Source organism: Streptomyces sp. NPDC050856 (assembly GCF_040653855.1).
GTDB lineage: Bacteria > Actinomycetota > Actinomycetes > Streptomycetales > Streptomycetaceae > Streptomyces.
Genome location: NZ_JBFAGV010000005.1, coordinates 1 through 56701, shown reverse-complemented (window position 1 = coordinate 56701; position 56701 = coordinate 1). Strand labels below are relative to the sequence as shown.

Below are 56701 nucleotides of genomic sequence, written 5' to 3'. Positions count from 1 at the left end.
TCGACGGGCGACCCGTACGCACCCAGGCGGACTTCTCGGTCACCGTCGAGCGGGGTCCGGAGGCATTGGCCACGGCCGATACGGTGGTGATCCCGCCGTACGACCCGGACCTGGCCGCCGCCGAGGTGCCCGAGCCCGTCGCCGGGGCCCTGGCCCGCATCCGGCCCGGCACCCGGATCGTGTCCATCTGCACCGCGGCCTTCCTGCTCGCCGCCGCCGGGCTGCTGGACGGCCGGCCGGCCACCACGCACTGGGGGCTGGCACCGCGCTTCCGGCGGCTGTTCCCGGGGGTGGCGCTCGACCCGGACGTGCTCTTCATCGACGACGGGGACGTCCTCACCTCGGCGGGCGCCGCGTCCGGCATCGACGTCTGCCTCCACATCGTCCGCTCCGACCACGGCAGCGAGGTCGCCAACCGGGTGGCCCGCCGGTGCGTGGTGCCGCCCTGGCGGGACGGCGGCCAGGCCCAGTACATCGAACAGCCGGTACCCGGGCCGGCCGCCGCCAGCACGGCCCCCACCCGCCAGTGGGCCGTCGAACACCTCAAGCTGCCGCTGGCCCTGGCCGATCTCGCGGCGCACGCGCGGATGAGCCCCCGCACCTTCGCCCGCCGGTTCAACGACGAGGTCGGCACGAGCCCCGGCCGCTGGCTCACCCGGCAACGCGTCGAACGGGCCCGCCAGTTGCTGGAGGCCAGCGACCTGCCGGTGGACCGGATCGCCGGTGAGGTCGGGTTCGCGACCGCAGCCTCGCTGCGCCAGCACCTGCACGCCGCGATCGGCGTCTCACCGATGGCCTACCGCCGCACCTTCCGCGCCGGGGACCGGACCCGCGCCCAGCCGGTGCCGGGGCGCTGACCGGGACCGTCCCGTGCGGCGGTGCCGAAAAGCAGCGGGGCGGGCGGCGGGTGGCGCCGCCGCCGGAAGCCGGCTCAGGCCAGGAAGGCCAGCCGCTCCCGCCGTACCGGATGGGCGAACCCCGCGCCCGCCGCCCACCGGGCCACCTCACCGGCCGCCAACTCGACCAGCCGCCGCAGCTCGTTGCCCTGCGACCCGGCCAGATGCGGTGTCAGCAGCACGTTGTCGCACTCCCACAGCGGGTGGCCGGGCGGGAGCACCTCCGGCTCGGTCACATCGAGTACCGCGTGGAGCCGGCCCGCCACCGCCGCCTCGGTCAGTGCCTCCTGGTCCACCACGCCGCCCCGCGCCGTGTTGATGAGCGTGGCGCCGGGGCGCAGCGCGGCGAGCAGCTCACGGCTGACCAGCCCCCGGGTGGCGGGCAGCAGCGGCGTGTGCACACTGACCACGTCGCTCGCCGCGAACAGCTCCCGGATGCCGGTCGCGCGCACCCCCAGCGCCGCCGCCTCCTCGTCGCCGACGTACGGGTCGTACAGCAGTACCCGCAGGTCGTACGGGCGCAGCAGGTCGATGACGCGCCGGCCGATCAGCGAGGCCGAGCAGATGCCCACGGTGCGGCCGTAGTTGCCCAGCGACCGGTCCACGCCCAGCGGGTCGTGCCGCTCCCGCGCGACCCGGTAGGCGCGTGCGCGTTCCGGGACCCGCTTGCCCGCCAGCAGGATCATCGCGACCGTGTACTCGGCCACCGGCAGCGCGTTCGCCGCCGCCGCCGACGACACCTCGACACCGCGCTCCCAGCACGCCTCGGTGACGTGCCCGCGCACGCTGCCCGCCGTGTGCGCGATGGCCCGCAGACGGGGCGCCGCGGCCAGCACCGCCCCGTCGACCGGCGGGCAGCCCCAGCCGGTGACCAGCACCTCCGTACCGGCCAGCACGGCACGTGCCCGAGCGGTCGTCAGATCGTCCAGCAGGGGGAGCGGAACCGGGTCGCACACGGCGGCCAGCGCGGCGGACCCGCCGGGGCCCGCCGTCCCGAAGAGGGCGGCCGCCGCTTCCCGGCTCATGGCGAGGGCCGCACGCGGCCGGCGGTCGGATCGGGTCGGCATCGCATCACTCCCGGGTCGTCGGTGACCGGTGGTCGGCAGCTCCAGCATGGGCCCGGTGGCGGCCGTCCGTCAGCGCAACTGGGCGGCCAGCTGGGCGATCGTGTCGGGCCCCACCCGGCAGCAGCCGCCGATCAGCCGGGCGCCGGCCCGCCGCCAGCCCGCCACCCGGCGGGTCGAGAACGTCGAACGACCCTCCCAGGCCCGTGCCCCGGCGTCCCACCGCTCACCGCTGTTGGGGTAGACCACGACCGGCTTGCCGGTCACCCGGGCCGCCAGCGCGACCGCGCGGTCGGCGTCCTCGGGCGCACAGCAGTTCACCCCCACGGCGACGATCTCGTCCACGTCCGCGGCCAGGGCGAACGCCTCCTCCAGCGGCTGCCCGGCCCGCGTGCGGTCACCGGCGGTGCTGTAGGACAGCCAGGCCGGCACACCCAGCCCGCGTACCGCCCGTACCAGCGCCCGCGCCTCGTCGGTGTCCGGCACCGTCTCCAGCGCCAGCACATCGGGACGGGCCGCGGCCAGCACCTCCAGCCGCGGACGGTGGAACCTCTCCAGCTCGCCGACGCTCAGCCCGTACCGGCCCCGGTACTCCGAACCGTCCGCGAGCATCGCGCCGTAGGGTCCGACGGACGCGGCCACCCACAGCGACCGCCCCGGCGCCTTGGCCTCCGCCCGCCGCGCCGCCTCCCTGGCCAGTTCCACGCTCAGCGCCAGCAGTCCCGCCGCCTCGTCGCCGTCGACGCCGTGCCGCGCGAAGCCCTCGAAGGTGGCCTGGTAACTGGCGGTGGTCGCGACGCTCGCCCCCGCCTCGAAGTAGGCCCGGTGCGCCTCCACGACGGCCTCCGGCCGCTGGGCGAGCAGCCGCGCCGACCACAGTTCGTCGCTCAGGTCGTGGCCGGCGGCTTCGAGCTGGTTGGAGAGGCCGCCGTCGAGGACGACGGTGGAGGCGGCGATGGCGTCGCCGAACGAGGGGCTGGCTGCGCTGGTCATGAGGGCGAAGCTAGCCGACACCGGTCCCACCCGTCGCCCCCGTCGCCCCGGCCGCCCGGCGCACCGGGGGCCGGTACCGGCGCGGGCTGCCACGCCGCCCCGCCCCGGCGGGGTGGGCGGGCGCGGCCCTCCGGAGCCCGGTCCGCCGGTTCCCGCTCAGCGGTCCGACCCCGCGGGGGCGTTGAGCGCGGAGGCGAGCTGGGCCCGGGAGCGGACGTCCAGCTTCTGGTAGATGCGGGTCAGCCGGGCCTCGACCGTCTTGACGCTCAGGTACAGCCGGGCGGCGGCCTCCTGGTTGCTGGCGCCCTCCCCGACGAGCCGCGCCAGGTGCAACTCCGCCTCGGTGAGCCGGGACAGGGCCCCGCCGGCGGCCGGGGCCGGGTCGGTCCGGGCCGGGCCGTCCGCGGTGAGCGCCAGCCAGGGCAGGGCCCCGGCCCGTTCGAAGACGGCGGCCGCCGCCTGCATCGCCTGGTGCGCGGCCGACCGTCTGCGCCGCCGCCGTTCCACGCGTGCCAGCGCGACCAGGCAGCGTCCCTGTTCCAGGACCAGGCCGTGCGCGGCGAACCGGTCGGCGGTCTCCGCCAGCAGGCCGACGGCCTCCTCCGTCCTGCCGCTCGCCGCCAGGCACAGCGCGTAGGCACGGTCGCAGCCGAGCAGCACGGTGGTGCGGCCGAGGCGCTCGGCGACCGGCCCGACGTCGGCGAGGAGCGCCTGGGCCTCCTCCAGGGCGTCGCTGGCCAGCAGCGCCTCGGCCAGCTCCTCGTGCCACCGCAGCATCGAGGGGTCGACGGTGCACTGGGCGCTCTCGTTGTCCCGCACCCGGCGCAGCGTCTCCACCGCCGCCGCCACGTCCCCGGTCAGCAACTGCACCCGGCCCAGCGCGTACAGACTGCGGGAGAGGAAGACATGGTCGCCCTCCTCCTCCGACGCCTGGGCGCTGCGCCGTGCGTAGCTGGCGGCCCGCGCGAAACTGCCGCCCGCCGCCTCGGCGAGCGCCAGCGCGTACCAGGCGGGCCCCGGGGACAGGCCCGCCTCCAGCGTCAGGGCGAGGGACCGCTCGGCGTGCGCCAGGGCCGCCGCGCACTGGCCGCGCCGGGACTCGACCTCGGCGAGGGTACGGAACAGCTCGATGGCGTCCTCGACCGGGCCGCGCCGCTCGACCAGCGGCAGCAGCGCGTAGAGCTGGTCGCGGGCTTCGGCGAGCCGGTCGTCGAACAGGGCGTGGCGGATCGTCAGGATCTGGGCGGTGTTGCGGATGCCCAGCGGCCGGTCGGTCATCTCCAGCGCGCGTGCCTCCGCCAGGGTGCGCTCGGCGTCGGGCGCGCCGAGCACCCGGTCCATGCGGGCCTGCTGGGTCAGCGCCTGCGCGGCCGTGTGCCGGTCGCCCACCGAGGCGGCGAGCGCGGCCGACTCGACGGCCGCGGCCCGGGACCGCACCGGGTCGCCGTCCGCGAGCACGTACTTCACGGCCAGGCGCAGCAGGACACCCGCCCGCAGCCCGGGATCGCCCTCGGAGTCCTCCATGGCGTGCACATAGGTCTCGTCGAGGTCCGTGAGGCCCTGCCCGGCCGTGTCCAGTACGGCGAGCCGCGCGCGGGCCCGGTCGGCGGGCGCCGCGTCCCGGGCGAGCAGATCGGCCGCGGCCCGGGTCGCGAGATCCGCGCGGGCGGCGCGCGCCGCCTCCTGCGCGGCGTCCACCAGCCGCGCCAGGCGCCGCCGGCCGAGGTGGCCGGGGGTGGACTCGGCGGCGAGCAGCGCCAGCTCGGCGGCGAGCGCGCTGTCGCCGCGGCGGCGGGCCGTGTCCGCCGCCCGGGCGACCTCGGCGGCGAGGTCCTCGTCGGGCGCGTCGGTGGCCAGGGCCCGGTGCCGTACCGCCTCGACCGGGTCGTCCACCACCCCGGCGAGCGCGGCGTGCGCCCGTGTCCGGGTGGTCCAGCAGGTGTCGTGGACCAGTGTGGAGGGCAGCAGCCCGGCGGTGAACGCCACCGCCCCGTCCTCGGTCAGGGTGACCAGTCCGGCGCGTTCGGCGGCGGCCAGCTCGGCCTCCGCGGCGGGCCGGCCGGCGCGGCGGATCAGCGCCGCCGTCGGGCGCAGCGCCAGCGCCCCGAGCAACAGCGCGGCGCGGACGGCGGGGGAGGCGGGCGCCAGCATCCCGCGGGCCAGGTCCCGGGCGCGCCCGGACAGCGGCAGCGCCTCCGCGTGGTGCACGGGCCCCCGGGCGTCGGCCACGGACCGGCCGACCGCCAGCGCGAGGCGGGGGTTGCCGCCGCTCGCGCGGTGGATGCGCCCGGCCATCCGGGACGGCAGGCGGTGGTGGACGAGCAGTTCGGCGATCTCGTCGGCGTGCAGCGGCGGCACCAGGAGCACGTCGGCCTCGGAGGGCACCCACAGGGCGGGTGCCCCGGCACCGTCCTCGTCCGCCGCGCCCTCCTCCCCGCCGGCACCGTCCCCTTCGCCGTCGTCGGTGCCGACGCCCTCGGGGCCCTGGGGCGCGGGCGTCTCGACCGCCAGGACCCGCAGCGCGGGCGGGGCGAGGTGCAGGGCGAACCGGAGCAGGTCCGCGCTGTCCGCGTCGGTGCGCCGCGCGTCGTCCACGACCAGCAGGACCGGCCCCCGCTCGGCCAGGGTGCGCAGCACCCGGGCCACGCCCAGGCGGAGCGCGACGGGGTCCCGGCCCTCCTCGGGAGCAGCGGCCTCACGGCAGAGCACCGCGACGGCGTCGCGCTGCGGGCCGGGCAGCCCGTCGAGCGCGGATGGCGGTACCGAGGCCATGAGCGCGGCCGCCGCCGCCCCGGCGATGTCCCGGTCGGCGGGCTGCGGGGCGAGCCACAGGACGGTCTCGCCACGGCAGGCGGCCCGCGCGGCGGCGGCCCGGGCCACCTCCGTCTTGCCGATGCCCGCCGGGCCGGTCAGCACGGCCCGGCCGCGGCCGTGCAGCACCCGGTCCAGCCGGGCGAGGAGCTCGGCGCGGCCGACCGGGGCCGGGGAGTCGGACGGACCGGGGCGCCCGACGGGCGTGGAGCGGTACGGCGTCGACCTCACCTGCACCACCACCCTCCCGCGTACGAACCCCCTGCCCGCGAGCTGAGCATACGAATTCGGCCACCCACGTCCAGGGCCGTTGTCCGGCATATGGACAACAGGCCAGGGGCGCGCCCGTGGCGAAGTGCCACTGACGCGCCCCTGACCTGCGATGACACGGGTCGTGCGAGGGAATCAGAAGGTGAGACCCCAGGAGTCGATGTAGCCGGTGTCACCCGAGGCCACGTCACGTACCTGGAGCTTCCAGACACCCGCGGCGGTCTCGGTGGAGGCGTCGACCGTGTAGGTGGTGAGGACGTTGTCGGCCGAGTCGTTGCTGCTGGAGTTCTTCAGCCGGTACGCGGTGCCGTCCGGGGCGACCAGGTCGATGACGAGGTCACCGCGCCAGGTGTGCTTGATGTCCACGGCCACCTGGAGGGCGGCGGGCGCGTTGCCGGTCCGGCCGGTGACGGAGATCGCGGACGACGTGGTGCCGTTGTCGGGGATCGCCACGTCGGTGGAGTTGCTGAAGGTGGTGCCGGTGCCGGGCGTGGACGACCCGGTGACGGCGGCGACCGTCTTCGCCGCGTCGGCGATGCCGGTGCCGCAGCCGCCGGAGCAGGTGCCCGGCAGGGGGCGGGCGTTGCCCTTGATCGCCGTCTCGATCTCGGCCGGCGTCAGGGTCGACTTGGCCGACTTGAGCAGCGCGGCGAGCCCGGCGATGTGCGGGGCGGCCATCGAAGTGCCCTGGTAGGGCTTGTAGTTCTCCAGCGACTGGGTGGTGGTGCCGGAGTTCAGCGTGGAGAGGATGCCGTTCTCGGGAGTGGTGATGGTGCCGGGCGTGTCGGTGGCGCGGCGGGTCTCACCGCCCGGGGCCGAGACGTCGATGATGCTGCCGTAGTTCGAGTAGTACGAACGGTTGCCCTCACGGCTGGTGGACGCCACGTTGATGACGCCCGCGCAGTTGGCGGGCGTGAAGCCGGAGGCGTTGGCGTTGCTGTTGCCGGCCGCGACCACGACGGTGGTGCCGCGCGCCACCGCTCCGTCGATGGCGTTCTTGTACACGGTCGGGCACGTCGAACTGGCGCCACCGAGGCTCATGTTGATGACCTTGGCGGGGGTCGGGTTCACCGGGATGCCGGGGACGGTGCCGCCGGAGGCCCAGGTGATCGCGTCGGCGATGTCCGACGAGGCGCCGCCGCACTTGCCGAGCACCCGGACGTGCTGGACCTTCGCCCCGTACGCGATGCCCGCGACACCCTTGCCGTTGTGCGTGGTCGCCGCGATGGTGCCCGCGACGTGGGTGCCGTGCCAGGACGAGCTGCTCGCCCTGGAGCCGGTGCCGCACTCGCCGTCGGTGGCGTTCCAGTCGCCCTCGTCCTTGGCGTCGCTGTCCCGGCCGCCGCCGTCCCGGGCGTCGGTGGAGCTGGAGATGAAGTCGTAGCCCGCGATCGTGTTCGCGCTCAGGTCGGAGTGGGCCGCGTAGCCGGTGTCGATGACGGCGACGGTGACCCCGCTGCCCGTCGTCCTGTCCCAGGCGCCCGGCACGTTCATGCCGCCGGTGGCCTCGAAGAGGTCCCACTGCTTGGCGTACTCGGTGTCGTTGGGGGTGACCGCCATGGCGTAGGCGCGCAGGTCGGGCTCGACGGAGGCGACGGCGGGGTCGGCGCGGAAGGCCTTCATGACCTCGGCGACGTCCTGCTCGGTGGCGTCGGCGCCCAGGTCGACCAGGGCGGCGCCACCGGCGAGCCGGCGCTCGAAGGACAGCTTCTCGCCGGTCTCCGCCCCCTTGGCGGCGGCGTCCTGCTTGGCGGCGGAGTTCGACGTCGCCCCGGGAGTACGGGACTTGTACGTCACGATGACGTCGTCGACCGGCGCGCTGGGCAGCGCGGCCATGGACTGGGCGGCCGGGGCGCCCGGCTTGGGCGCGGGGGCCGCCGGCGCGGCGAGGGCCACCGATGAGGTGGCGGCAACGCCGATGATCGTGGCGCTCGCCGCCACGACGGATATGAGTCTCCGCCTGGAACCGTTCAAGGTGTTCCCTTTCAGGGCAGCTCCGGCGACTCCCGGAGCGGCTGACGGTGCTGGGCGCGGGCAGGCCGGACGTACGGTGACCGCGGACATGCCGTGGGGGTGGCTCTCCGTGGTCTGAGGGCTGGGTGGGCCCCGTGCGCCGTCTGCCCGCGCGACGGCCCCCGGAGCGGGGACCGCCACCGGTGGGACTCACTTACATGCACCTGACAGTGAGGAGTCAGGCAACGAGGCCCGCCGGTGTGGCAGACAGTAGGGAACGCGGAGATGAACCCGATACGGGGAAAACCCTTGTCGGCCCAGCGAGGGCCGAGGGCCGAGGGCCGTCACCGGGGCACCGCGCCGGGCCCCGCCGGTCGGGCCACGACCGTACGGCCACCCGGAGAACCGCCGTCCGCCGTCCCCCGGACGCCAGTGACCGGTACGGGGTGCCGTCGTGCCACCGCGCGCGTCCGGGCGGGCGGGGCGGCCGGTGACTGGGGTTGTGGGTGTGGCTGTGGGGGCGGGCGCGGGGCGGCGTCGTGCCGGAGGCGCGCCGCGGTACGGCCCCGGCCCCGCTGCGGGTCACGGCCCGGACGAGGCGTCCGCTCGGGGCGCGGGCTCGCGCGGGAGGTGGTGGGCCGGCGCGTCCGGTGACGGTGCGTACACGACCGGTCCGGCGGTGCGCCGGAGGGCAGGCCGTGCGGTCGGAGGGTGTGCGGCCCGCCACGGGACCGGGCAGGCGGGCCGGGGCAGGCGGGCTGGGACCCGGCAGGACGGCCGGGACCGGGCAGGCGGGCCGGGACGCGCGGAGGTCACCGGGACGGGCGGACGCGGCCGGGTGCCGGGCGGCACCGGCTCCCCGCGAGGGGGTGTCGCACCGCTGGCCGGCGCTCAGGGGCGGCCGGGCGGGCGGTGCGGACGGCCGGGTGGGCCGTTCAGCGGCGGGTTGGCAGGCCGTGGCCGGCCGGTCCGCTCCAGGCGGGGGCGATGCCGGTGAGCTGGCAGACCAGGAGGTAGAGCGGGATGGGAGGGGTGTACGGGGAACCGTGGTCGGGCCGGTGGATCAGCCGGGGCGACCGGTCCGGGACGCGGGCGCCCGCCGCGTAACAGGCGGGCAGCGGCCAGCGCAGCTCGGCGTCCGAGCCGGCCGGCACGATCCACCACCACCAGTCGGTGTCGGCGAAGACGCAGCCGTTGCCGCGCAACCGGGACATCAGCCGGAACCCGTGCCGCGCCGGCAGTCCCACCGCGTCGCACCCCATGGTGGCCGGGAGGGACGGCGGCAGCGCCAGCCGTACCTCGCCCCACTCCTCGCGCCCGTCGGCGTGCTGCCGGTCGCGGCCGCGCGCGGCCAGCAGGGTGGCCATCGACCTCAACATGGCTCCGCCACGCCGTGGGCCAGCTCCGCCCAGACGACCCGCCCCGCCCCCTGACGGGCGTCGCACGTGCCCCAGGCGCTGCACATCGCGTCGACGAGCAGCAGTCCCCGGCCGCGCTCCTCGGCGTCGACGCGCCGCAGCCGGGGCTCGGTGGCCGGACAGCCCTCGTCCTGGACCGCTATGCGCAGCCGCTCGCCGCAGTCGCGGAGCTCGCACAGGACGCGGCCGCTCGCGGTGTGCACCACGGCGTTGGTGAACAGCTCCGAGACGACGAGCGCGACCGTGTCGCACACGTCCTCCCCGACCCCCCACAACCCCAGCCGGTCCCCGGTCAGCCGTCTGGCCCTGGAGACGGATTCCGCGCGCGCGGGCAGCTCGAAGGAGAACCGCCGCACATCGGCGGCGTACGGCATCGGGCTGGGCGTCGGAACCGGCGGTCGCGGGGCTATGAGCTGGGGGATGAGCGCATTACCAGGGACCACGACCGATTCCTAACGTGGGGGAGCGGTGCCGGGCATCGCCTCTCCCGTGGCAGAGCGCGGCAGCCGCGTGAACTGGTTCATCGGAACACTTTCCTCCCGACACGGACACTTGGCAAGTGCCACTCTGAAAAATGCAGAGTGCTGTGTGCTCTCTGATGGCCGCATGGCACACTCATCCAAAAAGCGCTGGGGAGGTCTTAAGTGAGCGAGCCGCGGTCCGCCCCCACAGTGGGACAGGTCGTTCTCGGCAAGCGTCTGCAGGACCTGCGGGAACGGGCGGGGCTGAAGCGGGAAGAGGCCGCGAAGGTGCTCCGGGTGGCCCCGGCCACCATCCGCAGGATGGAGACCGCGGAGGTCGCGCTGAAGGTCCCGTACGTGCAGCTCCTGCTCAAGGAGTACGGCGTGCCCGCCGACGAGGCCGACGGCTTCGTACGGCTGACCGAGGAGGCCAACAGGCCCGGCTGGTGGCAGCGCTTCCACGACGTGCTGCCCGGCTGGTTCAGCATGTACGTCAGCCTGGAGGGCGCAGCCGCCCTGATCAGGGCATACGAGCCGCACTACGTGCCCGGTCTGCTCCAGACCGAGGACTACGCCAGGACCATCCTGCGCGGCGGGGCCGTCGGCCAGGTCGGGCAGGCCGACATCGAGCGGCACGTCGCCCTGCGCATGGAACGCCAGTCCCTCCTCACCCGGCCCGACCCGCCGAAGTTCTGGGTGATCATGGACGAGACGGTGCTGCGGCGCCCGGTCGGGTCCGGCCCCGCCCTGATGCGCGCCCAACTGGACCGGCTCGTCGAAGCCGCCGAACTGCCGCACGTCACGCTGCAGATCGCCGAGTTCGCGACCGGGCACCACCCGGGCACATACGGGCCGTTCGTCCTCTTCCGGTTCGCCGTTCCGGAACTGCCGGACATGGTCTACAGCGAGTACCTGACCGGCGCCGTCTACCTCGACGCGCGCCCCGAGGTGGCTTCCCACCTCGAGGTCCTGGACCGCATGGCGGCGCAGGCCGCCACCGCACAACGTACGAAGGAGATCCTGCGGGATCTCCGCGAGGAGCTGTGAATGGATCGCATCTACAACGGCATGCCCGCCGCCGAACTCGGCGCCGAGGGGTGGCACAAGCCGTGGAGCGGTGGCAACGGGGGCAACTGCATCGAGGCCATGAAGCTGGCCGACGGCCGGGTCGCGGTACGCCAGTCCGCCGATCCCGAGGGCCCCGCGCTCATCTACACCCCCGGTGAGATCGCCGCGTTCATCCAGGGAGCCAAGTCGGGCCAGGCCGACTTCCTGCTGACCTGACCCGACCCGACCTGGCTGACCCGACCTGGCCCGACCCGAGAAGAAACACCTGACGTGACCTGACCGCGCTCCGCCCGCCGGCTGCCGCCGGCCGACGTACCCCCCCGCCGACCGAAGTCCACCTGCCATCACCCAGCCGACCACTGGAGCGTCAGATGACCGGGCAAGACCCAGCCGCCGTACCACCGACCGCCGTGCCGCGCGCCGGTGGGCGGATCGACACCAGCAGGCCGCACCCGGCCCGTATGTACGACTGGTTCCTCGGCGGCAAGGACAACTACCCGGTCGACGAGGAGATGGCCAGGCAACTGCTCACCCTGGACGCGCGCGGACGGGACATGGCGCGGGTCAACCGGGCCTTCATGCACCGCGCCGTCCGCTGGCTGGCCGCCCACGGCGTCCGCCAGTACCTCGACATCGGCACCGGCATCCCCACCGAGCCCAACCTCCACCAGATAGCCCAGGCGGCCGCGCCCCGGTCGCGGATCGTCTACTGCGACAACGACCCCATCGTCCTCGCCCACGCCGAGGCACTGCTGCGCTCCACCCCCGAGGGCGCCACCGCGTACATCCAGGCCGACGCCCGGGAGCCCGACGTGATCCTGGAACGGGCGGGCGAGGTCCTCGACCTCACCCGGCCCGTCGCCCTCTCCCTGCTGGCGCTGCTGCACTTCGTGGACGACGAGGACGGCGCCTACGACCTGGTGCGCCGGCTCGTCGAGCGGCTGCCGTCGGGCAGTTACCTGGTCCTGTCGCACGTCACCGGTGACTTCGACCCGGTGAACGCGGCCAAGGCACGCGCCATGTACCAGGAGCGCGGCCTCACCCTGCGCCCACGCGGCCGCGCGGAGTTCGCCCGGTTCTTCGAGGGACTGGAGCTCGCCGAGCCCGGGGTGTCCCTGACCGCCGAGTGGCATCCCGAGCTCGGCGAACCCGTCCCGGTCGCCGGCGACGACCCCATCCCCGGTTACGCCGGGGTGGCCCGCAAGCCGTGAGGCGGTGCGGCGGCCGGGGCGTGCCGGACGCGCCCTAGGACCGTGCCGGGGGCACCAGCGTGACCAGGAACTTCCGGGCCGGGCCGGTGTTTCCGGCCGCGTCGACGGTCCGGTACTCCACGGTGTGGGTGCCGTACTCCGGTGTGGCGTCGTCCCAGGGCACCGCGCGCGGGGTGCCCAGCTTCCCGTACACCAGCCCGTCGATGACCGTGCCGCCCGGTGTGAACCGGTACGGGGCGTCGGCGTCGGTCGGCCAGCCGTAGTACGTGTACCAGCCGTCGCCGTCCACCCGGAACTGGTTGACGACGTATCCGTCCTGGTCGTCGTGGGCCGTCAGCCCCATGGTGAACGGGCCGTCGTAGACGTACTCGACCGGCCTGCCCGGCCGGCGCACCGTACGCAGCGGTTCGGACAGCCGGTACGCGGCCACCGCCGGAGTGGCGTCCACCGTCCAGCGCAGCACATGGCCGGTGCCGGCGATCCGGGCGGTGAGCGTGTGCGCGGTGCCGGGGCGCAGCCGCAGCGACGACAGGTCCAGGTCGCGGTCGTTGCCCGGGTTGGCCACCGGCCGGCCGTCGAGCCGCCACTGGACGGCGAGCGTCCGGTCGGCCGGGTGCGAGGTGTCGGCGTACACGACGGACCGGGCGCCGACGGGCGTGCCGGTCGCCGTGTGCCCGGTGAACGCCGGGGCGACGGGACCGGGCCTGGTGACCACCGAGGTGTCGACCGTCCAGCTCACCGTACGGGTCAGCGCCGCCGTACCGCGTACGGCGGGGTCGCGCACGAACGGCGTCGGATCGGAGACGGTCGCCGTCAGCGTGTGCCTCCCGGGCGGCACGTCCAATCGGCGCAGGTCGACCGTGCGGGCACCGGCGACGGACCGCAGCGGCCGGCCGTCCAGCCGCCAGACCACGTCCAGTTCACCGCCGATCGGGTGCAGGGTCTCCACCCACACCGTCCGGTCCGCGCCGATCGGCGCCGACGCGGGGGTGTGCCCCTGCACCAGGTTCACCCTCGCCGCGATGGCCCGCACCATCACCTCGCGGCCCACCTGGTCGAAGGGGTACCCGAGGGTCTTCATGATCGAGTGCTTGCTGGGCCGCCAGACGCCCCGGGTGCTGTAGAGCCCGCCCTCGTGGCGGCCGATCACCCCGCCCGACTCGCTCCGCTCGCCGAGCCACCGCCACCACTTGGCGCGCCGCTCCCTCATCTGCCGCTCGGTGAGCACGCTGTGGTGGGCGGAGTCCGGTTCACCGCCCGGGTGCGCGCCACCGGGCACACCGCGTCCGTAGTAGTCGTACTCGTCCTGGAGCCCGCCCAGCGAGTGGCCGATCTCGTGCGGAGTGATCAGGGCGGACAGGGCGTTGCCACCGGAGGCGGTGGCGTAGGTGCCGCCCGCACCGCCGTAGGTGTCGCTGTTGGCGAGGGCGACGATCTGCCGGTTGGCGGCCGTCGCGCCGGGCACCAGGTCGGCGAGCGCGCCCGCCGCCCCGCTGTCGACGGTCAGCAGCCGCTGCACGCTGCCCGCGTCGCAGCCGCCCCAGAACCCCATGCCCAGCGGGGTGTCGCGGCGCGGCGCGTCCAGGGCCGGGTCGCAGTCCACCCCGGACTCGGCGGAGGGGCTCTCCACCGCCCAGACGTTGATGTACGAGCGGTAGGAGGCGAACGGCTCGACGCTCCACAGCACCTTGAGGTGCTTGTCGACGTCCTCGCGGAACTCGGGGAGCTGCCCGGCGGTGTAGCCGTCGCCGAGCAGGACCAGGTTGAAGCGCTTGTCGGCCGGTCCGGTCGTCTGCAGCGGTACGACGGTCGCGGCGGCGGCGGGGGCGGCCGGCTCCGGGGCGGCCGAGGACACACCGGCGCCGCCGCCCAGCAGCCCGGTGACGAGGAGGCAGGCCGCGCCGGACAGCGCGGCGGTTCTGCGGTGAGCAACCATGGGGCCGGAGCGTACGGCGCCCCCAACACACTGTGAAGACCGCCCGGTTGCCTAGTGTTTCGCCAGGTACGCCAGGCCCGGGTGCACGCCGGTGTACGCGTCGAGCAGGCGCCGCGCCACCGACACCGAGTCGACCAGCGGGTGCAGGGCGAACGCCTTCACCGCGGTGGCCCGCGAGCCGCTGTCCGCCGCCGCCAGCACCTCGCGCTCCACCGCCTTGACCGCCGTGACGAGCCCCACCGCGTGGTACGGCAGCGGGTCCACCGGAACCGGGCGGGGACCGCCGGCGTCCACGGAGCACGGCACCTCGATCACCGCGTCCGCGTCGAGCACCGGCAGGGTCGTGCGGTTGCGGACGTTCAGGACGAGGGTGGTGCGCTCGTCCCGGGCGACCGCCCGCATCAGCGCGAGCGCCACCTTCTCGTACCCGCCCGACTCCGGCTCGGCCCGGTCGCGCCCGCCGGCGCCCGCCGCCTCCCGGCTGGCCGCCATGTAGGTGGCCTCCCGGTCGGCGAGGGTACGCCGCCAGGCGGCCAGCGCGGAGGCGCCGGGGCGGGCCCCCGCCGCGTAGAAGCCGGCCTGCTGGTCGCGCAGGAACGCCCCCCGGGTCGGCCCGGCGCCCTGGTAGGCCCGGACCGCCTCGCGGTTGAAGTAGTAGTAGTGCAGGTACTCGTTGGGGACCGCCCCCAGTGAGCGCAGCCACTCGGCACCGAACAGCCTGCCCTCCTCGAAGGAGCCCAGCGCCTCGGTGTCGGCGAGCAGCCGGGGCAGTTCGTCGCGCCCGGCGACCCGCAGGCCGCGCAGCCAGCCGAGGTGGTTCAGACCCACGTAGTCGACCTCCGCCCCGGCCGGGTCGGCGACGTCCAGCGCCCGCGCCACCCGCCGGCCCAGCCCCACCGGCGAGTCGCAGATGCCCACGACCCGGTCGCCCAGGACCCGGGACATCGCCTCGGTGACCAGGCCGGCCGGGTTGGTGAAGTTGATGACCCAGGCGTCCGGTGCCAGCTCGGCGACCCGGTGGGCGATCGCCACGGCGACCGGGACCGTGCGCAGCCCGTAGGCGACGCCGCCCGCGCCCACCGTCTCCTGGCCCAGCACGCCCTGCGCGAGCGCCACCCGCTCGTCCGCCGCCCGGCCGGCGAGCCCGCCGACCCGGATCGCCGAGAAGACGAAGTCGGCGCCGCGCAGCGCCTCGTCCAGGTCGGGGGTGGCCGCCACCACCGGGGCGTCCGCCGCCCCGGCCGCCTGCTCGGCCAGCACCCTGGTGATCACCCCCAGCCGCGCCGTGTCCACGTCGTGCAGGGTGACGTGTGTGACCCGGCCCTCGGCGCGATCACCGAGCAGCGCCCGGTACACCAAGGGCACCCGGAACCCGCCGCCGCCCAGAATCGTCAGCTTCATGCCGGTAACGCTACTCGGGGCGTGTCCGGGGGCCGCCGGCGTCAGCCCACGTCGAGCGCGTTGCGCAGCCCCAGGCGGTAGCGGGTGCGGTCGTGCCGCTTCAGGGCCTCGATCTCCGGGGCGCGGAACAGCGGCCGGACGGTGCACCGCGGCGCGGGCGAACCCGTACGGTCCAGCAGGGCGTTGACCGCCTGGCGGGCTGAGGCGTTGGCCCCCTCCATGGTGGCCAGGTCGATGTCCACGGTCACGTAGTCGCCCGCCAGGAAGAGGTTCGGGACCTTCGTGGCGGCCGACGGGCGGTCGTGGAGGGTGCCCACCGGGTGGATGAGGAGCTCGTCCTCGTTGACCGGGTTCGGGGTGCCGATGCCGTCCACCCCCGGGTCCAGGAACCACGAGTGCAACGCGCCGTCCCGGAGCGCGGTGCGGCCCGTGTCGTTGAGCGCCGCCTTGAGCTGGGCCCACACCTCGCGCGCGACCTGCTCGCGGGTGCACTGCTTGGCCGTCTTCCCGTACAGGATGCCCGGCCGGTCCCACTCGGAGATGTCCACGGACAGGCAGTCCACCACGGCCCCGTCGCCGTAGTCCGCCGGGAAGTCCCGCTCCGGCCAGTGCCCCGCCTGCGCGATGGCCGTCAGCGACCAGGGGGAGTCGACGCAGTTGACGTGGCCGCGCACCAGTGGCGGGCGCTCCGTCAGATAGAACTGGATGCCGGTCATCCAGTCCGTCCGGAGCCGGTCGCACCGGGCCAGTTGCGGATCGGCGGCGCGCAGCGCGGGGCCCCAGGTGCGCCGGGCGTGCTCGACCGGCAGCGCGCAGACGTAGTGGTCGGCGGTGACGGTCGTGCGGGCCCCGGTGGGGTCCTCGACCAGCGCGCCGGTCACCCGGCCGTCCCCGTACACCACCTCCCGCAGCGTCCAGCCGATCCGGAACTCCACGCCCAGCGTGCGGAGATGGGCCTCCCAGGGGTCGATCCACGCCTCGTTGGTGGGCGCGTTGAGGACGCGGTCCGGGGGGCCGTCCGCGCCCCTGCCGAGCGCGTTGAGGACGAACGCCTCGCCGAGTCTGCCGACCGTGCGGGTACTGGCCTCCTCGGCCTTGGTCGCCACGATGTTGCGGGTGATGCCGATGGCCAGCAGCCGCTGGTAGTTCTCCGACATCCGGGCGGCCCGGGTGAACTCCCACCAGGGGGTGTGCTCCCACACCTCGTCGCGCCGCTCGTCGCAGCTGGTCAGGAACACCAGGGCGCGGTTGACGAAGTAGGCGGTCTCGTGGGGCGGCAGGCCGGTGGCCGTCTCCAGGAGCGCGGTCAGCGCCCGCCGGATCTCGTCGAGGGTGAGCCGCTCGGGCTGGTGGCCCGGCCACGGGATGGGCATCCGGAGGTCCTCGCGGCCGGTGCGGGCGAACATCATCTCGCGGGGCGCGACCAGGTTGCCGAAGACGCCGTCGGTGTTTCCGGGGAAGGGGATGCGCCGCATGGTGTCCGGGAGGTTGTGGTAGATGCCCGGGATGAACCGGAATCCGTGCTCGGCGGGCAGTGGCCGGCGACCGCCCCTGGCGCTGCCGGGTACGCCGAAGCTGCGGGCCTTGCCGCCGAGCGCCCGCCGCTCGTAGACGGTGACCCGGAAGCCCCGCTCGGCCAGCTCGTGCGCGGCCGTCAGCCCGGCGACCCCGCCGCCGAGCACGGCCACGGACGGTCCCGGGGCGGCGGCGCCGCGTTCCGCCGCGGTGGCGGGCGCGGTCGCCGCGCCCGCCCCCACCGCGCCGGCAACGGCGGCGGCGCCCGCCACGAAGATGCGTCGCGTGGTACCCGAACGGTGCATGCCCCACCCCTTACCACCGGTAACTGTCACGTCGGTCGCAGGAGCATAGAGCCGCACCCCCCGACCCGGAAGCGCCGCGCCCGCCGCACCCCACATTGGCGCGATCGCGCCCCCCGTGGAGGCGGCCGGCGTGGCGCGGCCCTCCGGGGCGCCGGGCGGAGCGGTACCGCGCGCCGGGCCGCCCGCCGCCGCGCGGGCACCCGCGCGGAACCGGCCGGTGCGGGCGAGGGGGAGCGGGTGGCCGCCGGAGGGCAGAATGGGCGCATGTCCCGACGCCCCACCCGCCCCCGCCGCCCCACGGCACGCTCCGCCGCGCGTCCCGGCCCCGCCGCCGTTCCCGCCGGCTCGCCCTGTCCGTGCGGGCTGCCCGCCGCCTACGGCGAGTGCTGCGGGCGGTTCCACTCCGGGCAGGCGTCCGCGCCGACCGCGGAGCTGCTGATGCGCTCGCGCTACAGCGCCTTCGCCGTGCGCGACGAGCCGTACCTGCTGCGGACCTGGGCGGCCCGGACCCGCCCTCCGGGCGTCGATTTCGACCCGGGTACGCGCTGGACCGGCCTGGAGATCGTGGAGACCACCGACGGCACCCTGTTCCACACCACCGGCACGGTCACCTTCGTCGCCCACTGCACCCACCGGGGGGAGCCCGGCTCCCTCCAGGAGCGCAGCCGGTTCGAGAAGGCCGACGGGGTGTGGGTCTACGTGGACGGCACGTTCGCCGACTGACCGGTCAGCCACCCGATCCGCCGCCGGGTGAGCGTGATCCGCAGCCGGAGGGAGCCCCGGTTCCCGGCCACCCCGCCGTACGGGCGCCGCGCCGTCACGTCGGGCTCGTGGGTGTCCGCCACCCCGGGCTCCCGGCCGGTCACAGCGCCGGCCGGCCCGGACGCAGGAGCAGGCCGGGGTTGTACGCGCCGAGCACCTTGTTCGCCGCCGCCAGCGCCGCCAGCGCGTGCTCGCGGTCCGCCTGGTCCTCCTGGCACATCGGTACCCGGAAGCGCCGCACCTCGCGCGCCGCGCACTCGGCGTCGACCTCCGCCTGCAGGATGCCGATCGGCATGCACGACCCGATCAGGGCGGCGACGCGATCGGGGATCGGGACGGGGATGAGCGGTGACGCGGTCACGTGAGGTCCTTTGCTTGCTGTGCTGCTGGTGGCAGTCGTCCGTCGGCGTGCTCCCTCCATGGGTACAGCACGATGTTCCGGATTCTCCCGCAGGTTCGTCCCCGCGCTGCAACCGTTCGCGGTATGAGCCATCGATTTACCGTTACGTGGGAGTATTTTGACCTGTTGGCAAGCCGCGCGACATCAAGTGATCGCCGGACACGGGAAGTTGATCACACCGAGGCCGCGGCCCGGTGGCCCGCCCGCCGCGTGCCGCCCCGCCGAGTGCCGGTCAGCCGCCGGTCCGCCCGGCCCGTAGCTGGAGGGCGCGCAGCACCGCCTCCGTCGCGAAGCGGCTCTCCGGGTCGGCCAGCCGGCCGGCGAACCTGGCCTCCAGGTTCCGCATCCGGTACCGCACCGTCTGCGGGTGGACGTCGAGCAGTTCGCCCATCTGCGCCGCCGTGCCCCTGGTGTCGAGCCAGATGCGCAGTGTCTCGATCAGCCGCTCCCGGCGGGTGGGGGTGAGTCCGGTGAGCGGGGCGAGTTCCCGCTCGGCGAGGTGGCCGGTCAGCGCCGGGTCGGCGAGCAGCCACAGGGTCAGCAGGTGATCGGCGCAGAAGACCGGCCGGGTGTCCTCGACGACGCCGGCGTCGACGAGCTCCAGCACGCGGCGGGCCCAGCGCAGCGAGTCGGCGGCCGAGGCGACCGGCACGGTGAGGCCGACCGCCGCGCGGGACGTCGGGAAGGCCGCCACCAGCATCCGGGTGCGTTCCTCGTCGAGCTCGCCCGGCACCAGCAGGTGCGGCTGCGGATCGGTGAGGTCGAGCAGGACATCGTTGTCCACACCGGCCCGGGAGGGCTCGGCGGGCGGGTGCAGCGCGACCAGCGTGACCCGCTCCGGCAGCGGCCAGCCGGTCTGCTCGGCCAGTTCGGCCACGGCCGCGCGCGGCACGGGCGGCGGTCCGGCCAGCACCAGCCGCAGCAGACGGCGGCGCAGCCCCTGGGACTGCTCGGCCGACTGGGCCCGCACCTCCAGATAGCCCTCCCGGGACAGGCCCTCCAGCTCGTCGATGTAGGCGAACAGCGCGTCGGCGAAGCTGAGCATCAGGGTGGGCGAGAGGTTGTAGCGCCGGCCCACCTTCTTGGCCCGGCGCAGCGCGACCCGGGCGCCCAGCCGGTAGGCGCCCTGCAGGGCCTCCAGGCTCCGTCCCTCGTAGGCCTCGAAGCGGCCGAACCTGCGGCACATCTCGTCGCGCAGGGCCGTGGGCGCCGAGGGCGAGGCGACCTGGTCGACGAAGGCGGAGATGTTCTGCTCGACGCCGACCCGGACGGCTTTGCCGTACGGGCCGTTCAGCAGCCGCGCGTACTCGGGATAGGCGCGGGTGATCTCCAGCCCGACCTCCTTGATCAGGCTGGGGAGTTCCGGCCGCATGATCGCGGCGAACTCCTGGGGGAGCGGGGCCAGGGGCTCGCCGGCCTCGGACGGTTGCGTGGATCTGGGCATGCGGGTGTCCCCTCGTCCTCCGGAACTCCGGTGGGGATGGGCGCGTAGGGGGAAGCGCTCCCACATACCGTCAGGCGCGAGCGCTCCGTGGGTGCTGAACATAGACCAGGAGACCCCGGACGCGCAGTAGTCCGGACCAGGCGGACGCCCGCCCGGGCCAATCTGGCCGAACCGTGACCGTCGCCCCGCCGGACACCGGGCCGATACGCCGACGGCGGTACCGGACTGCTCAGTTGCGGATAAGAAACACGTCCCGGGTGTTGCCGTGGAGACAAGAAAATACCGGCGGGTAAGAACGTCGCGGAAAACTTATGGACGAGTATTGCGCGGCCGGTTACTCGCTCGTAGCGTCACTGGCGCAAGGTGCTCGACCTGGTGGCCGGAGCAATTCGCCACCGCGTTCCGTGAAGTGAGCCGCTTACTGCTTTTCGTGCCCTGTACGAGCCGCGTACGGGGACGGGGAGCGGTCAAATCTGGTACGCCCGACTCCCCTAGGAGGCACCAGCACATGCGACCCATGACGAGAATTTCCGCGTTGACCGTAGCCGCTTTTCTCGGCGCGGCCGGTATGACCGCGACGACCGCCAACGCGGCGGCGCAGGCCGACTGGACGGTCACCAACCCCGCCGCCGACGACACGTTCAGCGCGGTGAACGTGGCCGGCACCACCTCGGTGCTCACCAACAAGAGCACCGGCGCCCAGGTGACGTGCCGGACGATCGCCGCGTCGGGTGTGGCGGCGGACGGTGCCCGGCCGGGTGGCACCGGCCTGGCGACGATCCAGAGCGCGACGTTCGGGTCGTCCGCCGCGAAGTGCAGCGGCCCGCTGGGGTCGACATGGACGGCGACCAGCACCGCGCCCATGTCGCTCAACGGGACCTCGTACAGCGCGGGCGTGGCCAAGGGGACGATCACCGGGATCAGCATCAAGCTGACCGGCTCCAGCATCGCCGGGGCCTGTTCGGCGACCGTCACCGGGTCGGCCAACACGGGCAGCTACACCAACGCCACCGGTGTCCTGGAGATCCTCAACGACGCCACCCCCGCACTGAAGATCTCCGCCGTCGCCGGCAACTGCGCCGGCCTGCTCAAGAACGGTGACGTGGCGACCTTCACCGCCAAGTACAAGGTCACCCCGGTGATCACGGTGACCGGCCCGTAAGGGACGGCACCGCGGGAGCCCGCGCCGCGCGGCCGGTACACCACCGGCCGCGCGGTCGGCGCCGGGCGGCGGGGCACCGCCGGCAGGGACGGGGACGAGCGGCGGCACAGGGGGTCGTGACCGATGAGCGGCAGCAGGAGCAGCACGGCGAAGGGCCGCCGACGGCTCGCCCGTACGGCGGCGGCGGGAGCCGTCGTACTGGTGGCGGGTCTCGTCCCGGGCACCGGCGTCGCCGTCGGCGAGGGGGAGCAGCACGTGGCGCGGGACCTCGCCTATCGCTGCGCCCGGCCGGGCGGCGGAGGGGGAGCCGCGGCGAAGGGCACGGCGGCGGGGGAGGCGACGGTGCGGGTGTCGGCCGTGCTGCCCCGGCGCGTCCCGGTCGGGCGCCCCGTCCAGCCGCGGCAGGTCTCCGTGCGGGTGTGGCTGCCCGCCGACGCGGTGGCCGACCTGACCGCGCGGGGCGCGGCGACGGCGGGCGGCGCGCTCGGACTGACCGCGGCCGTGGCCCAGCGGGGGACGTCCGCCGAGGTCGCCTGGTCCCGGCTTCCGGTCGCGGACACCGTCCTGCCCGGGCGGACGGCGGCAGGGGAGGGGCCGGCGGCACCGGAGGGGCACACCGGACCGCCACCGGCCACCACCGGACCGGCCGGGAACACCGGACCGGCCGGGACCGTGGGACCGGGTGACACCGCCGGGCCGCCCGGGCGGCCCGGGACAGCCGAGACCGCCGAGACCGCCGGGACCGCCGCGCCGGGCGGCACCGCCGCACCCGCGGCCACCGCCGCTCCGGAGAAGCCGGCCGGAGCACCGGCCACCGCCGCGCCCTCCGCCACCCCGGCACCGGGGACGACGGGCGGGCCCGCCCCGGACGCTCACACGGTCGAGGCCAAGGGGGCCGTACCGGCGGTCACCGCCCGCTCGGGCGGTGAACTGTCCTTCTCGGCCGGACGCCTCGGTCTGGACCTGCTGCCGCGCACGGCGGACGGCAGCCCCACCACCCCGCCCCACCTGTCCCTGGCCTGCGCGCCGGTGCCAGGGGCGGACACGGTGTTCGCCCGCGTCGCCGTGGCTTCGGCCCCCGGCGCGAGCGGGGCGCCCGCCACGCCGCCCGCCACCGACGGCCCGGGAACACCCCCCGGCCGGCCGGGGAGGCCGGGCCGGGAAGATCCGGGCTGTGTCGAGGACCCCGTCCAGCCGTCCGACCCCGTGCCCGCCCACGGCTACCTCACCGGATACGCGAATGTCGAAAAACAGCGCGGCGCCATGCTGTTCGAAAAGCACGGCCTGCTGCGGGTGAACATGCTCAAGGGATTCCAGTCACTGCCGTGCAACCCACCGGACGGGCCCTTCTTCGCCATCTACAGCGACAGTACGTTCGACCTCGGCGGAAAACCGCAGATGCCGCCCGCCACGGCGACGTTCCTCACCTTCGGCTTCATGCCGACCAGCGCCACCGTCGAATTGGCCCTGGCCGGGCGGCTGGACATCGTCACCCATGTCTACCCGCTGGACGCGCGGGGCCGGCAGCCCCAGGTCACCACCGCGACCGGCCGGGCGTGGCTGCGGCTGCGCGGCGTCACCGTCAACGGCACCCCGCTCGACGTCGGACCCGCCTGCCGCACGGCCGAGCCGATGCGGCTGGAACTGACCGGGCGCGGCCACACCGACGTGGAAGGACGGCCGCACGGGTACACCGTGGCCGGCGGGGGGCCGCTGACGGCGGACTCCGCCACCATTCCCGCGTTCAGCGGGTGCGGCGCCCGGGAGGACCTGGACGCGCTGTTCACCGCCAGTCTCTCCGGCGGGGGGAACCGCCTCAAGATGATCCAGGGCCCGCTGTGCGCCCCCGGTTCCGAGTACTGCCCCGACCCGCCGAAGCCCGAGCCGGAGCGGTGAACACGCACGGCCCGACAAGACCGCGGTGCCGGATTGTCATGCGGTGACAAAGGGCGCCCGCGATACGGAAACGACTGGCAGAACGCTTGTCCGGGCGCCCTACCGAACCGTAACGTGCGCCGCCCAGCGCGCTTTTGTCACTTCCTCAGCACGAAGAGCCGCACGAGCACCTGGGAGTTGTGGTGGGAACAGAAGTGGTCGTCGAAGGGCTGACCAAGTCCTTCGGCAGGCAGAACATCTGGCAGGACGTCTCCCTCACCCTGCCCGCCGGTGAGGTCAGCGTGCTGCTCGGTCCTTCCGGCACCGGGAAGACCGTCTTCCTGAAATCCATCATCGGACTCCTCAAGCCCGAGCGCGGCCGTGTCCTCATCAACGGCGTCGACATGGTGAACAGCCCGGAGCGCGACATCTACGAGACCCGGAGACTGTTCGGGCTGATGTTCCAGGACGGGGCGCTGTTCGGGTCCATGTCGCTCTTCGACAACGTCGCCTTCCCGCTGCGCGAGCACACCCGCAAGAAGGAGTCCGAGATCCGCCGTGTCGTCATGGAGCGCATGGAGATGGTCGGCCTCGTCGGCGCCGAGGGGAAGCTGCCCGGGGAGATATCCGGCGGCATGCGCAAACGCGCCGGACTGGCCCGCGCCCTCGTCCTCGACCCGCAGATCGTCCTGTGCGACGAGCCCGATTCCGGACTGGACCCGGTACGCACCGCCTACCTGTCCCAATTGCTGATCGACCTCAACGCCCAGCTCGACGCGACGATGCTCATCGTCACCCACAATCTCGACATCGCGGCCACCGTGCCGGACAACATGGGGATGCTGTTCCGGCGGAATCTCGTCACCTTCGGGCCGCGCGAGGTCCTGCTCACCAGTGACGAGCCGGTCGTGGCGCAGTTCCTCAGCGGCCGCCGGGAAGGCCCCATCGGCATGTCCGAGGAGAAGGACGCCGCGACCCTGGCCCGCGAGCGGCGCACCGCCCCCGCGTACGCGCCCCGGGCGCTGGCCCGGCAGCTCGAACCGTCCCCCGGCCTGCCGCCGCGCGCCGCCGTGCTGCGCCGCCGGGCCCGCGTCCTCGGGATGCTCGGGCAGCTTCCCGAGGCGGCCAGGGCGGCGATCCTCACGAGCCACACCCCGGCCGGCGGTGCCCCCTCATGACCGCCCACCTGCCCGTACGCCCCGGTGACCCCGGCGAGCCGCCCGAGCTCCCCGCCGCCACCGCCCGGCCCGGCCCGGACACCACGCGGGTGGACCCCCTGGCCGCCACCCGTCCCGTCCCCTCGCCGGCGTCCCCGCCGGCACCGCCCGACGCGGCGGCGGCGCGGACCGGGCCACGGCCGCCCTCCCGGCTGCTCGCGCCGCTGCGCCAGACCGGCGGGCTCTTCGCGCTGGCCGCCACGGTCTGCCGGGACGTCTTCCGCAGGCCGTTCCAACTGCGCGAGTTCGTCGAGCAGTTCTGGTTCGTCGCCGGGGTCACCATCCTGCCCGCCGCGCTGGTGTCCATCCCGTTCGGCGCGGTGATCGCCCTCCAGGTCGGCTCGCTCACCCAGCAGCTCGGCGCCCAGTCGTTCACCGGAGGGGCCAGCGTCCTCGCCGTCATCCAGCAGGCCAGCCCGCTGATCGTCGCGCTGCTGATCTCCGGCGCCGGTGGCTCGGCGATCTGCGCCGACCTCGGCTCCCGCAAGATCCGTGAGGAGCTGGACGCCATGGAGGTGATGGGCGTCTCGCCCGTTCAGCGCCTCGTCGTGCCGAGGGTCCTGGCGACCATGGGCGTCGCCGTCCTCCTCAACGGCATGGTCTCCGTCGTCGGCACCCTCGGCGGCTACTTCTTCAACGTGATCATGCAGGACGGCACCCCCGGCGCGTACGTCGCCAGCTTCTCCGCCCTCGCCCAGCTCCCCGACCTGTGGATCAGCGAGATCAAGGCGCTGATCTTCGGCTTCCTGGCCGGCGTCGTCGCCGCCCACCGGGGGCTCAACCCGCGCGGCGGCCCCAAGGGCGTCGGTGACGCGGTCAACCAGTCGGTGGTCATCACCTTCCTCCTGCTCTTCTTCGTCAACATGGTGCTCACCGCGATCTACCTCCAGATCGTCCCGGCGAAGGGAGCCTGACCGTGGCCTCCCCGCTCGCCTGGCTCGACCGTTCCGGCGACCAGTTGCTCTTCTACGTCCGGGCCATCGGCTGGGTCCCGCGCACCCTTCACCGCTACGCGAGGGAGGTGCAGCGGCTGCTCGCCGAGGTCGCCTTCGGCAGCGGCGGCCTCGGCGTCGTGGGCGGCACCATCGGCGTGATGGTCGCGATGACGCTGTTCACCGGCACCGTCGTCGGCCTCCAGGGCCACGCGGCGCTCGACCAGATCGGCACGTCGGCCCTCACCGGCTTCCTCTCCGCCTACTTCAACACCCGCGAGATCGCCCCGCTCGTCGCCGGTCTGGCCCTCTCCGCCACCGTCGGCGCCGGGTTCACCGCCCAGCTCGGCGCCATGCGCATCAACGAGGAGGTCGACGCCCTGGAAGCGATGGGTGTGCGCTCCCTGCCCTACCTCGTCACCAGCCGCGTCATCGCCGGGGTGGTCGCGATCATCCCGCTCTACGTGATCGGCCTGCTCTCCTCCTACGTCGCCTCCCGGACGGTCACGGTGGTGTTCAACGGCCAGTCGGCGGGCACCTACGACCACTACTTCAACCTGTTCCTCTCCCCGGACGACGTGCTGCTCTCCATCCTCAAGGTGCTGATCTTCAGCGTGATGGTGATCCTCGCGCACTGCTACCACGGCTTTCGCGCCGAGGGCGGCCCGGCCGGCGTCGGCGTCGCGGTCGGCCGGTCCGTACGCAACGCCATCGTGCTGATCAGCGTCACCGACTTCTTCCTGTCGCTGGCCATCTGGGGCGCGACCACGACCGTGAAGGTGGCCGGATGAGCCCCCGAACCGTACGGCGACGCCTCGCCGGAGTGGTGTTCCTCCTGGTGCCCGCCCTGCTGGTATGGTTGTCGATCGCCGTGTACGACAAGAGGTTCACGCGCGACGCCACCGTCACCGTCCTCACCGGCAGCGCCGGCAACGAGATGCACCGAGGCGCCGAGGTGAAGCTGCGGGGCGTCGTCATCGGCGAGGTGCGCGACATCCGCGCCGACGGCGACGGCGCCCGCCTCACCCTCGCCATCCGTCCCGGCCGGCTCCACCGAGTCCCGGCCGACGTCACCGCCCAGATGCTGCCCACCACCCTCTTCGGTGAACGGTTCGTCGCCCTCGTACCGCCCGGGCACGCTCCGTCGGCCCGTACGCTCGCGGCCGGCGCCACCATCCCGCAGGACCGCTCCGCCAACGCCATCGAGCTGGAACAGGTCCTCGACCAGGTGCTGCCGCTGCTGACCGCCGTGAAACCCGAGAAGCTCTCCGCCACCCTGACCGCCGTCGCCCAGGCGCTGAGGGGCCGGGGCGACCAGCTCGGCCGCACGCTGGTCACCCTGGAAGCCCATTTGCGGAAGCTCAACCCCCACCTGCCCACCCTCAACCGGGACATCACCCACCTCGTCGAGGTCAGCCGGGTGTACGGCGACGCGGCCCCGGACGTGCTCGACGCCCTGACCGACCTCACCACCACCAGCGGCACGCTCGCCGAGCAACAGGCCCGGCTGGCCGCACTGCACGGCTCCACCACCACCGCCGCCCGGGACCTGACCGCCTTCCTGCGGCAGAACCGGGACCACATGATCCGGCTCGCCGGGACGTCCCGCCCGACCCTGGAACTGCTCGCCCGCCACTCGTCCTCCTTCCCGTGCACCCTGCGCACCCTCGCGGGCTTCGTCCCCGCCATGGACAAGGCCCTCGGCAAGGGCACCGGAGAGCCCGGGCTGCATGTGAACGTCCGTACCGTCCCCTCCCTGGGCGCCTACGAGCCCGGCCGGGACACCCCGCGCCACGAGGCGAGCGGCGGCCCGCACTGCTACGCCGTCCCGTACACCGGCAAACCCGCGCCGGCCACCGCCCGGGCCGCCCGGACGGGCGCCGAACCGGCCGGCGGCGGACTGGGCCTGCCCAACTCGCCCCAGGAGAGCCGGCTCGTCAACGAACTGATGGCCCCCGGCCTGCGGGTCGCGCCCCAGTCCCTGCCCGACTGGAGCACCGTCCTGACCGGCCCCGTCTTCCGCGGCGCGGAGGTGACCCTGAGATGACACGCCGTTCGCTCGCCGGACCGCTCGCCAAGTCGCTGGTGTTCGTGGTGGTGACCGTCCTCGCCACCACGGTCCTGGCCCTGTCCATCGCCAACACCGGTGTCGGCGACACCGTCACCTACAAGGCGCGCTTCACCGACGTCACCGGCCTCGCCGAGGGCGACAGCGTCCGCATCGCCGGAGTGAAGGTCGGCCAGGTGGCGTCGATCCGGCTCGCCGACCGGCGCGTGGCCGAAGTCGGCTTCACCGTGCGCCAGGACCGCACGCTGCCCGCGTCGGCCACCGCGTCGATCAAGTACCTCAACATGGTCGGCCAGCGTTACGTCGACCTCGACCGGGGCGCCGGCCCCGTCGGACGCACCCTGCCCGCCGGCGCCGTCATCCCACTGGAGCGCACCACCCCCGCCCTGGACCTCACCCAGCTCTTCAACGGCTTCCAGCCGCTCTTCGAAGGGCTGTCCCCCAAGGAGGTCAACGGCCTGGCCGCGTCCATCGTGCGGGTGCTCCAGGGAGAGGGCGGCACCGTCGACTCCCTGCTGCGGCACGTCGGTTCACTCACCACCACCGTCGCCGGCAAGGACCGGGTCATCGGTGAAGTGATCAGGAACCTCGACACGGTGCTGAAGACCGTGAACCAGCGCGAGGCGGGTTTCAACGACCTCGTCGTCACCCTCCAGCGGCTCGTCACCGGCTTCGCCGGCGACCGTGAACCGCTGGGCGAGGCGATCACCGCCATGGGGTCGCTCACCACCGTCACCGCCGGGTTCCTCCAGGACGGCCGCGCACCGCTCAAGGAGGACATCCGCCAACTGGGGCGGCTCTCCGGCCGGCTGGCCGACAGCACCCCCCTGATCGAGGCCTTCCTGCGCCGGACCCCGGCCAAGATGGAGGCCGTCGGACGGCTCGCCTCGTACGGCTCGTGGCTCAACCTCTACCTGTGCGAGGCCAAGGTCTCCGGCGTCACCACCGACGACGGCTCCCCGCCGCCGACCGGCATCGCGATCACCGAATCGAGGTGCCGCGCATGAGGCTCCCCCGGATGAAGCCGGTACGGGACCGCAATCCCGTCGCCGTGGGCCTCGTCGGCCTCCTCGTCCTCGCGCTCATCGCCGTCACCGCCTACACCTCGGGCGCCCTGACCGGCGGCAGCGCCTACGCCGCCGACTTCACCGAGGCCGCCGGCCTCGACGAGGGCGACGAGGTGCGCATCGCCGGTGTCAAGGTCGGCGAGGTCACCGCCGTCGAGCTCGACGGCGCCCGGGTCAAGGTCGGCTTCGAGGTGGACGACGACACCTGGATCGGCGAATCCAGCACCGCCGCCATCGCCATCAAGACCCTGCTCGGCGAGAAGTACCTCGCCCTCGACCCGCTCGGCACCCGCCGTCTGGAGCCGGGGACCCGCATCCCGGTGTCGCGCACCACCGCCCCGTACGACGTCACCCAGGCCCTCACCGGCCTCGGCGACACCATCGACGCCATCGACACCCGGCGGCTCGCCGAGAGCTTCGACGCCATCTCCGCCACCTTCCGCGACTCCGCGCCCGACGTGCGCAGCGCCGCCACCGGCCTGTCCGCGCTCTCCCGTACCGTCTCGTCACGCGACGCCCAGCTCGCCGAACTCCTCAAGGGCAGCAAACGGCTGTCGCGGACCCTGGCCGCCAAGAGGAGCAGCTTCGAGACCCTCCTGGAGGACGGCGGACTGCTGCTCGGTGAGCTCAGGGCCCGGCGCGACGCCATCCACCGGCTCCTCACCGGTGCCCGGGACCTCGGCACCCAGCTCACCGGCCTGGTCCGGGACAACAACCGGCAGCTCCGGCCGACCCTGGCCGCGCTCGACCGGGTCACCGGCGTCCTGCTGGCCAACCGCGAGAGCCTCGACCGGACCCTGGCCCTGGCCGGCCCCTACTACCGGCTCGTGGGCAACACGCTCGGCAACGGCCGCTGGCTCGACAGCTACGTCTGCGGCCTCGTCCCCAAGCACTACCTGAGCCCGGGCACGCCACCCGCCACCGGATGCATGCCGCCCGTACCGACCGCCGGAGGTGCCCGGTGAACCCCGAACCGAACCCGCCGGACGCCCCGGCCGGCCACCGGGGGGACCCCCGGAGGGCGAAGCTCCGGCGCGCCGCCGCCCTGGGGACCGGGCTCGTCCTGGTCGCGGTCGCCGCCGCCTCCGGCGTCCTCGCCCTCGACGACTCGGACACCACCCGCCTGACCGCCCGCTTCGACCGGGTGACCGGCGTGTACGAGGGATCCGACCTGCGCGTCCTCGGAGTGAAGGTCGGCACCGTCGGCCCGGTGCGCCCGAAGGGCAAGGAGGTCGAGGTCACCCTGCTGCTGGACGAGGACGTCCGCGTCCCGGCCGGCGCGCACGCAGTGGTCGTCGCCCCCAGCGTCGTCGCCGACCGCTACATCCAGCTCGCCCCCGCCTACACCGGCGGGCCGGAGATCCAGGACGGCGCGGTCCTGCCCGCCGCGCGCAACGCCACACCGCTCGAGATCGACCAGCTCTACGCCTCGATCACCGAACTCAGCGAGGCCCTCGGCCCCCGGGGGGCCAACTCCCGGGGCGCCCTGGCCCGCCTCTTCGACACCGGCGCCGCCAACCTCAAGGGCAACGGCAAGGCGATGGGGGACTCCATCGAGCAGTTCGGCAAGGCCGCGAAGACCCTGGACTCCAGCAGCGACGACCTGTTCGACACGCTCACCGCCCTCCAGTCCTTCACCACCATGCTGAAGAACAACGACGGGGACGTACGCCAGGCCGAGCGGCAGCTCGCCGCCGTCACCGGCTTCCTCGCCGACGACAAGGAGAACCTGGGCGCCGCGCTCAAGGAACTGGGCCTCGCCCTCGGGCAGGTGAAGACCTTCGTCCGGGAGCACCGCGGCAGCCTGAGGAAGAACGTCGACACGCTGATACCGATCACCCGTACCCTGGTCGACCAGCGCGCCTCACTGGCCGAGCTGCTCGACACCGCGCCACTCGCGGCCGGCAACGTGCTGAGGGCCTACGACCCGCTCAACCGCACGCTCAACGGCCGGGCCGACCTCAACGAGCTCAGCTTCGGGCCCCGGGCCGGGGCCCCGCCGGCGCTGGTTCCCGCCGGCCCGGCCCGCCGCAAGACCCTGCCCGCCCTCCCGCTGCCCGCCGTCGGCACCGTCTACGGCACCCCCGGAACGGGGGCGGCACGGTGACCCGGCTCCCGCGTGCCCCGCGGCCCGGAGCCCGGACCGGAGTCGCCGCGGCCGCGCTCGCCCTGGCCGTGGGATTCTCCGCCACCGTCACGAGCTGCGAGGTGCCCGGCGTGGAGCTGTCCGGCATCGAGCAGCTGCCGCTGCCCGGCGGCGCCGATCTCGGCGACCACCCGTACCAGGTCACCGCCGAGTTCGCGGACGTCCTCAGCCTCGTCCCGCAGGCGGCGGTCAAGGTCAACGACGTGACCGTCGGCCGCGTCACCGGGATCGCCCTGGCCGGCGACGGCTGGGCGGCGAAGGTCACCATGCGCGTCAACGGCGGCGTACGGCTGCCCGCCAACGCCTACGCGCACCTGGAGCAGTCCAGTCTGCTCGGCGAGAAGTACATCCAGCTCACCGCACCCGCCGGGGCGCTGGGACGCCTGGCGGACGGCGCCCGTATCCCGCCGGCCCGCACCAACCGCAACCCCGAGGTGGAGGAGGTCTTCGGCGCCCTGTCGATGCTCCTCAACGGCGGCGGCATCCAGCAGCTCAAGACCATCACCACCGAGCTGGGCACGGCACTGCGCGGCAACGAGACCGAAGTCCGCTCCCTGCTCAAGCGGCTCAACACGCTCACCGCGAGCCTCGACAACAACAAGCGCGACATCACCGCCGCCCTCGACGGGGTCAACCGGCTCTCCGCCACGCTCGCCACCCGCAAACGGGAGGTCGGCAAGGTGCTCACCGGCCTCAGCCCCGGCCTCAAGGTGCTGGAGCGGCAGCGCGCCTCGCTGCTCACCATGCTCAAGGCCCTCGACACCCTCTCCGATGTCGCCGTCGACACCATCGACAGGAGCAAGGCCGACCTGATCGCCGACCTCAAGGCGCTCGGCCCCACCCTGGAAGCCCTCGCCGACTCGGGCAGGGCACTGCCCGACTCCCTCCAGGTGCTGCTGACCTACCCGTTCACCGACGAGGTGCTGCGCGGTGTCAAGGGCGACTACCTCAATGTGTACCTGGACGTCACGGCCGTCCCGGGCACCCGGGTCATCCCGCCGATCGGCCCCCCGGACACCACGCCACCGGACACCACCACACCACCGGACGGCGGCTCGCTGCCCCTGCCCCTTCCCCTGCCGTCGGCCGGGAGGAACTGATGCTGACCCTCGCCACCCGGCTCAAGAACCTCGCCTTCCTGGTCATCGCCGTCCTCGTCCTCGGCTTCACCGCCGTGCGGTACGCGGACCTCGGGCACTGGGTCGGCCTGCGCGACCACTACACGGTACGTGTCCAACTGGCCACCACCGGTGGACTGTTCACCCACTCGGACGTGACCTACCGGGGCGTATCCGTGGGCCGGGTCGGGCCCATCGAACTGACCGACGACGGGGTCGAGGCCGAACTGCGCATCAAGGAGTCCGCGCCGGACATCCCCGCCGACCTCCAGGCCGTGGTCGCGGGTCTGTCCGCCGTCGGCGAGCAGTACATCGACCTGCGGCCGGCCGGGAACGGCGGGCCCTACCTGCGCGACGGCGCTGTCATCCCCCGTGCCGACACCCGCACGCCGGAGCCGGTCACCACCGTCCTGCGCGGCGTCAGCGAGCTGGCGTCCTCCGTCGACCTCGAATCGCTGCGCACGGTCGTGGACGAGTTCGGCACGGCGCTGGGCGGGCACGGCGACGACCTCCAAGCGCTGCTGGACAGCGGCGACGACTTCGTACGCGCCGCCGACCGGGCCCTGCCCGCCAGCACCCGGCTGATGATCGACGGCGAGACCGTCCTGCGCACCCAGGCCGAGGAGGGCGAGGCCCTCACCTCCTTCGCCACCGGGGCCAGGGAACTCGCCGCCCGGCTCAAGGCGTCCGACCCGGACCTGCGCAGGCTCATCGCCGCCGCACCGGACGCGGCGGGTCAGGTCAGCGCGCTGCTGCGGGACCTCGATCCGGGCTTCGGGGTCGTCGTGGCCAATCTGCTCACCACCTCGGAGGTGGCCGTCACCCGGCAGCGCGGCATGGCGGAGTTCCTGGTCCGGATGCCCGGGGTGGTCGCCGCCGGGTCGACCGCGGTGACCCCGGCCGGCGTCAACCTCGGTATGTCGCTGACCTTCTTCGAGCCGCTGCCGTGCACGGCCGGCTACGGCGCCACCGTCCACCGCAACGGGCTGGACCTCTCCGCCCCGCCCGCCCTCAACACCGCGGCCCGGTGCGCGTCCGCCCCGTCGAGCGGCATCAACGTCCGCGGGTCCGCCAACGCGCCCCGGGGCGGCCCGGTGCCGGACCCCGTACCGCCGCCCCGCCCGGCACCGCGCCCGGGGCCCGGCCGATGAGCGCGGCGCCGGCACCGGGGCGGCGGTACGGACGGTGGGCGGCCCTGGCCGCGGCGGCGCTGCTGTGCGGGTCGGCCGGCTGGGCGTACGCGCGCGCGGCGGGCGACGAGACCCGGGCCCGCGCCCAGATCCGGGACACGGCGCTGGCCGCCGGGCGGCAGCACCTCGCCGGCCTCAGCAGCCTCGACGCCGCCCGGCCCGACGCGTCACTGCGGCAGTGGCTGGCCGCGTCGGCGGGGGACCTGCGCGCGGAGCTGGAGCGCGCGGGGCGGCCCGGCTCGCGGACGTCGGTGCGCGCCACGGTCACGGACGCCGCCCTCACCGCGCTCGACACCCGGGCCGGGACGGCCGGCCTGATCGCCACGGTACGGGTGGACACGGCCCCTCCGGAGGGCGGACCGGGCAGCGACCGCAAGCGCCTGGAGGCCACGCTCGCCCGCACCCGGGACGGGTGGAAGGTCACCGGGCTCCTGGCCGTCCCGGTGGGCGGGTCATGACGGGCCCGTGCCCGGACGCGGCGGGCACGACGGCGGGAGGCGACACCACGGTGAGCGGTACGGAGGAGGACGCCCGGCCGTCGATCCGGGCGTGGCACCACCCGGCCGACCGGGTCCCGCCGGCGGACCCCGGACGGGACGACCCCGGACGCGTGGACCCTCCCGGGCCGGGGGCCCGGCGAGGGGCGGCGCGCCCGCCGGAGCGGGCGGGCCCACCGGATGCGGCAGGCCCACCGGCTGCGGGCGGTCCGCCGCCGGCCCCCAGGTCGCGCGGCCCCTGGCACCGCGCCGCCCGGCTCCTGCCCCTCCCGCTCGCCGTGGCACTGCTGTTCGGCGGCACCGGCCTGGCCTGGCGCGCCCACCAGTTGACCGCCGGACCCGCCACCGCGAACCGGGCGCTGACCGACGCCGACGCCACCTCCCGGGTGGTCGGCGAGGTCAGCGGCGCGCTCACCCGGGTCTTCTCGTACACCCCGGGCGACACCGCCACCACCCGGCAGGCGGCCCGGCGGTTGCTCTCCGGGAAGGCGGCCCGCCAGTACGACACGCTCTTCGCCCAGGTCGAGCGGCACGCGGCCGAGCAGCGACTGACCCTCACCACCCACGTCGTACGCGCCGGGGCGGTCCTGCTCACCGATCGCACGGCGCGACTGCTGGTCTTCCTGGACCAGGTGGCGCGACGCACCGGCAGACCGGCCACGACCGTGGCCGCGCAACTGTCCGTCACCGCCGAACGGCGCGACGGGCACTGGCAGATCACCGACATCGCATCCCGATAGCACCGGGTGGAGGTCCCCCACCGATGGCACGCACGCGCACGGCACGCAACCCCCTCCTGACCGCGGCGGCCGCACTGGCCCTGCTCGCGGCCGGTGGCGCCGGCTGGGGCGGCTGGTCCTGGTACACCGCGGCGCACGACGAGTCCGCCGCCTACGCCACCACCCGCGACGAGGTGCTGGCGGCCGGCGAACAGGCCGTGCAGAACCTCAACACCCTCGACCACCGCGACCTGCGCCGTGGTCTGGACACCTGGCAGGAGTCCACCACCGGCGACCTGCGGCGTCAGCTCACCGAGGGCCGCGCCGGGTTCGAACGGCGAATCCGGCAGACCAGGACGGTGACCGCCGCCGAAGTGCTGTCCGGCGCGGTGACCGAGCTGGACACCCGGGCGGGACGAGCCGGCGTGATGGTGGCCCTGCGGGTCACCGTGACACCGCCCGAGGGCCGGCCCGCGGCGAAGGAGAGCCGACTGCTCGGCGAGCTCACCCGTACCCCCGAGGGCTGGAAACTGAGCGCCCTCGGCCAGGCACCGGTCGGCACCACCCCGGCCGACTGAGAGGAGCCACCACCCCATGCCGACGACCCGTCACCTCATCAACCGGCAGCGCAGACTGGCCACCGCCCAGGCCACCCGCCCGGCTCCCGCCAGGTCCACCGCGCGGCCCGCCGCGGCCACCGGGCGGGCGCGGACCACGGAGCGGGCGCGTGACGCCGGAACCGTGCGCGACCAGCCGAAGAGGGCGCCGCGCGGCCGTCTCCCGGCCGGCCTGGCCGTACTCACCGTCCTGCTCGGCGGCTTCGCCGCCTGGGCCGGCACCGAGGCGTCCGCCCTGCGCGACCGGCCGGCGGTTCGGAACGCCGCCCTCACCGACGCCTCCCGCACCAGTGAGGTCAAGGGCCAGGTCACCAAGGCGGTCAACGCCCTCTTCTCGTACGACCACGCCGCTCCGGCGGCGGCCGACAAGGCGGTGCGGGCGCACCTCACCGGCAGGGCCGTCGCGCAGCACCGAGCGATGCTCGCACCGATCCGCGCGCAGGCCGCCCGGCAGGGACTCGTCCTGACGACCACCGTCACCCACAGCGGAGTGGAAGTCATCGACGGCGACCGCGCCCGGGTGCTCGTCTACGCCGACCAGAGCAACACCCGTACCGCAACGAAGAAGGACGAAACGGCGCACGGCGCCGCCATGTTCGCCGTGGAGGCACGGCGTGGCGGCGGTACCTGGCGGATCACCGCCATCGACACCCTGGGGGCGGGCTCATGAGCGGGCTGCGGCGGATGAGGCGCGGGCTGACCGGGACGGCCGCGGCGATGGCGACGCTGGCCGCGCTCACCGGGTCGCAGGCCCCCGGCGCCTCACGGTCGGTGGAGCCCGCCGCCCACCGGTCCCCGGCGGGCCGGCCGGGGCCCCAGGCGGCGGCACCCCACGACGACGCCTACTACACCGAGTTGCCGCCGCTGGTCGCGGCCACCGTCCCCGGTCCGTTCCGCCCAGGCCCGGCGGGCCCGGTCACCGGGCCGGTCGGCGCCGGGCCGGGCCCGACGGGTTCGGTCCTCGGCGGTGCGCTCCTCACCTGGCCGGCGGCCGTCCGGTCGGGGATACCGGCCACGGTGTTCACCGCCTACCGGCGTGCCGGGGCCGCGGTGGCGCGCACCGACCCGGGCTGCCGGCTGCCCTGGCAACTGCTCGCGGCGATCGGTAAGGTCGAGTCCGGACATGCCGGCGGCGGCCGGGTCGACGCGGGCGGTACGACGCTGACGCCGATCCTCGGGCCCGTGCTGAACGGCGCCGGGTTCGCCCGGATCACCGACACCGACGGCGGCGCGTACGACGGTGACGCGACGTTCGACCGGGCGGTCGGGCCCATGCAGTTCATCCCGTCGACCTGGGCCCGCTGGGGGACGGACGGCAACGGCGACGGCCGGGACGACCCGGGCAACGTCCACGACGCCGCGCTGGCGGCCGGCCACTACCTGTGCGCGGGGGACCGGACGCTCACGGTCGCGGCCCACCTGGACCGGGCGATCCTGGCCTACAACCACTCGGCCGCATACCTGGACACCGTGCTGTCGTGGCTCGCCCACTACCAGCGGGGCGGCGCCCGTCCGGTACCGGACGGCACCGGTGCGGGCGGCACCCTCCCGGCCTTCCACCCGGGCGGAGGCGGCGGCGCAGCCGGCCCGCGGCCGCCCGCCCCGCCCTCCCGCCCGGTCCCGGCCCCGCGTCCACCCGGCACCCCCGGGCCACCGGCCCCCACTCCCACGCGGCCGTCACTCCCGCCCGCGCCCACCACGCCGCCACCGGCCCCCGGCCCGAGGCCCACGCCCACCCCGAGCCCGACAGCCCCGACACCCACCCCGAGCCCGACCCCGACGGCCCCGTCGCCCACCCCGGCCCCGTCGCCCACCCCGCCCCCGACACCCACGCCCACCCCGACACCCACCCCGACATCCACGCCCGCCCCGACATCCACGCCCGCCCCGACGGCTCCGCCCGCGTCCCCGTCACCACCCCCCTCAGCCACTTCCTGACAGGACCTGGTCCAAGTCGTAGGAGACCGGCTCCTCCAACTGCTCGTAACCGCAGCTCCGAGGGGTGCGGTCCGGCCGCCACCGGCGGAACTGGGCCGTGTGCCGGAACCGGTCGCCCTCCATGTGGTCGTACCCGACCTCGCACACCCGCTCGGGCCGCAGCGCCACCCAGGAGAGGTCCTTCTTGCCCGACCAGCGGCTCGGGGCCCCCGGCAGCCGGTTGCCCTCGTGGGCGGCCTCATCGGTCCAGGCCGCCCACGGGTGGGCGTCGGGCGGGTCCATGCGCAGCGGCTCCAGCTCCTCGACCAGCTCCGCGCGGCGCCGGGCGGTGAACGCGGCGCACACCCCGACGTGCTGGAGGGTGCCCCGGTCGTCGTACAGGCCGAGCAGCAGGGAGCCCACGACGGGGCCGGTCTTGTGGAAGCGGTACCCCGCCACCACCACGTCGGCGGTCCGCTCGTGCTTGATCTTGTACATCAGCCGGGCGTCGGGCCGGTAGGGCAGGTCCAGGGGCTTGGCGACCACTCCGTCGAGCCCGGCGCCCTCGTAGCGTTCGAACCAGCCGCGCGCCACCTCGATGTCGTGGGTCGCCGGTGCCAGATGGACCGGCGCGTCGACGCCGTGCAGGACCCGCTCCAGCTCTGCCCGGCGCTCGGTCAGGGGAGTGTCCAGCAGCGAGCGGTCGCCGAGCGCCAGCAGGTCGAAGGCGACGAACCGGGCCGGGGTGCGCTCTGCCAGGGTCCTCACCCGGGAGGCGGCGGGATGGATGCGTTCGGTGAGCCGGTCGAAGTCCAGCCGTCCCTCGTGGGCGATGACGATCTCGCCGTCGACCACGCAGCGCTCCGGGAGCCGTGCCGTCAGGGCGGTGACCAGTTCGGGGAAGTACCGGGTCAGGGGCTTGCCGGTGCGGCTGCCGAGCACCAGCTCGCCGCCGTCCCGGTGGACGATCGCTCGGAAGCCGTCCCACTTGGCCTCGTACTGCATACCGGGCGGGATCGTCTTCACGGACTTGGCCAGCATGGGCTTCACAGGGGGCATCACCGGCAGATCCATGGCTCGATTCTGCCCCTGTACTTTCGTGTATGCCCCGATATGCGGGCTCTCCGGGTGCCCCCTACTGTGGCCGCTATGGGAAACGCGGTGGAGCTGGAGGCCGGCGGGCGGACCGTACGGCTGTCCAACCCGGACAAGGTGTACTTCCCGGAGCGCGGATTCACGAAGCTGGACGTCGCCCGCTACTTCCTGGCGGTGGGACCCGGCATCGTCCGCGCCCTGCGCGACCGCCCCACCACCCTGGAGCGCTTCGTCGACGGTGTGGAGGGTGAGTCCTTCTTCCAGAAGCGCGCGCCGAAGAACCTGCCCGACTGGATCGCGACGGCCCACATCACCTTCCCCAGCGGCCGGTTCGCCGACGAGGTCCGCCCCACCGAGATCGCCGCCGTCATCTGGGCCGCCAACCTCGGCACGCTCACCTTCCACCCCTGGCCGGTACGCGGTGACCGGCCGGACCACCCGGACGAACTGCGCATCGACCTCGACCCGCAGCCCGGCACCGGCTTCCCCGAGGCGGTGCGCGCCGCCCAGGAGCTGCGCGCCCTGCTGGACGAGCACGGCCTGCGCGGCTGGCCCAAGACCTCCGGCGGGCGGGGCGTCCATGTCTTCGTGCCCATCGAACCGCGCTGGGACTTCACCCGGGTGCGCCGCGCCGCCATCGCGCTCGGCCGGGAGCTGGAACGGCGCATGCCCGGCCGGGTCACCACCGCCTGGTGGAAGGAGGAGCGGGGCGAGAAGATCTTCTTCGACTACAACCAGACGGCCAGGGACCGCACCATCGCCTCCGCGTACTCCATCCGCCCCAGGCCCCACGCCCCCGTCTCGGCGCCACTGCGCTGGGAGGAGCTCGGTGAGGTGAGCCCCCGTGACTTCGACCTGGCGACCATGCCGGTGCGGTACGCCGACCACGGCGACGTCCACGCCGACATGGACGAGCACGCCTTCGGGCTGGAGAGCCTGCTGGAACTCGCCGCCCGGGACGAACGCGACCACGGCGTGGGCGACCTGCCGTACCCGCCGGACTACCCCAAGATGCCGGGGGAGCCCAAGCGGGTGCAGCCGAGCCGCGCCAGGAAGACCGAGTGACCCCGGTCAGCGCGCCGCCCCGGGTCTGCGGAGGACCACCGGGCCGGCCGGTTCCTCCGGCGGACGCACCACTGCCACGTCCCGAGCCACTGGCCACGGGTGCGGCCGGCCTGTTCCCGGTGCGCGGTGCGTCCGCACGGCCCTCGGCGGCGCGCCCGGACGGCCCTTCGTGGTGCGGCGGGGTGACATCCGGAGGAGGCTGGAAGGCGCACCACCCAGGGGCACCCACGAAGGAGCACCCGATGCTCACCACCCGATTCGTCACCGGCTCGCCGAACTGGCTCGACCTCGGCACGCCCGACATCGAGGGCGCCGAGTCGTTCTACCGCGAGCTGTTCGGCTGGACCTTCCGGTCCGCCGGCCCCGAGGCCGGCGGCTACGGCATGTTCCAGCTGGACGGCGGGACCGTGGCCGGCGGCATGACGGTTCCGCCCGAGCAGGCGCCGCCCGCCTGGACCGTCTACTTCCAGACGCCTGACGCCGACGCCACCGCCGACGCGGTGCGCTCGGCCGGCGGCACCGTGGCGTTCGAACCGATGGACGTCTTCGACCTGGGCCGGATGGCGGTCTTCACCGACCCGGAGGGTGTCGGTTTCGCCGTGTGGCAGCCCGGCGCGAACAAGGGGCTCGACGTCGTCGGCGTTCCGAACACGCTGTGCTGGGTGGAGCTCCGCACCCCGGACCCCGGGGGCGCGACCGCCTTCTACGGCTCGGTGCTCGGCATCGAGTCCAACACCGTGCCGTGGCCCGACGGCAGCGGCTCGTACACCCTGCTCGGCCCGGGCGGCACGGACGCGGACGCCACGTTCGGTGGCGTCGTACCACTCGGCGCGGACCCCGTGGAGGCGGCGGACGGACCCTGCTGGGTGCCCTACTTCGAGGTCACCGACCCCGATGCGACCGCCGCCCGGGCCGGCCGACTGGGCGGCGCCATCCGGACGGCACCCGCCGACCTGGGCGGGGTGGGCCGGGTCGCCGGGCTCACCGACCCCTACGGCGCCCGCTTCTCCGTCATCCGCAGCAGCCCCGTGGACGGCACCGGCTGACACACCGGCGAACCCCTTGCCGAGCACGGCACTCAGGCCCATGCTGACGTCGTGCGACCGGTCCGTGCCCGGGCGCTCCGGCCGTTGATCGTCCGTTGAGGAGTCGTTTATCCCGGTGGGACAGGGTGTACGGCATGCCGATCAACACCACTGTCCTGACCCCCGACCACGAACTCTCCTGGCAGGAGAGCGCCCTGTGCGCCCAGACCGGCCCGGAGTTCTTCTTCCCGGCCCCCGGCTCCTCCACCGCCGAGGCCAAGCGTCTCTGCGGCGCCTGCGAGGGCCGGCAGGCGTGCCTGGAGTACGCGCTGACGCACGACGAGCGGTTCGGCGTGTGGGGCGGCCTCTCGGAACACGAACGGCACCTGCTGAGGCGGAACGGCCGCTGAGCCACGGGTCTTCCGGCCCCGCCGCTCCCGCCGCTCCCGCCGAGCCCGGCGCGCGGTGGGCACGGGCACGGGAGGGTGACGAGGCAGGCCGGTCCCACCGGCCGGTGCCCGCACGCGGTTCCCCGCGACCGCGCCGCCGGGAATCCCGCGCCGCGCAAGGCCCGGATCGCCGCCCACGACGTCCGTACACCGCTGGACCTGGTGGACGGGGCGGCCCGCGTCCACGCCCCCGTCGTGCGGGGTGAGGCGGGCGCGCCCGTGGCCGGCGTGTCCCCCGAGGGCCACCGTGAGGCCGCCCGGTGAGCGGCGGCCCCACTCCGGTGCCTGCTGGGGGTCAGGCGCTCGCGCGGGCCGCCAGCCGGGCCTTGCGGGCCGCCAGCTTCTCGTCGAACTTGGCCGCCTCGGCGTCCAGGCCGTTCATGTACAGGCCCAGTTCCTCCTGTGCCTTGAGGCCCTCGGGACCCAGGCCGTCGATCTCCAGGACCTTCAGGTAGCGCAGCACCGGCTGGAGCACGTCGTCGTGGTGGATGCGCAGGTTGTAGATCTCGCCGATCGCCATCTGTGCCGCCGCCCGCTCGAAGCCGGGCATGCCGTGACCCGGCATACGGAAGTTCACCACCACGTCCCGGACCGCCTGCATGGTCAGGTCCGGCGCGAGCTCGAAGGCGGCGCCGAGCAGGTTCCGGTAGAAGACCATGTGCAGGTTCTCGTCGGTGGCGATGCGCGCGAGCATCCGGTCGCAGACCGGGTCGCCCGACTGGTGTCCGGTGTTGCGGTGCGAGATGCGGGTGGCCAGCTCCTGGAAGGAGACGTACGCGACCGAGTGCAGCATCGAGTCCCGGTTGTCCGACTCGAAGCCCTCGCTCATGTGCGCCATCCGGAACTGCTCCAGCTTGTCCGGGTCCACCGCGCGCGAGGCGAGCAGGTAGTCGCGCATCACGATGCCGTGCCGGCCCTCCTCGGCGGTCCAGCGGTGCACCCAGGTGCCCCACGCGCCGTCGCGGCCGAACAGGGAGGCGATCTCGTGGTGGTAGCTGGGCAGGTTGTCCTCGGTCAGCAGGTTCACCACCAGGGCGATCCTGCCGATGTCGGTGACCTTGGACTGCTCCGGCTGCCAGGCTTCACCGTCCTCGAAGAAGCCGGGGAAGTTGCGGCCGTCGGCCCACGGGACGTACTCGTGCGGCATCCAGTCCTTGGTGACCTTCAGGTGGCGGTTGAGTTCCTTCTCGACCACCTCTTCCAGTGCGTACAGCAGCCGGGCGTCGGTCCACGCGTCCGAACTGCCGAGGTACGGAGAGGTGAGGGTCATGCGGGTGCTCCTGGGGGACGGGAGAATTACCTACGGGTTCGTAGGTTACGAGACCGTAGGTTAAGGGGACCGTAAGCTTCCGCCAAGCCCAACCGCGGGGACGGTTGATCACTATCCGTTATGTTCCCAGGTGTACGGGCGTGGCGCGGGCCTGACCGAGAGGCATCTCACGTGGTGTGTGCGCCTCTTGGCCCGGTTGCCGCCACCCGGATGGGCTCCCCCAGCGTCTACCCGCCGGGCGCGGCCCGGAACGCCCCTGTCCCGAGATATCCCGCCGTACGCCGGTGGCGCCCGACCGGACGGCGGCCCCCGGCTCGACGGGCCGCCGCCCCAACCGCCCCAACCGCTCCAACCGCCGCAGCCGGTCCCGGGCCCCCGGTGCCCCTACGGCCGGACGGGCAGCCCCGCCCGCACCTCCTCGGCCGTCGTCGGGCGCAGCTCGCCGTCCAGCAGCAGCCAGCGGGTGACCCCGATCGACTCCAGGAACGCCACATCGTGGCCCGCCACGATCAGCGCGCCCTCGTACGCGTCCAGCGCCGCCGTGAGGGCGGCCACGCTCGCCATGTCGAGGTTGTTCGTCGGCTCGTCCAGCATCAGCAGTTGCGGCGCGGGCTCGGCGAGCAGCAGCGCGGCCAGTGCCGCCCGGAACCGCTCGCCGCCCGAGAGCGTCCCGGCCGGCTGGTCGGCCCGCGCGCCCCGGAACAGGAAGCGGGCGAGCCGCGCGCGGACCCGGTTGTCGGTGGCCGTGGGGGCGAACCGGGCCACGTTGTCCACCACGCTCAAGCGGTCGTCCAGCACATCGAGCCGCTGCGGCAGGAAACGCAGCGGCACCCGCGCCACCACCTCCCCGGCCACCGGCGCCAGCTCACCGGAGATGGTGCGCAGCAGGGTCGTCTTGCCCGCCCCGTTGCGCCCGACGAGCGCGATCCGCTCGGGGCCGCGCAGCTCGAACTCGCCGCCGGCCCGCGCCCCGTGGCGCAGTTCCACGTCGCGCAGCAGCAGCACCTCACGACCGGGCGGGACGGAGGTGTGCGGCAGCTCGACGCGGATCTCGTCGTCGTCGCGTACCGCCTCCACCGCCTCGTCCAGCCGCTCCTTCGCCTCGGTGAGCTTCCGGGTGTGCATGATGCGGTGTTTGCCGGCCGACTCCTGGGCCGCCCGTTTGCGCGCCCCCATCACGATCTTCGGCTCGCGTTTGCTGTCGGCCATCCGCTGCCCGTACCGCTTGCGCCGCGCCAGCTTGACCTGGGCGTCGGCCAGCTCGCGCTTCTGCCGCTGCACATCGGCCTCGGCGACCCGGACCATGCGTTCGGCCGCCTCCTGTTCGGCCGCGAGGGCCTCCCGGTACGCGGAGTAGGGGCCTCCGTACCACTTCACCTCCCCGTCCCGCAGGTCGGCGATGCGGTCGACCCGCTCCAGCAGTTCCCGGTCGTGGCTGACCACGACCAGCACCCCGGACCAGGACTCCACGGCCGCGTACAGCCGCCGCCGCGCGTACAGGTCCAGGTTGTTCGTCGGTTCGTCGAGCAGCAGCACGTCCGGCCGGGCCAGCAGCAGGGCGGCCAGCCGCAGCAGTACGCACTCGCCGCCCGACACCTCGCCGATGGCACGGTCCAGCCCGACGTGGCCGAGCCCGAGCTGGTCGAGCGTGGCCCGGGCCCGCTCCTCCACGTCCCAGTCGTCGCCGACGGCCGTGAAGTGCTCCTCGCTCGCGTCGCCCGCCTCGATGGCGTGCAGCGCGGAGCGCGTGGCGGCGACACCGAGGGCCTGGTCGACGCGCAGGGCGGTGTCCAGCGTGGCGTTCTGCGGCAGATGGCCGACCTCGCCGGCCGTGCGGACCGTGCCCCCGGTGGGGGCCAGCTCGCCGGCGATCAGTTCGAGCAGGGTCGACTTGCCGGAGCCGTTGGGGCCGATCAGGCCGGTCCGGCCGGGTCCGACGGCGAGCTGGAGACCGTCGAGCACCCGGGTGCCGTCCGGCCGGCGGAAGGACAGGTCGGCGCAGGTGATGGAAGTGGTGTGAGGCATACGGGTCTCCCGGTCGCGTGAGGAAGGCTGGGGCAACGGGTGAGACACCGGGCGACCGGTCAGGACAGCACGAAGGCCCCGGTACGGCGATCGTGGGACGGCTCGTACGTCGAGGTCGCACACGGGACGCACAGCGCGGACAGCGGCTGTGCGCACACGGTGTCTCGGACCTCAGACGAGCAACGTCCTTCTCCGATCGACGACGACAGGGCCGCGAACGACGCTACGCCCGGCCCGGGGCGGGCCGCAACGGGATTTCGTCAGCAGGTGCCGCGCAGCAGTTCGTCCAGGCGCTGGTCCAGTTCGAGGAACCGGTGCTCCAGCCCGGAGGGCACCAGGTGCTGGGCCCGCTCCAGGAAGCGGCGCACCTCCGAGGTGCGGATGTGCACCATCGCCACGCCCTCGGGGGCGTGGAACTCCACCACCGTGCGGTCGTAGCCGAACGGCCGCACGCGTACGTCGCCGACCCCCGCCGGCCGGTCGACGCCCGTCGCGAGGAGCTCCCGCGCGAACGCCCAGGCCACGTCGACGCCCTCCAGGGTCGCCGGAGCGGGAAAGGCCATCTGTACGGCGAAGGGGTCCTGGCGGTCGTAGCGCAGCGTGGCCGGGACGGTCTCCATGCTCGGCGCGGACGCGACCAGGCGGGCCTCCACGGCCTGCTCGATGACGGTGGACAAGAGCCAGCTCCCTCACACGCGCGGCTTCGGCGGACGTCTCCCTACGGAGGGAAGGACGAGGTTTTCGGCCACCGCGTGCATTGGGAGCGGGCGTGACCTGCGTCACTTGCCGGAGGGGCCTGGACGGCGGGGGAGGGGTGGGCTACGTTCCGGCGCCATGACGTCCATGGGGAAGACGAGACGAACGGTCCGCCTGGCGATGTGCGGGGCGGCACTGGCCACCGCGCTGGCGGCCCCGGCCCAGGCGGCACCCGCGCACACCACCCCCCCGCTCACCACTTCCGCGTACGACGGCGGTGCGCCCGGCGGCGCGGCGGGAAGGGCCGCGACGGAGGCCGCTCCCGCCCGGACCGCGCCGGTGGCGGCCGGCCCCGGCCGGTGGCGGTTGAAGGAGACGGGCGCGCGGGTGCGGTTCCGGGGCCTGGCGGCGGTCGGCCGCAGCACCGCGTGGGTGGCCGGTTCGCAGGGCACCGTACTGCGGACGACGGACGGCGGACGTAGCTGGCGGAACGTTTCGCCGCCGGGGGCGGCAGGGCTCGAACTGCGCGACGTCGAGGCGTTCGGCGCGCGGCGTGCGGTGGTGCTGGCGATCGGCGAGGGCGAGGCGTCCCGGATCTTCCGCACCGAGGACGGCGGCGCGAACTGGACCGAGACGTTCCGCAACACCGATCCCCGGGCGTTCTACGACTGCGTCACCTTCCTCGACAGCCGGCACGGCCTCGCCCTGAGCGACCCGGTGGACGGCAGGTTCCGGATCCTGTCGACCGCCGACGGGGGCAGGTCGTGGCGGGTGCTGCCCAGTGCCGGCATGCCCGCCGCGCTGCCCGGCGAGGCGGGGTTCGCGGCCAGCGGCCAGTGCCTGGTCGGGGCCGGCCCCGGGGACGTCTGGCTGGCCACCGGGGGCGGTGCCGCGGCGCGCGTGCTGCACTCCGCGGACCGGGGCCGGAACTGGACCGTCGCCGGGACGCCGGTACCGGCCGGTGACCCGGCGCGCGGTGTCTTCGGCCTGGCCTTCCGAGACCGGACGCACGGCATCGCGGTCGGCGGCGACCACCGCGCCGGGCAGCCGTCACCCCGGGCGGCGGCGGTGAGCGGGGACGGCGGCCGCACCTGGCGGCCGGCGCGGACCCCACCGCCCGCCTACCGTTCGGGGGTCGCCTGGCTGCCGCACAGCCGGTCGGCCGCGCTCGCCGTCGGCCCGACCGGGACGGACCTGACCACCGACGGCGGGCGCACCTGGCGCACGGTGGACACCGGCTCGTACGACTCGGTGGACTGCGCACCCGACCACGGCTGCTGGGCCTCGGGCGAGAAGGGGCGCGTCGCGCGCCTGGAGCGCCAGGGGGTGTCCCGTCGGTCGGCCGGATCGGGGAGTGGTGTCCGGTGCCGTGGATCGCGGGGCGGAGGAGGGAGCCACTGCGGGGCAGTGGCGACCGACGACAACGCGGCGAGGCGCGGCACCGGGTGACGCGAGCCCGGCGAAATCGGCGAGACACCCCCTGGGGGCCGCGCGGCGCGTGCCGGCCGGTGGCTCAGGAGACCGGCTGCTGCCGGTACGGGGCGAGTTGGGGGGCGGTCCTGGTGGCGACGAACTCGGTGACCCGGTAGGCGCACACCCCGCCGGTGACGAAGGGGTCGGCCCCGGTGATCTCCTCGATCCGCGCGCGGTCGTCCCCCACGGCCAGGATGATCCCGCCGTCGCGCGGGTTCTTGCGGCCCGAGGCGATGAAGTCCCCGGCCGCGTAATGGGCGTCGAGCCAGGCCATGTGGTCCCCGAGGAGCGCGTCCACCCGCTCGATGGGACCGGTGTACGTCAATTCCAGTACGAACATGACCGCAGGCTACCGGGCGGTTCCAACAGCCCCCGGCGGGGTCCCGGCCGCGGAGGGCCCGAGGGGGCGTCCCGCCGGTGCGCGCCCTTCGCCGGCCGTGGCCCCGCGCGGCCAGGACCGGCCCGGCGGCCGTAGGGTACCGGCACCATGACGATGATCGAAACGCCCGCCGACTGGCCCACGAACGAGACCGAGGCGCTGGCCGTCCAGGACGCGCTGCGGGACCGCGTCGTGCTGGACGAGCCGGGCCCACCCCCCGGGACCGGCCTGGTCACCGGGGTCGACGTGGCATACGACGACGAGCGCGACCTGGTCGCGGCGGCGGCCGTCGTCCTGGACGCCGGCACACTCGCCGTGGTCCAGGAGGCCACCGCCGTCGGCCGGGTCTCCTTCCCCTACGTGCCCGGTCTGCTGGCCTTCCGTGAGATACCGGCGGTGCTGGCCGCGCTGGGGGCCCTGTCCACCGGGCCCGGGCTGGTGGTGTGCGACGGCTACGGCCGGGCCCATCCGCGCCGCTTCGGACTGGCCAGCCACCTCGGCGTCCTCACCGGGCTGCCGGTGATCGGTGTGGCGAAGAACCCCTTCACCTTCTCCTACGAGCAGCCCGCCGGCCACCGGGGCGCCGCCGGTCCGCTCCTGGCCGGTCAGGAGGAGGTCGGCCGGGTGCTGCGCACCCGCGAAGGGGTCAAGCCGGTCTTCGTCTCGGCCGGCCACCGGGTCACGCTGGACAACGCCTGCGCCCACACCCTGCGCCTGACGCCGCGATACCGCCTTCCGGAGACCACCCGCCTCGCCGACGCCCTGTGCCGGCGCGCCCTGCGGCAGGCGACCGGGTGACCGGCCGCCTCCGGCGCGGAGGCGCTGTCAGCGCGCGTGGGCGACCCGGAACCGGATGCCGGCCGCGCGCAGCCGCTCCAGGAGGGCGTCCCCCATCGCGACGGCCGTGGTGACCTGCCCGGCGGTCTCGGGCAGCGCGTCGAAGGCGAGGCACAGCGCCGACTCGGCGAGCATCTTGGCCGTCTCGTCGTAGCCCGGGTCACCCCCCGAGACCTCGGTGAACACCCGGTGCCCGCCGCCCTCCCCGACGAACCGCACCGAGAACCAGCTGCGCGCGCGGCGTTCCGCGTCCGGGCCGCTGCCCGCCCGGTAGCGGCCCATCAGCCAGTCGCGGGCGGCCGGCACCTGGGCGAGCGCCAGGCACGCGCCGACGGCGGCGACCCCGCCCAGCGCCATGGGCAGCGTCCTGACGGCCGCGTAGTGCCGGTAGCGGAAGTCCGGCCCGTAGCGGGGCAGGGCCGCCGCCGAGCGCGCCACGATCCTCGGGTCCAGGGTGGGCAGCGGCAGCGCCCACGCCCCCGTCTCCGGGCTGAACCTCGGTCCGCCCAGCGGTGCCCGCGCCCGCCGCCCCACCAGGCGGGGCTCGTGCAGCCGCCGTTCGCGCGCGGCCCGCAGCGACTGCCGGCCCCGGCCCATCGCGGTGAGCGCGGAGGCGAACGTGCCGCCCGAGAAGGCGGCGTCGGTACGGACGAAGCCGTCGACCCGCAGCGGTACCCCCTCGGGGAGCCGCGCGACGGTGAAGTACACCCCCAGGTCGTGCGGGACGGAATCGAAGCCGCACGCGTGCACGATCCGGGCCCCGGTCTCCCGGGCCCGCGCGTCGTGGCGCAGGTACGTCAGATCGGTGAACTCCGGCTCACCGGACAGGTCGACGTAGTCCGTCCCCGCCTCGGCGCACGCGGCCACCAGCGCCTCGCCGTACCGGATGTACGGCCCCACGGTGGTGGCGACCACGGCGGCCGACTCGGCCAGTTCCCGCAGCCCGGCCGGGTCGCCGGCGTCGGCGCGCAACAGCGGCAGGTCGGCGCACCGGGGCGCCACGGCGGCCAGCCGTTCGCGCAGCCGCTCCAGTCTGTCCCGGTCGCGCCCGGCCAGCGCCCACCGGCAGGTGGCGGGCGCGTGTGCGGCGAGGTACCGGGCGGTCAGCTCCCCGACGAAGCCGGTCGCCCCGAAGAGCACGACGTCGTACGCCCTGCGCGTGCCGCGGTCCCGTCTGTCCATCCAGCCCTCCGGCGTCCGGTCGGCCGGCCGCCGGTTCCCACGGCGCGCCGTTGTCGGAGGCAGAGGCTAGCGTGCGAGGTGAACCGGGGATCGCGGCGGTGCCGCACGGCGGTCGCCGGGCGTCCGCCGCGGTGCCCCGGGCGCTCCCTCGTCCACAGGGCTTGTGCCGGGTGGAACACGTTCTTAGCATCAGCACTGTTACAGCGGTTGTGTCACAGTGATGGGGGCTCGATGGCAGCGACACGGAACGGCCCGCTCGCCGGGGTGCGGGTGGTCGAACTGGCGGGCATCGGCCCCGGCCCGTTCGCCGCCATGCTCCTGGGCGACCTCGGCGCCGACGTGGTACGGGTGGACCGGCCCGGCGGCGCCGGGCTGGGCATCGACCCGGCGTACGACCTCACCAACCGCAACAAGCGCTCGGTGCTCCTGGACCTCAAGGCCGAGGACGGGCCCGCGCGGGTGCTCGACCTCGTCGAGCGCGCCGACATCCTCATCGAGGGGTTCCGGCCCGGGGTCGCCGAGCGGCTGGGCGTCGGGCCGCGGGAGTGCCTCGCCCGCAACCCCCTCCTGGTGTACGGGAGGATGACCGGCTGGGGCCAGGACGGACCGCTGGCGGAGCGCGCGGGGCACGACATCGGGTACATCGCCGTCACCGGCACCCTGTCCATGATCGGCAAGGACGGCGAGCCGCCGGTGGTGCCCGCCAACCTCGTCGGGGACTACGCGGGCGGATCGCTCTACCTCGTCGTCGGCGTCCTCGCGGCCCTCCAGCACGCGCGCGCCGAGGGCGGCGGCGGCCAGGTGGTCGACGCGGCGATCACCGACGGCGCCGCCCACCTCGCCACGATGATCCACGCCATGATGGCCGCCGGCGGCTGGCAGGACCGGCGCGGCACCAATCTGCTGGACGGCGGCTGCCCGTTCTACGGCACCTACGAGACCGCCGACGGCCGCCACATGGCGGTCGGCGCGCTGGAGCCGCGCTTCTACCAGGAGTTCACCGAACTGCTGGGGATCCAGGACATGGCCGGGGCCCGCAAGGACTTCGCCCGCTGGGGCGAGCTGCGCGCCGCCGTCGCCGCCCGCTTCAAGACCCGGACCCGCGCGGAGTGGACGGCCGTCTTCGAGGGCTCCGACGCCTGCGTCGCCCCCGTCCTCTCCCTGCGGGAGGCCCCCGGGCACCCCCACCTCGCGGCACGCGGCACCTTCGTCGAACACGGCGGGATCACGCAGCCCGCGCCCGCGCCCCGCTTCTCCGCCACGCCCGCCGCCCTGCGCCGCCCGCCCGCACGGCCGGGCGCGCACGGCGACGAGGTGGCCCGCGACTGGGACGTGCCGAGCCTCCGGCAGCCGCCGCCCCCGCCCGCGCCGGGGCCCGCGCCCCCGTCCGACACCCGGCCGGGAACCGGCCCGACAGGAGGCCCCAGGTGAAGCGCCGGCTCTTCAGCGCCGAGCACGACGCGTTCCGCGAGACCGTCCGGGCCTTCCTCGCCAAGGAGGTGCTGCCCCACTACGAGCAGTGGGAGAAGGACGGCATCGTCTCGCGCGACGTCTGGCTGGCGGCCGGCCGCCAAGGGCTGCTGGGCCCGGCGGTCCCCGAGGAGTACGGCGGCGGGGGCACCACCGACTTCCGCTACAGCGCCGTCCTCGCCGAGGAGTTCACCCGCGCCGCCGCCCCCGGCCTGGCCCTGGGACTCCACAACGACATCGTCGGCCCGTACCTGACCGGCCTGGCCACCGAGGAGCAGAAGCGCCGCTGGCTGCCCGGCTTCTGCTCCGGGGAGCTGATCGGCGCCATCGCCATGACCGAGCCGGGCGCCGGCTCCGACCTCCAGGCCATCCGCACCACCGCCGAGGACCGGGGCGACCACTGGCTGCTCAACGGGTCCAAGACGTTCATCTCCAACGGCATCCTCGCCGATCTGGTGATCGTCGTCGCCAGGACCACCCCGGAGGGCGGTGCGCACGGCCTGTCCCTGCTCGTGGTCGAACGGGGCATGGACGGCTTCGAACGCGGCCGCAACCTCGACAAGATCGGGCAGAAGTCGCAGGACACGGCGGAGCTCTTCTTCCACGACGTCCGCGTCCCCAAGGACAACCTGCTCGGCGAGCTCAACGGTGCCTTCGTCCACCTGATGACGAACCTGGCCCAGGAGCGGATGGCCATCGCCGTCGCGGGCATCGCCGCGGCCGAACACGTACTGGAGATCACCACCCGGTACGTCCAGGAGCGGGAGGCGTTCGGACGGCCGCTCGCCAGGCTCCAGCACATCCGCTTCGAGATCGCGGAAATGGCCACCGAGTGCGCCGTCACCCGGGCCTTTCTGGACCGCTGCGTCGTGGACCACTCGAACGGGGAACTCGACGCCGTGCACGCCTCCATGGCCAAGTGGTGGGCCACCGAACTGCAGAAGCGGGTCGCCGACCGGTGCCTCCAGTTGCACGGTGGATACGGCTACATGGCCGAGTACCCGGTGGCGAGGGCGTTCACCGACGGCCGGATCCAGACCATCTACGGCGGCACGACCGAGATCATGAAGGAGATCATCGGCCGCTCCCTGCTCGACCAACCCTCCCGAAAGGCCTGACCCGTGAGCACCGAAGCGTATGTGTACGACGCCGTCCGCACCCCGCGCGGGCGAGGAAAGGCCAGTGGCGCCCTGCACGGCACCAAGCCGATCGACCTGGTCGTCGGCCTCGTCCACGAGCTGCGGGGCCGCTTCCCCGGCCTGGATCCGGCGGCGATCGACGACATCGTCCTCGGAGTGGTGGGACCGGTGGGCGACCAGGGTTCCGACATCGCGCGGATCGCCGCGATCGCCGCGGGCCTGCCCGACACGGTCGCCGGTGTCCAGGAGAACCGCTTCTGCGCCTCCGGTCTCGAAGCCGTCAACCTGGCCGCGATGAAGATCCGGTCAGGCTGGGAGGACCTGGTCCTGGCGGGGGGCGTCGAGTCGATGTCTCGCGTGCCGATGGCCTCGGACGGCGGCGCCTGGTTCGCCGACCCGATGACCAACCACGAGACGGGCTTCGTCCCGCAGGGCATCGGCGCCGACCTCATCGCCACCCTGGAGGGCTACTCGCGGCGCGACGTGGACGAGTACGCGGCCCTGTCGCAGGAGCGGGCCGCCACGGCGTGGAAGGAGGGCCGCTTCGACCGGTCCGTGGTCCCCGTCACCGACCGCAACGGCCTCGTCGTCCTCGACCACGACGAGCACATGCGGCCCGGCACCACCGCCGACTCGCTCGCCGGCCTCAGGCCCTCGTTCGCCGCCATCGGCGAGACGGGCGGCTTCGACGCCGTCGCCCTGCAGAAGTACCACTGGATCGAGAGGATCGACCACGTCCACCACGCCGGCAACTCCTCCGGCATCGTCGACGGTGCCGCCCTCGTCGCCGTCGGCTCCAAGGAGGTCGGCGAGCGGTACGGGCTGACGCCGCGTGCCCGGATCCTCTCGGCGGCCGTCTCGGGCTCCGAGCCCACCATCATGCTCACCGGACCCGCGCCCGCCACCCGCAAGGCACTGGCCAAGGCCGGTCTCACCATCGACGACATCGACCTGGTGGAGATCAACGAGGCGTTCGCCGGGGTCGTCCTGCGGTTCGCCAAGGACATGGGGCTCCCGCTGGACCGGATCAACGTCAACGGCGGCGCCATCGCCATGGGCCACCCGCTGGGCGCGACTGGCGCGATGATCCTCGGCACCCTCCTGGACGAACTGGAGCGCCAGGACAAGCGGTACGGCCTCGCCACGCTGTGCGTCGGCGGCGGTATGGGCATCGCCACCGTCATCGAGCGCGTCTGACCCTCCCGTCCACCCACCCTCTCGGGCCCGTTACGGAGAAACAGCAATGACAGCAGTGCCGACGAGTTCCACCATCCGGTGGGAGCAGGACGAGACCGGTGTCGTCACCCTCGTTCTCGACGACCCCCGTCAGTCCGCCAACACCATGAACCAGGGGTTCAGGGAGTCCCTCGCGGCGATCGCCGACCGCGCGGAGACGGAGCGGGAATCCATCCGGGGCATCATCGTCACCTCCGCGAAGAAGACCTTCTTCGCGGGCGGCGACCTCAAGGACATGATCAAGGCCGGTCCGGCCGACGCCGAGCAGGTCTTCGAGGCGGGCCTGGCCATCAAGCGCTCCCTGCGCCGCATCGAGACCCTCGGCAAGCCGGTCGTCGCCGCCATCAACGGCGCCGCCCTGGGCGGTGGCTACGAGATCGCCCTCGCCTGCCACCACCGCGTCGCCCTCGACGCGCCCGGTTCCAGGATCGGCCTGCCCGAGGTCACCCTCGGCCTGCTGCCGGCGGGCGGCGGCGTCACCCGCACCGTGCGCCTGATGGGCATCGCGGACGCGCTGCTGAAGGTACTCCTCCAGGGCACCCAGTACTCCCCGGCGCGGGCCCTGGAGAACGGCCTCGTCCACGAGGTCGCCGCCACCACCGAGGAGATGCTCGACAAGGCGCGGGCCTTCATCGACGCCCACCCGGAGTCGCGGCAGCCCTGGGACGTCGAGGGGTACCGGATCCCGGGCGGCACGCCCTCCAGCCCCCGGTTCGCCGCCAACCTGCCCGCCTTCCCGGCGAACCTGAAGAAGCAGCTCAACGGCGCCCCTTACCCGGCGCCGCGCAACATCCTCGCCGCCGCCGTCGAAGGCTCCCAGTCGACTTCGAGACCGCGCAGGTCATCGAGGCCCGCTACTTCACCGAGCTGGTGACCGGCCGGACCGCCAAGAACATGATCCAGGCGTTCTTCTTCGACCTCCAGGCGGTCAACTCCGGTGCGAGCCGCCCCCGGGGCATCGAGCCGCGCACGGTCCGCAAGGTCGCGGTCCTGGGCGCCGGGATGATGGGCGCCGGGATCGCGTACTCCTGCGCGAGGGCCGGGATCGAGGTCGTCCTGAAGGACGTCTCAGCCGAAGCCGCCCGCAGGGGCAAGGCCTACTCCGAGAAGCTCCTCGCCAAGGCGCTGTCCCGGGGCCGTACGACCGAGGCGCGGCGCGACGAGCTGCTGGCGCGCATCACCCCGACCGCCGACCCGGCCGACCTGGCGGGTTGTGACGCGGTCATCGAGGCGGTGTTCGAGGACTCGGCCCTCAAGCACAAGGTGTTCCAGGAGATCCAGGACGTCGTCGCCCCCGACGCCCTGCTGTGCTCCAACACCTCCACCCTGCCGATCACCTTGCTGGCCAAGGGCGTCGAGCGGCCGGCCGACTTCATCGGACTGCACTTCTTCTCACCCGTCGACAAGATGCCGCTGGTCGAGATCATCAGAGGCGACCGCACGGGCGACGAGGCCCTGGCGCGCGCCTTCGACCTGGTACGCCGGATCAACAAGACGCCGATCGTGGTCAATGACTCCCGGGGCTTCTTCACCTCCCGCGTCATCGGCCAGTTCATCAACGAGGGCGTGGCCATGGTCGGCGAGGGCGTCGAGCCCGCGTCCATCGAGCAGGCGGCGGCGCAGGCCGGCTACCCGGCGAAGGTGCTGTCGCTGATGGACGAGCTGACCCTCACCCTCCCGCGCAAGATCCGCGACGAGACGAGGCGGGCCGTCGAGGAGGCGGGCGGCACCTGGCCGGGGCACCCGTCGGACGCGGTGATCGACCGGATGGTGGACGAGTTCGGGCGGACCGGGCGCGGCGGTGGCGCCGGGTTCTACGACTACGCCGAGGACGGCACCCGGCTCGGACTGTGGCCGGGACTGCGCGAGCACTTCGGCCGGGACGGCGCGGCGGTGCCGTTCGAGGACATGAAGGAGCGGATGCTCTTCGCGGAGGCGCTGGACAGCGTCCGCTGCCTGGAGGAGGGCGTGCTGACCTCGGTCGCCGACGCCAACATCGGCTCGATCATGGGTATCGGCTTCCCGGCGTGGACGGGCGGGGTGCTCCAGTACATCAACGGTTACGAGGGCGGCCCGGCGGGCTTCGCGGCGCGGGCGCGGGAACTGGCCGAGCGGTACGGGGAGCGGTTCCAGCCGCCGGCGCTGCTGCTGGAGAAGGCCGAACGCGGCGAGACGTTCCGCGACTGAACCCATCGGGAGCGCCGCGACCGGCGTGCGGCCACCCGGTCCGCCGGGCGGCCGCCCCGGCAGTGCCCCGGCGCCCCGGCGCTCCCGGGTGGCGGGGCGCGGCACCGGGCGGACGGGGGAGTGGGTGGTGGCGGTCACCGTCACCGCGCGCGGAACGCGGCCCCCAGCTCCTCCTTCAGGGATCGCTGGAAAGCCGTGACCAGCGCCTGCACCACCAGCGGCTGCATATGGGCGGACAGCGACTTCATCGCCGCCAGGTGCTCCGGGTCCGCTTCGCGCTCCCGGTACGGGTCCCACACCTCGTCCCGGAACAGCCGGGTCAGCTCCTGCGCGGCCATACGGGTGTGCTCCAGCAGGACCGTCCGGGCGGCCAGGATCGTCTCGTGCGCGATGGGCACGTCCAGCAGCCGGATGCCGAGCCGCAACAGGCCGGGATCCACCCGGAACGTTTCCTCACCACCGGCCGCACCGGCCGTCCCGCCGCCCGAGCTCCCGGCCGGGCCCTCGCCGCGCGTCAGCACGTCCATCGCGGCGAGCCGGTCCAGGTCCTCGTCGGTGAGCGGCCGGCCCGCGCGCCGCTCCAGCTCCGCGCGGGTGGCGTCCTCCGCCGCGTCGGGCGCCCACGTCGCCACCAGCGCGCGGTGGATGGCCAGGTCGTGGGCGCTCAGGTCCGGCGGGAGCTGCTCCAGGTACCGTTCGATCGCGGCCAGCGTCATGCCCTGGTGCCGCAACTCCTCGATCAGCGCCAGCCGGGCCAGGTGCTCCGGCCCGTAGAGACCCACCCGGCGCGGCCCGATCACCGGTGGGGGCAGCAGCCCGCGCGTGCTGTAGAACCGGACGGTGCGCACGGTGACCCCGGCGCGGGCGGCCAGCTCGTCGACGGTGAGCGCCGGCTGCTCCCCGCCGCCGCCGGCCCGCCCGGCCCCGGCCGGTCCGGGCCCGGTCGTCCGGATCGGTCCGGCCGCCCCGGACACCTCGGTCGCCTCGGTCGCCATGGGGCCTCACTTCCGGTGTCGCGGTCCTCCGACGCAACAGTATTGCTGTGTCACCAACGATGTGAAAGCGCTGCCGGGCGGGTGGGCGCCCGCCCCGGGAAACCCGGTTGCCGCCCGGGCTCCCGCGATGGTCCGCTGGCGCCCATGGACGAGGGAGCGGTACGAGAGCTGTTCGACCGGGAGATGCGGCGGGACGCCCTGCCCGACATGCCCGGTGCCACGGTCGAGCGGGTGGCGGGGGTGATGCGGCAGACCGGCCCGGCCCATGGCTGGAACGGGGTCCTCTGGTCCGACCTGGGGCCGGCGGACGCGGACCGGGCCATTGCCCGGCAGATCGCCCACTTCACCGCGCTGGGCCTCGGCTTCGAGTGGAAGCTGTACGCCCACGACCGGCCGGGCGACCTCGGCGGACGGTTGCGCGCGGCGGGCTTCCGGCCCGAGCCCGAGGAAGCGCTGCTGGTCGCCGACGCCGCCGCCGTCGCCGGCCTGGCCACCGAGCCACCCCGGGGCGTCGTCCTGCGGCCGGTCACCGACGCCGCCGGGGTGCGGCTTATGGCGGACGTCCATGAGCAGGCGTTCGGCACGGACAGTGGCCCCCTGGCCCGGCAGCTCACCGACCGGCTCGCCACCGACCCCGGCACGGTCGTCGCCGTCGTCGCCCTGGCGGGCGGGCGGCCGGTGAGCTCCGCGCGCGTGGAGCTGCCGCCCGGCAAGGCCTTCGCGGGACTGTGGGGCGGCGGCACCGTACGGGACTGGCGGGGCAGAGGCGTCTATCGCGCCCTGGTCGCCCACCGGGCCCGTATCGCCGTGGCGCGCGGCTACCGCCACCTCCAGGTCGACGCCTCCCGCGACAGTAGTCCCATCCTGCGGCGCCTGGGCTTCACCCAGCTCTCCACGACCACGCCGTACCGGTACGAGGTGTGACCGCGCGGCCGGGGCGTCAGCGCCGCCCGCGCAGCGACCTGGCCGCGAGCCACACGGCGGCGAGGGCGGCGGCCACCACCGCGACCACCCGCCCGAGCGGACCGCGCGTCCCGGCCGGCCACAGGTCCCGCGCCCGGTCGAAGGCGCTCAGCGGGACGCCCACCAGGGCGTTGCCGGGCGGTCGGCGCGACACGGCCGGGTGCGGGTGGGTGGGGGCGGTCCTGCGTACCGTCTCCCACGCCGAGCCCAGCCGCCGCAGACGGGTGCGGTCGTGCCCCAGCGCCTCCTGGAGCCGGGGGAGCAGCAGGTCCTCCTCGTCCCGGATGTCCTGCCGGATCAGCGCGAAGACGCGGGCGGTCAGCTCTTCGTGGCGGGGATCGCCGGGGTCCAGCCGCTCCATCCCGGCGACGAGGTGGCTGATCTCCTGGTGCTCCTCCTCCACCCGTGCGGTCAGCTCCTCGCCGTCGGGAGCGAGCCGCCGGAGCGCGGGCCACAGCACGGTCTCCTCGGCGAAGGCGTGGCTGAAGGTGAGCTGGACGATGTCCCTCAGCGTGCGCCGCCGCTCGTCCCTGTCCTGGCCACCCGATTCGTACAGGTTCATCAGCCGGTCGAGCTCGGCGTGGTCCCGGCGCTGCCGCGCCAGGACGCTCGCCTCACCACCGAGCTGGTCGACGCTCTGCTGAGCGATGGAGACAGCCATGTCCCGCCCCTACCGCGCGGCCCGGTGGCCGGTACGGCGGGTGAGCAGGACGCCCAGGGCGATCATGGCGAGGCCGAGGACGAGGTGCAGCCAGTTGTCGGCGGTGTTGACCGGGATGAAG

Annotated in this window: 51 protein-coding genes and 2 pseudogenes (1 of these 53 cut by a window edge); 32 read left to right on the top strand and 21 right to left on the bottom strand. The window is 74.3% G+C overall.

Annotated elements, in window-relative coordinates:
* Nucleotides 1-857, top strand: the 3' portion of a protein-coding gene (locus AB0H53_RS06495) for a helix-turn-helix domain-containing protein (RefSeq protein ID WP_362108138.1). Its footprint begins 112 nt before the window's first position; the window shows 857 of its 969 coding nt (coding positions 113-969); the start codon falls outside the window, past its left edge; it ends in the stop codon at nt 855-857.
* A gap of 74 nt (nt 858-931) precedes the next feature.
* Here the strand turns inward: AB0H53_RS06495 and AB0H53_RS06490 are convergent, their stop codons facing one another.
* From AB0H53_RS06490 to AB0H53_RS06465, 6 genes are all read right to left on the bottom strand, one after another.
* Entirely contained in the window at nt 932-1963 is a 1032-nt protein-coding gene (locus AB0H53_RS06490) for a hydroxyacid dehydrogenase (RefSeq protein ID WP_362108136.1), read from the bottom strand.
* A 69-nt stretch (nt 1964-2032) separates the two neighbouring features.
* Nucleotides 2033-2953, bottom strand: coding sequence for a homocysteine S-methyltransferase (gene mmuM, locus AB0H53_RS06485; protein ID WP_362108134.1), 921 nt, complete (start codon nt 2951-2953; stop codon nt 2033-2035).
* 156 nt (nt 2954-3109) lie between these two features.
* The gene (locus AB0H53_RS06480) at nt 3110-5995 is read right to left on the bottom strand and encodes a LuxR family transcriptional regulator (RefSeq protein WP_362108132.1); all 2886 of its coding nucleotides are present in this window, start codon (nt 5993-5995) and stop codon (nt 3110-3112) included.
* 174 nt (nt 5996-6169) lie between these two features.
* On the bottom strand, nt 6170-7870 hold the full coding sequence (locus AB0H53_RS06475; protein ID WP_362108555.1) for a S8 family serine peptidase: 1701 nt from the start codon (nt 7868-7870) through the stop codon (nt 6170-6172).
* A gap of 1052 nt (nt 7871-8922) precedes the next feature.
* On the bottom strand, nt 8923-9366 hold the full coding sequence (locus AB0H53_RS06470) for a hypothetical protein (protein ID WP_362108130.1): 444 nt from the start codon (nt 9364-9366) through the stop codon (nt 8923-8925).
* Nucleotides 9360-9779 (bottom strand): ATP-binding protein, encoded by a 420-nt coding sequence (locus AB0H53_RS06465; RefSeq protein ID WP_362108553.1) that lies wholly within the window; start codon nt 9777-9779, stop codon nt 9360-9362. The genes AB0H53_RS06470 and AB0H53_RS06465 overlap by 7 nt, the downstream gene beginning before the upstream one ends.
* Before the next feature lie 270 nt (nt 9780-10049).
* Between AB0H53_RS06465 and AB0H53_RS06460 the strand changes: the two genes are divergently transcribed.
* The 3 genes from AB0H53_RS06460 (at nt 10050) to AB0H53_RS06450 (ending at nt 12145) form a co-directional block, all read left to right on the top strand.
* Complete coding sequence (locus AB0H53_RS06460) at nt 10050-10913, top strand: helix-turn-helix transcriptional regulator (RefSeq protein ID WP_362108128.1); 864 nt, start codon at nt 10050-10052, stop codon at nt 10911-10913.
* Nucleotides 10914-11150: a DUF397 domain-containing protein gene (locus tag AB0H53_RS06455; protein WP_362108126.1), complete on the top strand. Its 237-nt coding sequence runs from the start codon at nt 10914-10916 to the stop codon at nt 11148-11150.
* Between the two features lie 155 nt (nt 11151-11305).
* Complete coding sequence (locus AB0H53_RS06450) at nt 11306-12145, top strand: SAM-dependent methyltransferase (RefSeq protein ID WP_362108124.1); 840 nt, start codon at nt 11306-11308, stop codon at nt 12143-12145.
* Nucleotides 12146-12179: 34 nt separating this feature from the next.
* Here the strand turns inward: AB0H53_RS06450 and AB0H53_RS06445 are convergent, their stop codons facing one another.
* Genes AB0H53_RS06445 through AB0H53_RS06435 form a run of 3 tightly spaced genes read right to left on the bottom strand, consistent with a single transcriptional unit; the run spans nt 12180 to nt 17302 of the window.
* Complete coding sequence (locus AB0H53_RS06445; RefSeq protein WP_362108122.1) at nt 12180-14081, bottom strand: M64 family metallopeptidase; 1902 nt, start codon at nt 14079-14081, stop codon at nt 12180-12182.
* 51 nt (nt 14082-14132) lie between these two features.
* Entirely contained in the window at nt 14133-15482 is a 1350-nt protein-coding gene (locus AB0H53_RS06440; protein ID WP_362108120.1) for a 6-phospho-beta-glucosidase, read from the bottom strand.
* Between the two features lie 41 nt (nt 15483-15523).
* Nucleotides 15524-17302, bottom strand: a complete 1779-nt coding sequence (locus tag AB0H53_RS06435; protein WP_362108118.1) for an FAD-dependent oxidoreductase — start codon at nt 17300-17302, stop codon at nt 15524-15526.
* A 264-nt stretch (nt 17303-17566) separates the two neighbouring features.
* On the opposite strand from AB0H53_RS06435, the gene AB0H53_RS06430 reads away from it, so the two are divergent.
* Nucleotides 17567-18025, top strand: a complete 459-nt coding sequence (locus AB0H53_RS06430; protein ID WP_362108116.1) for a YchJ family metal-binding protein — start codon at nt 17567-17569, stop codon at nt 18023-18025.
* Here the strand turns inward: AB0H53_RS06430 and AB0H53_RS06425 are convergent.
* The 3 genes from AB0H53_RS06425 to AB0H53_RS06415 form a co-directional block, all read right to left on the bottom strand.
* Nucleotides 17998-18147 (bottom strand): hypothetical protein, encoded by a 150-nt coding sequence (locus AB0H53_RS06425; RefSeq protein WP_362108114.1) that lies wholly within the window; start codon nt 18145-18147, stop codon nt 17998-18000. The two genes, AB0H53_RS06430 and AB0H53_RS06425, sit on opposite strands and share 28 nt — an antisense overlap.
* Nucleotides 18148-18164: 17 nt before the next feature.
* On the bottom strand, nt 18165-18425 hold the full coding sequence (locus AB0H53_RS06420) for a hypothetical protein (RefSeq protein WP_362108111.1): 261 nt from the start codon (nt 18423-18425) through the stop codon (nt 18165-18167).
* 271 nt (nt 18426-18696) lie between these two features.
* On the bottom strand, nt 18697-19908 hold the full coding sequence (locus AB0H53_RS06415) for a helix-turn-helix domain-containing protein (protein WP_362108108.1): 1212 nt from the start codon (nt 19906-19908) through the stop codon (nt 18697-18699).
* A 535-nt stretch (nt 19909-20443) separates the two neighbouring features.
* On the opposite strand from AB0H53_RS06415, the gene AB0H53_RS06410 reads away from it, so the two are divergent.
* From AB0H53_RS06410 to AB0H53_RS06335, 16 genes are all read left to right on the top strand, one after another.
* Nucleotides 20444-21070 carry a hypothetical protein gene (locus AB0H53_RS06410; RefSeq protein WP_362108105.1) on the top strand — a complete coding sequence of 209 codons (627 nt, stop codon included), beginning with the start codon at nt 20444-20446 and terminating at the stop codon, nt 21068-21070.
* Nucleotides 21071-21193: 123 nt separating this feature from the next.
* Nucleotides 21194-22966 carry a DUF6801 domain-containing protein gene (locus tag AB0H53_RS06405; RefSeq protein WP_362108103.1) on the top strand — a complete coding sequence of 591 codons (1773 nt, stop codon included), beginning with the start codon at nt 21194-21196 and terminating at the stop codon, nt 22964-22966.
* 182 nt (nt 22967-23148) lie between these two features.
* Nucleotides 23149-24123, top strand: coding sequence for an ATP-binding cassette domain-containing protein (locus AB0H53_RS06400; protein ID WP_362108100.1), 975 nt, complete (start codon nt 23149-23151; stop codon nt 24121-24123).
* A complete protein-coding gene (locus AB0H53_RS06395) occupies nt 24120-25076 on the top strand; it encodes an ABC transporter permease (protein ID WP_362108097.1) in 957 nt (318 codons plus the stop codon). Before AB0H53_RS06400 ends, AB0H53_RS06395 begins: the two co-directional genes overlap by 4 nt.
* A gap of 2 nt (nt 25077-25078) precedes the next feature.
* A complete protein-coding gene (locus tag AB0H53_RS06390; protein ID WP_362108094.1) occupies nt 25079-25885 on the top strand; it encodes an ABC transporter permease in 807 nt (268 codons plus the stop codon).
* The gene (locus AB0H53_RS06385; protein WP_362108091.1) at nt 25882-27141 is read left to right on the top strand and encodes an MCE family protein; all 1260 of its coding nucleotides are present in this window, start codon (nt 25882-25884) and stop codon (nt 27139-27141) included. The genes AB0H53_RS06390 and AB0H53_RS06385 overlap by 4 nt, the downstream gene beginning before the upstream one ends.
* Nucleotides 27138-28169 carry an MCE family protein gene (locus tag AB0H53_RS06380; protein ID WP_362108088.1) on the top strand — a complete coding sequence of 344 codons (1032 nt, stop codon included), beginning with the start codon at nt 27138-27140 and terminating at the stop codon, nt 28167-28169. The genes AB0H53_RS06385 and AB0H53_RS06380 overlap by 4 nt, the downstream gene beginning before the upstream one ends.
* The gene (locus AB0H53_RS06375; protein ID WP_362108085.1) at nt 28166-29194 is read left to right on the top strand and encodes an MCE family protein; all 1029 of its coding nucleotides are present in this window, start codon (nt 28166-28168) and stop codon (nt 29192-29194) included. The genes AB0H53_RS06380 and AB0H53_RS06375 overlap by 4 nt, the downstream gene beginning before the upstream one ends.
* Before the next feature lie 80 nt (nt 29195-29274).
* Nucleotides 29275-30336 (top strand): MCE family protein, encoded by a 1062-nt coding sequence (locus AB0H53_RS06370; RefSeq protein WP_362108551.1) that lies wholly within the window; start codon nt 29275-29277, stop codon nt 30334-30336.
* Nucleotides 30337-30398: 62 nt separating this feature from the next.
* Nucleotides 30399-31475, top strand: a complete 1077-nt coding sequence (locus AB0H53_RS06365) for an MCE family protein (protein WP_362108549.1) — start codon at nt 30399-30401, stop codon at nt 31473-31475.
* Nucleotides 31475-32644: an MlaD family protein gene (locus AB0H53_RS06360; protein ID WP_362108082.1), complete on the top strand. Its 1170-nt coding sequence runs from the start codon at nt 31475-31477 to the stop codon at nt 32642-32644. Before AB0H53_RS06365 ends, AB0H53_RS06360 begins: the two co-directional genes overlap by 1 nt.
* Complete coding sequence (locus tag AB0H53_RS06355; protein WP_362108080.1) at nt 32641-33141, top strand: hypothetical protein; 501 nt, start codon at nt 32641-32643, stop codon at nt 33139-33141. Before AB0H53_RS06360 ends, AB0H53_RS06355 begins: the two co-directional genes overlap by 4 nt.
* Before the next feature lie 317 nt (nt 33142-33458).
* Nucleotides 33459-33920, top strand: a complete 462-nt coding sequence (locus tag AB0H53_RS06350; RefSeq protein WP_362108077.1) for a hypothetical protein — start codon at nt 33459-33461, stop codon at nt 33918-33920.
* Between the two features lie 23 nt (nt 33921-33943).
* Complete coding sequence (locus AB0H53_RS06345; RefSeq protein WP_362108074.1) at nt 33944-34477, top strand: hypothetical protein; 534 nt, start codon at nt 33944-33946, stop codon at nt 34475-34477.
* Nucleotides 34478-34493: 16 nt separating this feature from the next.
* Nucleotides 34494-35186: a hypothetical protein gene (locus AB0H53_RS06340; RefSeq protein ID WP_362108071.1), complete on the top strand. Its 693-nt coding sequence runs from the start codon at nt 34494-34496 to the stop codon at nt 35184-35186.
* A complete protein-coding gene (locus tag AB0H53_RS06335; protein ID WP_362108069.1) occupies nt 35183-36454 on the top strand; it encodes a lytic transglycosylase domain-containing protein in 1272 nt (423 codons plus the stop codon). Before AB0H53_RS06340 ends, AB0H53_RS06335 begins: the two co-directional genes overlap by 4 nt.
* Here AB0H53_RS06335 and AB0H53_RS06330 read toward each other — a convergent pair.
* Nucleotides 36440-37507 (bottom strand): ATP-dependent DNA ligase, encoded by a 1068-nt coding sequence (locus AB0H53_RS06330; RefSeq protein ID WP_362108066.1) that lies wholly within the window; start codon nt 37505-37507, stop codon nt 36440-36442. The two genes, AB0H53_RS06335 and AB0H53_RS06330, sit on opposite strands and share 15 nt — an antisense overlap.
* A 75-nt stretch (nt 37508-37582) precedes the next feature.
* Between AB0H53_RS06330 and ligD the strand changes: the two genes are divergently transcribed.
* The 4 genes and pseudogenes from ligD to AB0H53_RS06310 form a co-directional block, all read left to right on the top strand.
* Complete coding sequence (ligD, locus tag AB0H53_RS06325; protein WP_362108063.1) at nt 37583-38593, top strand: non-homologous end-joining DNA ligase; 1011 nt, start codon at nt 37583-37585, stop codon at nt 38591-38593.
* 242 nt (nt 38594-38835) lie between these two features.
* Nucleotides 38836-39639, top strand: coding sequence for a VOC family protein (locus tag AB0H53_RS06320; RefSeq protein WP_362108060.1), 804 nt, complete (start codon nt 38836-38838; stop codon nt 39637-39639).
* Nucleotides 39640-39773: 134 nt separating this feature from the next.
* A complete protein-coding gene (locus tag AB0H53_RS06315) occupies nt 39774-40028 on the top strand; it encodes a WhiB family transcriptional regulator (RefSeq protein WP_362108057.1) in 255 nt (84 codons plus the stop codon).
* Between the two features lie 141 nt (nt 40029-40169).
* Nucleotides 40170-40331 (top strand): annotated as a pseudogene (locus AB0H53_RS06310) (short-chain dehydrogenase); the annotation flags it as partial.
* Nucleotides 40332-40362: 31 nt separating this feature from the next.
* On the opposite strand, the gene AB0H53_RS06305 reads toward AB0H53_RS06310, so the two are convergent.
* The 3 genes from AB0H53_RS06305 to AB0H53_RS06295 all read right to left on the bottom strand — a co-directional run bounded on the left by AB0H53_RS06305 (nt 40363) and on the right by AB0H53_RS06295 (nt 44039).
* Nucleotides 40363-41337, bottom strand: coding sequence for an acyl-ACP desaturase (locus AB0H53_RS06305; RefSeq protein WP_362108054.1), 975 nt, complete (start codon nt 41335-41337; stop codon nt 40363-40365).
* A gap of 384 nt (nt 41338-41721) precedes the next feature.
* Nucleotides 41722-43362, bottom strand: coding sequence for an ABC-F family ATP-binding cassette domain-containing protein (locus AB0H53_RS06300; protein WP_362108051.1), 1641 nt, complete (start codon nt 43360-43362; stop codon nt 41722-41724).
* A gap of 260 nt (nt 43363-43622) precedes the next feature.
* Entirely contained in the window at nt 43623-44039 is a 417-nt protein-coding gene (locus tag AB0H53_RS06295) for an SsgA family sporulation/cell division regulator (RefSeq protein ID WP_362108048.1), read from the bottom strand.
* A gap of 157 nt (nt 44040-44196) precedes the next feature.
* Between AB0H53_RS06295 and AB0H53_RS06290 the strand changes: the two genes are divergently transcribed.
* The gene (locus AB0H53_RS06290) at nt 44197-45507 is read left to right on the top strand and encodes an oxidoreductase (RefSeq protein WP_362108045.1); all 1311 of its coding nucleotides are present in this window, start codon (nt 44197-44199) and stop codon (nt 45505-45507) included.
* 64 nt (nt 45508-45571) lie between these two features.
* Here AB0H53_RS06290 and AB0H53_RS06285 read toward each other — a convergent pair whose 3' ends face one another.
* The gene (locus AB0H53_RS06285) at nt 45572-45871 is read right to left on the bottom strand and encodes a YciI family protein (protein WP_362108042.1); all 300 of its coding nucleotides are present in this window, start codon (nt 45869-45871) and stop codon (nt 45572-45574) included.
* 147 nt (nt 45872-46018) lie between these two features.
* Between AB0H53_RS06285 and AB0H53_RS06280 the strand changes: the two genes are divergently transcribed.
* Entirely contained in the window at nt 46019-46708 is a 690-nt protein-coding gene (locus tag AB0H53_RS06280; RefSeq protein WP_362108039.1) for an endonuclease V, read from the top strand.
* Nucleotides 46709-46735: 27 nt separating this feature from the next.
* On the opposite strand, the gene AB0H53_RS06275 is transcribed toward AB0H53_RS06280, so the two are convergent.
* On the bottom strand, nt 46736-47929 hold the full coding sequence (locus AB0H53_RS06275; protein ID WP_362108037.1) for a saccharopine dehydrogenase NADP-binding domain-containing protein: 1194 nt from the start codon (nt 47927-47929) through the stop codon (nt 46736-46738).
* A 231-nt stretch (nt 47930-48160) separates the two neighbouring features.
* Here AB0H53_RS06275 and AB0H53_RS06270 point away from each other — a divergent pair, with 231 nt between their 5' ends.
* The 4 genes and pseudogenes from AB0H53_RS06270 (at nt 48161) to AB0H53_RS06255 (ending at nt 53961) form a co-directional block, all read left to right on the top strand.
* Entirely contained in the window at nt 48161-49360 is a 1200-nt protein-coding gene (locus AB0H53_RS06270; protein ID WP_362108034.1) for a CaiB/BaiF CoA-transferase family protein, read from the top strand.
* Nucleotides 49357-50517, top strand: a complete 1161-nt coding sequence (locus AB0H53_RS06265) for an acyl-CoA dehydrogenase family protein (protein WP_362108031.1) — start codon at nt 49357-49359, stop codon at nt 50515-50517. The genes AB0H53_RS06270 and AB0H53_RS06265 overlap by 4 nt, the downstream gene beginning before the upstream one ends.
* A gap of 3 nt (nt 50518-50520) precedes the next feature.
* A complete protein-coding gene (locus tag AB0H53_RS06260) occupies nt 50521-51735 on the top strand; it encodes an acetyl-CoA C-acetyltransferase (protein WP_362108028.1) in 1215 nt (404 codons plus the stop codon).
* Between the two features lie 46 nt (nt 51736-51781).
* Nucleotides 51782-53961: pseudogene (locus AB0H53_RS06255) on the top strand (3-hydroxyacyl-CoA dehydrogenase NAD-binding domain-containing protein).
* 140 nt (nt 53962-54101) lie between these two features.
* Here the strand turns inward: AB0H53_RS06255 and AB0H53_RS06250 are convergent.
* The gene (locus AB0H53_RS06250) at nt 54102-54956 is read right to left on the bottom strand and encodes a MerR family transcriptional regulator (RefSeq protein ID WP_362108025.1); all 855 of its coding nucleotides are present in this window, start codon (nt 54954-54956) and stop codon (nt 54102-54104) included.
* Nucleotides 54957-55100: 144 nt separating this feature from the next.
* Here AB0H53_RS06250 and AB0H53_RS06245 point away from each other — a divergent pair, with 144 nt between their 5' ends.
* Nucleotides 55101-55880, top strand: coding sequence for a GNAT family N-acetyltransferase (locus AB0H53_RS06245; RefSeq protein WP_362108022.1), 780 nt, complete (start codon nt 55101-55103; stop codon nt 55878-55880).
* 16 nt (nt 55881-55896) lie between these two features.
* On the opposite strand, the gene AB0H53_RS06240 is transcribed toward AB0H53_RS06245, so the two are convergent.
* Both AB0H53_RS06240 and AB0H53_RS06235 read right to left on the bottom strand, forming a co-directional pair.
* Nucleotides 55897-56580 (bottom strand): hemerythrin domain-containing protein, encoded by a 684-nt coding sequence (locus AB0H53_RS06240; RefSeq protein WP_362108019.1) that lies wholly within the window; start codon nt 56578-56580, stop codon nt 55897-55899.
* 9 nt (nt 56581-56589) lie between these two features.
* Nucleotides 56590-56697 (bottom strand): DUF4383 domain-containing protein, encoded by a 108-nt coding sequence (locus AB0H53_RS06235; protein WP_362108547.1) that lies wholly within the window; start codon nt 56695-56697, stop codon nt 56590-56592.
* Between the last annotated feature and the right edge of the window lie 4 nt (nt 56698-56701).

What these genes read in the sequence shown, in the direction of transcription:
- AB0H53_RS06240 (WP_362108019.1), bottom strand. Translation starts at nt 56,580, where the DNA reads ATGGCTGTCTCCATCGCTCAGCAGAGCGTCGACCAGCTCGGTGGTGAG.
- AB0H53_RS06360 (WP_362108082.1), top strand. Translation starts at nt 31,475, where the DNA reads ATGCTGACCCTCGCCACCCGGCTCAAGAACCTCGCCTTCCTGGTCATC.
- AB0H53_RS06250 (WP_362108025.1), bottom strand. Translation starts at nt 54,956, where the DNA reads ATGGCGACCGAGGCGACCGAGGTGTCCGGGGCGGCCGGACCGATCCGG.
- AB0H53_RS06305 (WP_362108054.1), bottom strand. Translation starts at nt 41,337, where the DNA reads ATGACCCTCACCTCTCCGTACCTCGGCAGTTCGGACGCGTGGACCGAC.
- AB0H53_RS06475 (WP_362108555.1), bottom strand. Translation starts at nt 7,870, where the DNA reads ATGGCCGCGCTGCCCAGCGCGCCGGTCGACGACGTCATCGTGACGTAC.
- AB0H53_RS06275 (WP_362108037.1), bottom strand. Translation starts at nt 47,929, where the DNA reads ATGGACAGACGGGACCGCGGCACGCGCAGGGCGTACGACGTCGTGCTC.
- mmuM (WP_362108134.1), bottom strand. Translation starts at nt 2,953, where the DNA reads ATGACCAGCGCAGCCAGCCCCTCGTTCGGCGACGCCATCGCCGCCTCC.
- AB0H53_RS06330 (WP_362108066.1), bottom strand. Translation starts at nt 37,507, where the DNA reads ATGGATCTGCCGGTGATGCCCCCTGTGAAGCCCATGCTGGCCAAGTCC.
- AB0H53_RS06465 (WP_362108553.1), bottom strand. Translation starts at nt 9,779, where the DNA reads ATGCCGTACGCCGCCGATGTGCGGCGGTTCTCCTTCGAGCTGCCCGCG.
- AB0H53_RS06405 (WP_362108103.1), top strand. Translation starts at nt 21,194, where the DNA reads ATGAGCGGCAGCAGGAGCAGCACGGCGAAGGGCCGCCGACGGCTCGCC.
- AB0H53_RS06450 (WP_362108124.1), top strand. Translation starts at nt 11,306, where the DNA reads ATGACCGGGCAAGACCCAGCCGCCGTACCACCGACCGCCGTGCCGCGC.
- AB0H53_RS06435 (WP_362108118.1), bottom strand. Translation starts at nt 17,302, where the DNA reads ATGCACCGTTCGGGTACCACGCGACGCATCTTCGTGGCGGGCGCCGCC.
- AB0H53_RS06470 (WP_362108130.1), bottom strand. Translation starts at nt 9,366, where the DNA reads ATGTTGAGGTCGATGGCCACCCTGCTGGCCGCGCGCGGCCGCGACCGG.
- AB0H53_RS06385 (WP_362108091.1), top strand. Translation starts at nt 25,882, where the DNA reads ATGAGCCCCCGAACCGTACGGCGACGCCTCGCCGGAGTGGTGTTCCTC.
- AB0H53_RS06395 (WP_362108097.1), top strand. Translation starts at nt 24,120, where the DNA reads ATGACCGCCCACCTGCCCGTACGCCCCGGTGACCCCGGCGAGCCGCCC.
- AB0H53_RS06285 (WP_362108042.1), bottom strand. Translation starts at nt 45,871, where the DNA reads ATGTTCGTACTGGAATTGACGTACACCGGTCCCATCGAGCGGGTGGAC.
- AB0H53_RS06320 (WP_362108060.1), top strand. Translation starts at nt 38,836, where the DNA reads ATGCTCACCACCCGATTCGTCACCGGCTCGCCGAACTGGCTCGACCTC.
- AB0H53_RS06300 (WP_362108051.1), bottom strand. Translation starts at nt 43,362, where the DNA reads ATGCCTCACACCACTTCCATCACCTGCGCCGACCTGTCCTTCCGCCGG.
- AB0H53_RS06415 (WP_362108108.1), bottom strand. Translation starts at nt 19,908, where the DNA reads ATGCCCAGATCCACGCAACCGTCCGAGGCCGGCGAGCCCCTGGCCCCG.
- AB0H53_RS06380 (WP_362108088.1), top strand. Translation starts at nt 27,138, where the DNA reads ATGACACGCCGTTCGCTCGCCGGACCGCTCGCCAAGTCGCTGGTGTTC.
- AB0H53_RS06440 (WP_362108120.1), bottom strand. Translation starts at nt 15,482, where the DNA reads ATGAAGCTGACGATTCTGGGCGGCGGCGGGTTCCGGGTGCCCTTGGTG.
- AB0H53_RS06270 (WP_362108034.1), top strand. Translation starts at nt 48,161, where the DNA reads ATGGCAGCGACACGGAACGGCCCGCTCGCCGGGGTGCGGGTGGTCGAA.
- AB0H53_RS06355 (WP_362108080.1), top strand. Translation starts at nt 32,641, where the DNA reads ATGAGCGCGGCGCCGGCACCGGGGCGGCGGTACGGACGGTGGGCGGCC.
- AB0H53_RS06345 (WP_362108074.1), top strand. Translation starts at nt 33,944, where the DNA reads ATGGCACGCACGCGCACGGCACGCAACCCCCTCCTGACCGCGGCGGCC.
- AB0H53_RS06315 (WP_362108057.1), top strand. Translation starts at nt 39,774, where the DNA reads ATGCCGATCAACACCACTGTCCTGACCCCCGACCACGAACTCTCCTGG.
- AB0H53_RS06245 (WP_362108022.1), top strand. Translation starts at nt 55,101, where the DNA reads ATGGACGAGGGAGCGGTACGAGAGCTGTTCGACCGGGAGATGCGGCGG.
- AB0H53_RS06280 (WP_362108039.1), top strand. Translation starts at nt 46,019, where the DNA reads ATGACGATGATCGAAACGCCCGCCGACTGGCCCACGAACGAGACCGAG.
- AB0H53_RS06430 (WP_362108116.1), top strand. Translation starts at nt 17,567, where the DNA reads ATGTCCCGACGCCCCACCCGCCCCCGCCGCCCCACGGCACGCTCCGCC.
- AB0H53_RS06490 (WP_362108136.1), bottom strand. Translation starts at nt 1,963, where the DNA reads ATGCCGACCCGATCCGACCGCCGGCCGCGTGCGGCCCTCGCCATGAGC.
- AB0H53_RS06455 (WP_362108126.1), top strand. Translation starts at nt 10,914, where the DNA reads ATGGATCGCATCTACAACGGCATGCCCGCCGCCGAACTCGGCGCCGAG.
- AB0H53_RS06290 (WP_362108045.1), top strand. Translation starts at nt 44,197, where the DNA reads ATGACGTCCATGGGGAAGACGAGACGAACGGTCCGCCTGGCGATGTGC.
- AB0H53_RS06335 (WP_362108069.1), top strand. Translation starts at nt 35,183, where the DNA reads ATGAGCGGGCTGCGGCGGATGAGGCGCGGGCTGACCGGGACGGCCGCG.
- ligD (WP_362108063.1), top strand. Translation starts at nt 37,583, where the DNA reads ATGGGAAACGCGGTGGAGCTGGAGGCCGGCGGGCGGACCGTACGGCTG.
- AB0H53_RS06445 (WP_362108122.1), bottom strand. Translation starts at nt 14,081, where the DNA reads ATGGTTGCTCACCGCAGAACCGCCGCGCTGTCCGGCGCGGCCTGCCTC.
- AB0H53_RS06340 (WP_362108071.1), top strand. Translation starts at nt 34,494, where the DNA reads ATGCCGACGACCCGTCACCTCATCAACCGGCAGCGCAGACTGGCCACC.
- AB0H53_RS06375 (WP_362108085.1), top strand. Translation starts at nt 28,166, where the DNA reads ATGAGGCTCCCCCGGATGAAGCCGGTACGGGACCGCAATCCCGTCGCC.